47 protein-coding genes and 2 pseudogenes are annotated in these 57,671 nt (G+C 68.7%); 23 read left to right on the top strand and 26 right to left on the bottom strand.

The features are described 5' to 3' along the window. The 4 genes from prs to ABN273_RS48800 form a co-directional block, all read right to left on the bottom strand. Nucleotides 1-525, bottom strand: a 525-nt coding sequence (gene prs, locus ABN273_RS48785) for a ribose-phosphate diphosphokinase (protein ID WP_349456472.1), incomplete at its 3' end; no start/stop codon positions are given. A 79-nt stretch (nucleotides 526-604) separates the two neighbouring features. Then, the gene (locus ABN273_RS48790) at nucleotides 605-1,024 is read right to left on the bottom strand and encodes a CBS domain-containing protein (protein ID WP_349456473.1); all 420 of its coding nucleotides are present in this window, start codon (nucleotides 1,022-1,024) and stop codon (nucleotides 605-607) included. A gap of 300 nt (nucleotides 1,025-1,324) precedes the next feature. Further along, nucleotides 1,325-1,744, bottom strand: a complete 420-nt coding sequence (locus ABN273_RS48795) for an archease (protein WP_349456474.1) — start codon at nucleotides 1,742-1,744, stop codon at nucleotides 1,325-1,327. Nucleotides 1,745-1,764: 20 nt separating this feature from the next. Then, nucleotides 1,765-2,103: an RtcB family protein gene (locus ABN273_RS48800; protein WP_349456475.1), complete on the bottom strand. Its 339-nt coding sequence runs from the start codon at nucleotides 2,101-2,103 to the stop codon at nucleotides 1,765-1,767. Here ABN273_RS48800 and ABN273_RS48805 point away from each other — a divergent pair. After that, nucleotides 2,103-3,428: pseudogene (locus ABN273_RS48805) on the top strand (Tn3 family transposase); the annotation flags it as partial. The gene ABN273_RS48800 and the pseudogene ABN273_RS48805 overlap by 1 nt on opposite strands. A 171-nt stretch (nucleotides 3,429-3,599) precedes the next feature. On the opposite strand, the gene ABN273_RS48810 reads toward ABN273_RS48805, so the two are convergent. After that, the gene (locus tag ABN273_RS48810) at nucleotides 3,600-4,472 is read right to left on the bottom strand and encodes a universal stress protein (RefSeq protein ID WP_349456477.1); all 873 of its coding nucleotides are present in this window, start codon (nucleotides 4,470-4,472) and stop codon (nucleotides 3,600-3,602) included. Between the two features lie 256 nt (nucleotides 4,473-4,728). Here ABN273_RS48810 and ABN273_RS48815 point away from each other — a divergent pair, with 256 nt between their 5' ends. From ABN273_RS48815 to ABN273_RS48845, 7 genes are all read left to right on the top strand, one after another. Further along, a complete protein-coding gene (locus tag ABN273_RS48815) occupies nucleotides 4,729-5,208 on the top strand; it encodes a cation:proton antiporter regulatory subunit (RefSeq protein ID WP_349456478.1) in 480 nt (159 codons plus the stop codon). A gap of 4 nt (nucleotides 5,209-5,212) precedes the next feature. Continuing rightward, nucleotides 5,213-6,376, top strand: a complete 1,164-nt coding sequence (locus tag ABN273_RS48820) for a cation:proton antiporter (RefSeq protein ID WP_349456479.1) — start codon at nucleotides 5,213-5,215, stop codon at nucleotides 6,374-6,376. 40 nt (nucleotides 6,377-6,416) lie between these two features. Then, nucleotides 6,417-9,143 (top strand): HAD-IC family P-type ATPase, encoded by a 2,727-nt coding sequence (locus ABN273_RS48825; protein WP_349456480.1) that lies wholly within the window; start codon nucleotides 6,417-6,419, stop codon nucleotides 9,141-9,143. Between the two features lie 27 nt (nucleotides 9,144-9,170). Then, nucleotides 9,171-9,740 carry a universal stress protein gene (locus ABN273_RS48830; RefSeq protein ID WP_349456481.1) on the top strand — a complete coding sequence of 190 codons (570 nt, stop codon included), beginning with the start codon at nucleotides 9,171-9,173 and terminating at the stop codon, nucleotides 9,738-9,740. After that, complete coding sequence (locus ABN273_RS48835; RefSeq protein ID WP_349456482.1) at nucleotides 9,730-9,993, top strand: universal stress protein; 264 nt, start codon at nucleotides 9,730-9,732, stop codon at nucleotides 9,991-9,993. The genes ABN273_RS48830 and ABN273_RS48835 overlap by 11 nt, the downstream gene beginning before the upstream one ends. 222 nt (nucleotides 9,994-10,215) lie before the next feature. Then, nucleotides 10,216-11,154 (top strand): tyrosine-type recombinase/integrase, encoded by a 939-nt coding sequence (locus tag ABN273_RS48840; RefSeq protein ID WP_349456483.1) that lies wholly within the window; start codon nucleotides 10,216-10,218, stop codon nucleotides 11,152-11,154. Between the two features lie 126 nt (nucleotides 11,155-11,280). Further along, nucleotides 11,281-11,964 carry a CBS domain-containing protein gene (locus ABN273_RS48845; protein WP_349456484.1) on the top strand — a complete coding sequence of 228 codons (684 nt, stop codon included), beginning with the start codon at nucleotides 11,281-11,283 and terminating at the stop codon, nucleotides 11,962-11,964. A gap of 115 nt (nucleotides 11,965-12,079) precedes the next feature. Here ABN273_RS48845 and ABN273_RS48850 read toward each other — a convergent pair whose 3' ends face one another. Further along, nucleotides 12,080-12,322 carry a hypothetical protein gene (locus ABN273_RS48850; protein ID WP_349456485.1) on the bottom strand — a complete coding sequence of 81 codons (243 nt, stop codon included), beginning with the start codon at nucleotides 12,320-12,322 and terminating at the stop codon, nucleotides 12,080-12,082. A gap of 151 nt (nucleotides 12,323-12,473) precedes the next feature. Between ABN273_RS48850 and ABN273_RS48855 the strand changes: the two genes are divergently transcribed. After that, nucleotides 12,474-15,020, top strand: a complete 2,547-nt coding sequence (locus tag ABN273_RS48855; protein ID WP_349456486.1) for a cation-translocating P-type ATPase — start codon at nucleotides 12,474-12,476, stop codon at nucleotides 15,018-15,020. Nucleotides 15,021-15,325: 305 nt separating this feature from the next. On the opposite strand, the gene ABN273_RS48860 is transcribed toward ABN273_RS48855, so the two are convergent. From ABN273_RS48860 to ABN273_RS48870, 3 genes are all read right to left on the bottom strand, one after another. Further along, nucleotides 15,326-16,189, bottom strand: coding sequence for a universal stress protein (locus ABN273_RS48860; RefSeq protein ID WP_349456487.1), 864 nt, complete (start codon nucleotides 16,187-16,189; stop codon nucleotides 15,326-15,328). Nucleotides 16,190-16,518: 329 nt separating this feature from the next. Beyond that, nucleotides 16,519-16,803, bottom strand: coding sequence for an Hsp20/alpha crystallin family protein (locus tag ABN273_RS48865; protein WP_349456489.1), 285 nt, complete (start codon nucleotides 16,801-16,803; stop codon nucleotides 16,519-16,521). Nucleotides 16,804-17,044: 241 nt separating this feature from the next. Beyond that, nucleotides 17,045-17,473, bottom strand: coding sequence for a sigma 54 modulation/S30EA ribosomal C-terminal domain-containing protein (locus ABN273_RS48870; RefSeq protein ID WP_349456491.1), 429 nt, complete (start codon nucleotides 17,471-17,473; stop codon nucleotides 17,045-17,047). 748 nt (nucleotides 17,474-18,221) lie between these two features. Between ABN273_RS48870 and ABN273_RS48875 the strand changes: the two genes are divergently transcribed. Next, complete coding sequence (locus tag ABN273_RS48875) at nucleotides 18,222-20,888, top strand: cation-translocating P-type ATPase (RefSeq protein ID WP_349456492.1); 2,667 nt, start codon at nucleotides 18,222-18,224, stop codon at nucleotides 20,886-20,888. A 457-nt stretch (nucleotides 20,889-21,345) separates the two neighbouring features. On the opposite strand, the gene ABN273_RS48880 is transcribed toward ABN273_RS48875, so the two are convergent. Beyond that, nucleotides 21,346-22,455, bottom strand: coding sequence for an alpha/beta fold hydrolase (locus tag ABN273_RS48880; protein WP_349456537.1), 1,110 nt, complete (start codon nucleotides 22,453-22,455; stop codon nucleotides 21,346-21,348). 430 nt (nucleotides 22,456-22,885) lie between these two features. Between ABN273_RS48880 and ABN273_RS48885 the strand changes: the two genes are divergently transcribed. After that, nucleotides 22,886-23,587, top strand: a complete 702-nt coding sequence (locus ABN273_RS48885; RefSeq protein WP_349456493.1) for a CBS domain-containing protein — start codon at nucleotides 22,886-22,888, stop codon at nucleotides 23,585-23,587. Between the two features lie 436 nt (nucleotides 23,588-24,023). Here the strand turns inward: ABN273_RS48885 and ABN273_RS48890 are convergent, their stop codons facing one another. Next, a complete protein-coding gene (locus ABN273_RS48890) occupies nucleotides 24,024-24,443 on the bottom strand; it encodes a CBS domain-containing protein (RefSeq protein ID WP_349456494.1) in 420 nt (139 codons plus the stop codon). 1,080 nt (nucleotides 24,444-25,523) lie between these two features. Between ABN273_RS48890 and ABN273_RS48895 the strand changes: the two genes are divergently transcribed. After that, the gene (locus ABN273_RS48895; RefSeq protein WP_349456495.1) at nucleotides 25,524-25,808 is read left to right on the top strand and encodes a DUF1540 domain-containing protein; all 285 of its coding nucleotides are present in this window, start codon (nucleotides 25,524-25,526) and stop codon (nucleotides 25,806-25,808) included. A 402-nt stretch (nucleotides 25,809-26,210) separates the two neighbouring features. Here ABN273_RS48895 and ABN273_RS48900 read toward each other — a convergent pair whose 3' ends face one another. Further along, the gene (locus tag ABN273_RS48900) at nucleotides 26,211-27,569 is read right to left on the bottom strand and encodes a PP2C family protein-serine/threonine phosphatase (RefSeq protein WP_349456496.1); all 1,359 of its coding nucleotides are present in this window, start codon (nucleotides 27,567-27,569) and stop codon (nucleotides 26,211-26,213) included. A 92-nt stretch (nucleotides 27,570-27,661) separates the two neighbouring features. Further along, entirely contained in the window at nucleotides 27,662-28,177 is a 516-nt protein-coding gene (locus tag ABN273_RS48905) for a DUF2637 domain-containing protein (RefSeq protein WP_349456497.1), read from the bottom strand. Nucleotides 28,178-28,327: 150 nt separating this feature from the next. On the opposite strand from ABN273_RS48905, the gene ABN273_RS48910 reads away from it, so the two are divergent. Then, the gene (locus tag ABN273_RS48910; RefSeq protein ID WP_349456498.1) at nucleotides 28,328-28,567 is read left to right on the top strand and encodes a hypothetical protein; all 240 of its coding nucleotides are present in this window, start codon (nucleotides 28,328-28,330) and stop codon (nucleotides 28,565-28,567) included. 199 nt (nucleotides 28,568-28,766) lie between these two features. On the opposite strand, the gene ABN273_RS48915 is transcribed toward ABN273_RS48910, so the two are convergent. The 3 genes from ABN273_RS48915 to ppsA all read right to left on the bottom strand — a co-directional run bounded on the left by ABN273_RS48915 (nucleotide 28,767) and on the right by ppsA (nucleotide 32,501). Next, nucleotides 28,767-29,192: a CBS domain-containing protein gene (locus tag ABN273_RS48915; RefSeq protein ID WP_349456499.1), complete on the bottom strand. Its 426-nt coding sequence runs from the start codon at nucleotides 29,190-29,192 to the stop codon at nucleotides 28,767-28,769. Between the two features lie 257 nt (nucleotides 29,193-29,449). Continuing rightward, nucleotides 29,450-29,941 (bottom strand): DedA family protein, encoded by a 492-nt coding sequence (locus ABN273_RS48920; protein WP_349456500.1) that lies wholly within the window; start codon nucleotides 29,939-29,941, stop codon nucleotides 29,450-29,452. Nucleotides 29,942-30,125: 184 nt separating this feature from the next. After that, a complete protein-coding gene (gene ppsA / locus ABN273_RS48925) occupies nucleotides 30,126-32,501 on the bottom strand; it encodes a phosphoenolpyruvate synthase (RefSeq protein ID WP_349456501.1) in 2,376 nt (791 codons plus the stop codon). 625 nt (nucleotides 32,502-33,126) lie between these two features. On the opposite strand from ppsA, the gene ABN273_RS48930 reads away from it, so the two are divergent. The 4 genes from ABN273_RS48930 (at nucleotide 33,127) to ABN273_RS48945 (ending at nucleotide 37,799) form a co-directional block, all read left to right on the top strand. Then, nucleotides 33,127-33,615, top strand: coding sequence for a hemerythrin domain-containing protein (locus tag ABN273_RS48930; protein WP_349456538.1), 489 nt, complete (start codon nucleotides 33,127-33,129; stop codon nucleotides 33,613-33,615). Nucleotides 33,616-34,533: 918 nt separating this feature from the next. Continuing rightward, a complete protein-coding gene (locus ABN273_RS48935; protein ID WP_349456502.1) occupies nucleotides 34,534-35,871 on the top strand; it encodes a phosphoribosyltransferase family protein in 1,338 nt (445 codons plus the stop codon). 78 nt (nucleotides 35,872-35,949) lie between these two features. Beyond that, nucleotides 35,950-37,359, top strand: coding sequence for an RtcB family protein (locus ABN273_RS48940; RefSeq protein ID WP_349456503.1), 1,410 nt, complete (start codon nucleotides 35,950-35,952; stop codon nucleotides 37,357-37,359). A gap of 20 nt (nucleotides 37,360-37,379) precedes the next feature. Beyond that, nucleotides 37,380-37,799: an archease gene (locus tag ABN273_RS48945; protein WP_349456504.1), complete on the top strand. Its 420-nt coding sequence runs from the start codon at nucleotides 37,380-37,382 to the stop codon at nucleotides 37,797-37,799. A 202-nt stretch (nucleotides 37,800-38,001) separates the two neighbouring features. Here the strand turns inward: ABN273_RS48945 and ABN273_RS48950 are convergent, their stop codons facing one another. From ABN273_RS48950 to ABN273_RS59945, 7 genes and pseudogenes are all read right to left on the bottom strand, one after another. After that, nucleotides 38,002-40,593, bottom strand: a complete 2,592-nt coding sequence (locus ABN273_RS48950) for a GNAT family N-acetyltransferase (protein ID WP_349456505.1) — start codon at nucleotides 40,591-40,593, stop codon at nucleotides 38,002-38,004. Nucleotides 40,594-40,857: 264 nt separating this feature from the next. Then, a pseudogene (locus ABN273_RS48955) lies at nucleotides 40,858-41,081 on the bottom strand (IS5/IS1182 family transposase); the annotation flags it as partial. A gap of 34 nt (nucleotides 41,082-41,115) precedes the next feature. After that, the gene (locus tag ABN273_RS48960; protein ID WP_349456506.1) at nucleotides 41,116-41,328 is read right to left on the bottom strand and encodes a hypothetical protein; all 213 of its coding nucleotides are present in this window, start codon (nucleotides 41,326-41,328) and stop codon (nucleotides 41,116-41,118) included. A 137-nt stretch (nucleotides 41,329-41,465) separates the two neighbouring features. Then, the gene (locus tag ABN273_RS48965) at nucleotides 41,466-41,798 is read right to left on the bottom strand and encodes an ATP-binding protein (protein ID WP_349456539.1); all 333 of its coding nucleotides are present in this window, start codon (nucleotides 41,796-41,798) and stop codon (nucleotides 41,466-41,468) included. Nucleotides 41,799-42,041: 243 nt separating this feature from the next. Further along, nucleotides 42,042-44,717, bottom strand: coding sequence for a formate dehydrogenase subunit alpha (gene fdhF / locus ABN273_RS48970; protein ID WP_349456507.1), 2,676 nt, complete (start codon nucleotides 44,715-44,717; stop codon nucleotides 42,042-42,044). Further along, entirely contained in the window at nucleotides 44,714-46,357 is a 1,644-nt protein-coding gene (locus ABN273_RS48975) for an NAD(P)H-dependent oxidoreductase subunit E (protein WP_349456540.1), read from the bottom strand. Before ABN273_RS48975 ends, fdhF begins: the two co-directional genes overlap by 4 nt. Nucleotides 46,358-46,595: 238 nt before the next feature. Beyond that, entirely contained in the window at nucleotides 46,596-46,727 is a 132-nt protein-coding gene (locus ABN273_RS59945) for a ferritin family protein (RefSeq protein WP_502911263.1), read from the bottom strand. Here ABN273_RS59945 and ABN273_RS59950 point away from each other — a divergent pair. From ABN273_RS59950 to narI, 5 genes are read left to right on the top strand one after another with little or no spacing between them, the layout of a single operon-like run. Next, nucleotides 46,726-47,541: a P-type ATPase actuator domain-containing protein gene (locus ABN273_RS59950; RefSeq protein ID WP_502911264.1), complete on the top strand. Its 816-nt coding sequence runs from the start codon at nucleotides 46,726-46,728 to the stop codon at nucleotides 47,539-47,541. The two genes, ABN273_RS59945 and ABN273_RS59950, sit on opposite strands and share 2 nt — an antisense overlap. A 28-nt stretch (nucleotides 47,542-47,569) precedes the next feature. Further along, nucleotides 47,570-51,223: a nitrate reductase subunit alpha gene (locus ABN273_RS48985; protein WP_349456509.1), complete on the top strand. Its 3,654-nt coding sequence runs from the start codon at nucleotides 47,570-47,572 to the stop codon at nucleotides 51,221-51,223. After that, complete coding sequence (gene narH, locus ABN273_RS48990) at nucleotides 51,223-52,863, top strand: nitrate reductase subunit beta (RefSeq protein ID WP_349456510.1); 1,641 nt, start codon at nucleotides 51,223-51,225, stop codon at nucleotides 52,861-52,863. The genes ABN273_RS48985 and narH overlap by 1 nt, the downstream gene beginning before the upstream one ends. Beyond that, nucleotides 52,860-53,471: a nitrate reductase molybdenum cofactor assembly chaperone gene (gene narJ / locus ABN273_RS48995; RefSeq protein ID WP_349456511.1), complete on the top strand. Its 612-nt coding sequence runs from the start codon at nucleotides 52,860-52,862 to the stop codon at nucleotides 53,469-53,471. The genes narH and narJ overlap by 4 nt, the downstream gene beginning before the upstream one ends. Further along, nucleotides 53,468-54,181: a respiratory nitrate reductase subunit gamma gene (gene narI / locus ABN273_RS49000; RefSeq protein WP_349456512.1), complete on the top strand. Its 714-nt coding sequence runs from the start codon at nucleotides 53,468-53,470 to the stop codon at nucleotides 54,179-54,181. The genes narJ and narI overlap by 4 nt, the downstream gene beginning before the upstream one ends. Before the next feature lie 16 nt (nucleotides 54,182-54,197). Here narI and ABN273_RS49005 read toward each other — a convergent pair whose 3' ends face one another. Together ABN273_RS49005 and ABN273_RS49010 are read right to left on the bottom strand one after the other, a co-directional pair. Then, nucleotides 54,198-54,539 (bottom strand): cupin domain-containing protein, encoded by a 342-nt coding sequence (locus tag ABN273_RS49005; protein ID WP_349456513.1) that lies wholly within the window; start codon nucleotides 54,537-54,539, stop codon nucleotides 54,198-54,200. 34 nt (nucleotides 54,540-54,573) lie between these two features. Further along, nucleotides 54,574-55,431, bottom strand: a complete 858-nt coding sequence (locus tag ABN273_RS49010) for a class I SAM-dependent methyltransferase (protein WP_349456515.1) — start codon at nucleotides 55,429-55,431, stop codon at nucleotides 54,574-54,576. A 405-nt stretch (nucleotides 55,432-55,836) separates the two neighbouring features. Here ABN273_RS49010 and ABN273_RS49015 point away from each other — a divergent pair, with 405 nt between their 5' ends. After that, on the top strand, nucleotides 55,837-56,007 hold the full coding sequence (locus ABN273_RS49015; RefSeq protein WP_349456516.1) for an Hsp20/alpha crystallin family protein: 171 nt from the start codon (nucleotides 55,837-55,839) through the stop codon (nucleotides 56,005-56,007). Between the two features lie 421 nt (nucleotides 56,008-56,428). On the opposite strand, the gene ABN273_RS49020 is transcribed toward ABN273_RS49015, so the two are convergent. Further along, nucleotides 56,429-57,670: an MFS transporter gene (locus ABN273_RS49020; RefSeq protein ID WP_349456517.1), complete on the bottom strand. Its 1,242-nt coding sequence runs from the start codon at nucleotides 57,668-57,670 to the stop codon at nucleotides 56,429-56,431. Between the last annotated feature and the right edge of the window lies 1 nt (nucleotide 57,671).

Consider the following 57,671-nt stretch of genomic DNA (forward strand, 5'->3'; position numbering starts at 1 on the left):
CGACGGCCCGCACGACTTCGGCCCGCAACTCTGGTGGATATATTCTCGGCTTCTTCGCCACGTGCTTCCTTCCCGGACTGCCTCTGACCCTACTTGGGTCCGGGTCCGGAAGGTTCGGGGCACCTCATCCAGCGCCACTGTGTGCGGATCGACCACGATCAGGCGCCACGTCCTGACTGAAGCAAGCGCTTCGGCGACAACACGGACCCCGATCGCCTGCCCGGCCCGGTCACGACGGTCCTGACGGGCATACCCGAAATACGGCAGGACCGTAGTGATCCGTGCCGCACCTGCCCGCCGGCAGGCATCGACCAGCAACAGCAACTCCATCACGTGCTCGTTGACCGGCGGACCCGTGGGCTGAACCACGTAGACGTCCGCGCCCTGCAGTCCATCCACGACTGGCCGGAGCTCACCGTCCGGAAACCGCTCCACCACCGCCGAAGCCGGCTCCTTACCCAGCTCCTCGGCGACGGAATCGGCCAGCGCGGGGTTGGCCGATCCCGCCACGATCTGCAGAGTCATTGCTGTCCACCTTCGCTGATAGCGGGGCATCAGGCCGACCGCGCGACCACCTCTACCGGGTTTCCCACTGACTACCTAGTCACGGCCTTGCGCAGATGCTCTCCACGAAGTGGCCGACCGTCTGCTCGGGCAGATGCCTGGCCAGGTCCGCCTCGCTGATCACGCCCGCGAGCCGGTGCTCGTCGATGACCAGCAGGCGGCGGATCCGGCGCCCCTCCATCTTCTCGAGCACCTGCTGGATGTCGGCGTCCGCCTCAACGGTGATCGGTTTGCCCTGGGCCAGGTCTCCCGCAAGCACCGTCCTGGGGTCGCCCCCGGCTGCGATGCGCTTGAGCACAATGTCCCGGTCGGTGATGATGCCGTGGAGCCGGTCGCCGTACCCGCAGATCGGCAACGCTCCCACGTCCAGCTCGCGCATGCGCTGCGCAGCGGCAATGAGAGTCTCCTGCTCTCCGATGCACTCGACGCCCCGATGCATGATGTCCCGTGCCGTCGTCACGATTACCCCCTCCCGAGTAGTTCATCCCCTCTTGAACTATCCATCCCCTTCTGGGTCACTTACCCCCTCGCCTTCGCCACTACCAGGCATGACGATGAAGGGCCCGAGAGTCCTCAACCCCAGGGCGGAGGCAGGCTCGGTTGGATTCCACGCCGCTCCCTTGCGCCGGTTCCCGCGGCCGGCCAGCCGGCGCAACTCGACCAACTGTTCGTCGGTCGTATCCAGGCCGCGGGGCAGTGACGCCCGGATACGAGGTGGCCTGCGCATCTATACCAGCCAAGGGTCGACGGCCCTATGGCATCACACGTCCAGGGTCACTGTGCAGGTCCACTGGCCGGCACGGTGTTCGAAGGTCAGCTGGTGCAGGGCGACAGCCTTAGGTACCGCTCCGGTCTGGGGGACGGTTGTCAGATCGGCCATGGTCAGATGGAGGCTCAGACGGTTCTCCTCCTGTTGGGTCGCCACGTTGATCGGGATCTGTCCGGTGGTGTCCATCAGGTAGATGACCTCATCCAGGACGGCTACCAACTGATCTTGAGGTTCGCCGGGACCGACGTGAAGGTCGCACTCGCTGCCGGCTGCGGCGCCGCGCAGGTCAAGGAAGCTGTCCGCCATGCCGAGCACTGCCTGGGCGATGCATTCCCCGGTCGTCGGCGCCCAAGCCTGGATACGGGTGTCGGCGGTGTGAGGGAGGGTGCGGTGTCCGGCGTCGGCGTTCATCGGCGTTTCCTTCTGCTCGTTCAGCCTTTGACGACACCGAGGGGCACCAGGCGGGCGACCTTGCGGCACAGTCCTGCTCCTTCACTGGCTGTGACGACGGCGTCGACGTCCTTGTAGGCCGAGGGCGTCTCCTCGGCCAGCCCTCGCCAGGTCGCCCCGCGTACGACGATGCCCTGCGCCTCCAAGCGGTCGCGCAGTTGCTCGCCGGTGATGGAACGCGCCGCCTGGTGGCGACTTTGGGTACGGCCCGCGCCGTGGCAGGTGGAGTGGAACGCCTCACCGCGGGGAACTCCGGTGAGCACGTAGGAGGCGGTGCCCATGGTGCCCGGGATCAGCACGGGCTGGCCCGCCGGCACCACGCGGTAAGGGCAGCGATGCCGAGGCCGAGCGGCTGGCGGCCGAGATCGAACGGCGCATGCCCGAACGCTCACTGCTGTCGATCGTGGCGCGTACCGCCCACTGGCTCACCTGGTATCGCCACTTCGGCCCTGCGTCCGGCTCCGACCCCAAGATCAAGGACAAGCTGGGGCGGTACTCGCTGGCGGTGTTCACCGGCGGCATCAACATCGGCCCGTACGAGGCGGCCAAGCACATCGCCGGCGTCACCGCCCGCGAGCTTTCCATGGTCCGCAACCGGCACATCACCCTGAAGAAGCTGAACGCCGCGGATGTGGTCAACGCCTTTGCCGAGCTGGACGTGGTCAAGGCCTGGGGGGATGGCAGCACGGTGGCCGCCGACGGCACCCAGGTGGACACCTACATCGATAATCTCCTGGCCGAGACCAGCATCCGGTACGGGGGATTCGGCGGCATCGCCTACCACTACATCTCCGACACCTACGTGGCGCTGTTCTCCCGGTTCATCCCGTGCGGGGCGTGGGAGGCGGTGTACCTGATCGAAGGGCTGCTGGCCAACACCTCCGACATCCAACCCTCCACCGTGCACGCCGACACCCAGGGCCAGAACTTCCCGGTCTTTGCCCTGGCGACGTTGTTCGGGTTCGACCTGATGCCGCGCATCCGCAACTTCAAGGACCTGATCTTCTTCCGCGCCTCGGAGAAGATCATCTATTCGCACATCGACCAGTTGTTCGGTGAGAGCGGCCGCAACGTGATCGACTGGAAGCTGATCGACAAGCACTGGGTCGACCTGATGCAGGTGGCCATCTCCATCAGCGAGAGCCGCCTGTCCTCGGCCACGCTGATGCGGCGGCTGCGGTCCAACTCCCGCAAGAACCGCATCTACAAGGCCTTCCGGGAGGTCGGCCGTAGCGTGCGCACCGTCGCCCTGCTGCGGTATCTGGCCGACCCGGCGCTGCGGGCGCGCGTCACCGCGGCGACCAACAAGGCCGAGTCCTACAACGGATTTTCCAAGTGGCTCGGCTTCGGCGGGGTGCTGGCCGACAACGACCCCGAAGAGCAGGAGAAACTGATCAAGTTCAACACGCTGCTGGCCAACCTGGTCGTCTTCCACAACGCCCTGGACATCTCCGACATCGTGCGGCAGCTGGTCGCTGAAGGCTGGCAAATCACCGCCGACCAGCTCGGCCAGATCGCCCCCTACCTGCGGGCCCACATCAGCCGCTTCGGCGCGTACGCCACCGACGAACTCCGCCATCGGCCAGATCCGTTCGACCCTCTGCTGAAGGAGGTCGAGTTCGCCGACGTCGAGCTGGCCGCTTGATCGCCCGGCCACGTCGTTGGCGTGCGTTGCTGGAGCGGCGCGTCATCTGGCCGCCCGCAGTCCAGCCGTTTCTGTTTCGTGGTGCAGGGCAACGAGCAACATGATCCGCTCGGGGCGGTCGGCGCGGAGCGCCGGCTGCGCGGGCGCTCCGCTCTTGGAGGGGCTCGAACCTTACTTGGATCCTTCGTGAGGTCGAGGTACGACTATGACGGGCCGATGGGCGTGGTGCAGGGTCGCCATCGCGACGCTACCTGTGAGGATTTCCCGCACCGCCGAACGCCCCCGCGATCCGACGACCAGCGCCGCCGCACCGCGGCTGCGAGCACACGAGCCCAACGCCTCGGCCACCGCGCGCCCGGATGCGCCGGAGCCGCTGGCGACATCAAGCCGGTCCACGGTTTTGCCCCCGGTCTGCGATTGGCTGCCTGCAGGTGACGGGATGTCCGCACCGTCCACGGAAACGATCACCATGTTCCGCCCTGGAAGCAGCCGCCCCGCCGCCGCGAAGGCGGCTTCGGCACCGGGCGAGCCGTCCCAGCCGATGAGCACCGGCCCGTGCGCCAGCGCCGCCTGCTCGGCGCTCAGCAGTGGGTGGGGCACGACCAGGACGGGGCGGAGCGTGTAGTGCACCACCACGTCCGAAACGCTGCCCAGGACCGCCCGGGCACCACCGAGGCCATGCGAGCCAACAAGGACCAGGTCGGCGTCCAGCTCCTCGGCGAGTTGGGCGAAATACAGTCCCTCGCCGCCATAGACACGCCGCACCAGCGGCTCTGCGTTCCATCCGGTGGTGCGCGCGAGCCTGACTCCTCTGTCAGCGAGTCGGCGGGCCTCGGCTTCGCCTTCGCGCTCGATCGCCTCGATGAACTGATGGATGTCGGCGGCGCCCGTCCACAGCCTCCGGCGCAGGCTCTCGCTGGCGAACGGTGGCGTCCACAGGTGCGTGATCCACACGTGTGCCTGCGGGAAGAGCGCCGCACCGGCATCGATCGCCGCGGCCGCGGCCGGGGATCCGTCATAGCCCACGATCACCCGTATCGCCATCGTCAGGCCTCCTTGGCATCCTGCTGGCTGTCGAACCGGATTGTGCCCTCAGCACGGCGGCCTCCACCGGCTTCACCGTGAGCAGCACTGGAACCAGACACCGACGATGGGCAGCCTTGGGCATGTTTTGCCCGAAATTGACCCTTTTGCGACTCGCGGCCAGACCCGATTCAGCCACAAGTGCGCTCGCCCTGACGGAACGGTTGCCGACGATGACGTCCCGCAGAAGGCGTCTGCCTGCGGCGATGATGGCTGCATGGATGTGAACGAGGTGCTCTTGCCGGGTGTCGGACTGCGGTATGAGTTCACCACGCACGCGGGGGACCGGATCGGCGTGGTGGCCCGGCGCACGGGCGAGTTCGAGGTGGTCGGCTATGGCGGCGACGACCTGGACGAGGGCAGGCCGCTGTTCCGGCTGGACGAGGACGAGGCCGAGGCGCTGGCCCAGATCTTCGGTGCGCCGCGGATCGCCGAGCGGTTCGCCGACCTGACCCGGGAGCTGCCCGGGCTGAGCTCTGAACCGGTGAGGGTCGCTCCGGGCTCGCCATATGTGGATCGGCCGCTGGGACACACGCGGGCGCGCACCCGCACCGGCGCCTCGATCGTGGCGATCGTGCGCGGTGAGGACGTGATCGCCTCCCCCGGCCCCGAGCAGGCGTTGCGGGCCGCAGACGTGCTGGTGGTGGTGGGCACACGAGAGGGTATCGACGGCGTCAAGCGGATCCTGCGGGGCTGAGCGGGTGCACGTCTCGATCGCGCTGCTGCTGGAGCTGGGCCTCATTCTGATCGTCCTCAGCGCCCTGGGAACCCTGGCACGCCGGGTTACTCTGTCGCCGATCCCGCTTTACCTGCTGGCCGGACTGGCGCTCGGCGAGGGAGGCTTGCTGCCCGTCCCTGCCGCCGGACAGTTCGTACAGGCAGGGGCCTCCATCGGGATCGTGCTGCTGCTGCTGGCCCTGGGCCTGGAATTCTCCACCGCAGAGTTCACCACGAGCATGCGTCATCACCTGCCTTCAGCTGGTGTGGACCTGGTCAACGCCGTTCCCGGCGCTGTGGCGGGCTGGTTGCTCGGCCTGGACGGCATCGGTGTTCTGGCGTTGGGGGGCGCCACCTTCATCTCCTCCTCGGGGATCATCGCCCGATTGCTGAGCGACCTGCGGCGGTTGGGCAACCGTGAGACACCGTCGGTGCTCGCGGTGCTGGTGCTGGAGGACTTCGCGATGGCCGCCTACCTGCCGGTGCTGGCCGTGCTGGCCTCCGGCGGCACCTGGTGGCAGGCCATGGCGGGCGCGCTGGTCGCGGTCGGTGCGGTGCTGGCCGCGTTTGCCGTCTCCTCCCAGTGGGGGCACCACATCGGGCGGCTCGTGGAGCACCCGGACAACGAGCAGCTGATGTTGCGCATGCTCGGGCTGACCATGGTGGTCGCGGCGCTGGCCGAGTACGTGCACGCCTCGGCGGCGGTGGGCGCCTTCCTGGTCGGCCTCACCTTGACCGGGCCGACCGCCGACCGTGCCCGCGCCGTCATCGAACCGCTGCGTGACCTGTTCGCCGCGGTGTTCTTCGTGGCCATCGGCCTGTCGGTGGCGCCCGCCGGACTGCTGCCGGTGCTGCCCGCCGCGCTCGTACTGGCCGTGGTCACCGGGCTGACCAAGGTGCTCACCGGCCGGTACGCGGCCTCCCGCGACGGGGTTGGCCCGCGCGGGCGGCTGCGCGCGGGCGCCGCGCTGATCGCCCGAGGCGAATTCTCCATCGTCATAGTGGGTCTGGCCGGGGCCCAGCATCCCGTCTTGGCGCCGCTGGTGGCCGCCTACGTGCTCCTCCTGGCCGTGGCAGGGCCACTCATCACCCGCTTCGCCGGCACCCGGCCCACAAAGCGACCTTCTGAGCAGCTACACGGGACCTAGGTCCCTGCGCCGACGCCCATGCATGCTGTGAACTGGGGTTATGACGCAGCCTGTTGTCGCGCGCTCCGACACCGTCCACCACACTCTGGTCCCGCACGAAGTGGTGCTGCTGCTGGAGACCGATCTGCACCATGGCCTGAGCGAGGGGGAGGCCGAGCTCCGGCTGCAACGCTTCGGGCCCAACGTGCTGCCGCAGGCCAAGAGCGCCGGTCTGCTGGTGCGCTGGCTGCGCCAGTTCCACCACCCGCTCATCTACATCCTGCTGGCTGCCGGGGCGGTCACCGGGTTGCTGGGCGCGGCGGTGGACGCCGTCGTGATCTTCGCTGTGGTGCTGGTCAACGCCGTGGTCGGAGTCATCCAAGAATCCAAGGCCGAGGCCGCGCTGGAAGGATTGCGGGCGATGATCCGTACGGAGGCCCGGGTGTTGCGCGGCGGGCAGGCTCGCCGCTTGCCGTCGCAGGATCTCGTGCCTGGCGATCTGGTGCTGGTGGAGGCTGGCGACAGGGTGCCCGCCGACCTGCGGTTGGTGCGGCTGGCCGAGTTGCGGGCCGATGAGTCGGCGCTGACCGGGGAGTCGGCCCCGGTGGCCAAGGACGAGATCGCTCTGCCGCGGGACACGCCGGTGGCCGACCGCCGCAACATGCTCTACTCCGGCACGATGGCCACCTCCGGCACCGGGGCCGGGATCGTGGTGGCCACCGGCGCCGAGACCGAGCTGGGCGAAATCCATCGCCTGGTCGGCACCACCGAGACCCTGGCCACACCGTTGACGCGCAAGCTGACCCGGTTCAGCAAGATCCTCACCGTGGGCATCCTGACGCTGGCCGCGGTCACCTTCGCCGTGGGGGCCGCACGGGGTGAGCCGGCGGTGGAGATGTTCACCGCTGCGGTGGCCCTGGCGGTCGGCGCGATTCCCGAGGGACTGCCGGCCGCGGTCACGATCACGCTGGCCATCGGAGTGACGCGGATGGCCCGGCGCCGGGCGGTGGTACGGCGCCTGCCGGCGGTGGAGACGCTGGGCAGCACGACGGTGGTCTGCTCCGACAAGACCGGGACCCTGACCGAGAACCAGATGACGGTCCGGGCCCTGTGGACCCCGGCCGGGATCGTCGAGGTAACCGGCTCCGGGTACGCGCCCGAAGGCCAGCTGCTCGATTCGGCCGGGCATCTGGCGGCGCCGGAGGAAAACGCAGCACTGTACTGGTCGCTGCTGGCCGGAGCCTGCTGCAACAACGCCGTGCTGACCTTCAACGCAGGGCAGTGGGCGCTGGTGGGGGACCCGACCGAGGGAGCGATGGCCGTGGTGGCGGCTAAGGCCGGACTCGACCGGGCTGAACTGGTCTCAGCGCACCCACGGCTGGCAGAGATCCCCTTCAGCTCCGAACGCCGCTACATGGCCACCCTGCATCGGCTGCCCGACAGCGGGCTCGTGGTCTTCGCCAAGGGCGCGGCGGAGCGGATCGCCGATCTGTGCGCGGGGCAGATGGACGCCGCCGGCGCCATCGATCCGCTGGACCGCGTCGCCGTGCTGGCCGCCACCGAGGAACTGGCAGGCAGCGGCCTGAGGATCTTGGGCACCGCCATGGCCCGACTGCCCGCCGACCGGATGAAGCCGGCCGAGTTCAATCCAGGCATGCTGGCCGACACGCTGGTGCTGACCGGGCTACAGGCGATGCTCGACCCACCGCGGCCCGCCGCCGTGACCGCCGTTCAGGCCTGCCATGACGCCGGGATAGCCGTCAAGATGATCACTGGCGACCACGCTGTCACCGCCGCTGCCATCGGCCGTCACATCGGCCTGCTTGCCGACGGCGGCCGGCAGGAGGGCAGGGTGCTCACCGGCGCCGACCTGGCCACGCTGCCGGACGAGAAGTACCCCGAAGCGGTGGAGCGGGCCACAGTCCTGGCCCGGGTATCGCCAGAGCAGAAGCTCCGCCTGGTCGAAGCCCTGCAGGCCCGCGACCACGTGGTCGCCATGACCGGCGACGGGGTCAACGACGCGCCGGCGCTGCGCCGCGCCGACATCGGCATCGCCATGGGCCGTGGCGGCACCGAGGTCGCCAAGGACGCCGCCGACATGGTGCTCACCGACGACGACTTCGCCACCATCGAAGCCGCCACCGAAGAGGGCCGCGGCGTGTTCGACAACCTCACCAAGTTCATCGTCTGGACCCTGCCCACCAACATCGGCGAGGGCATGGCCATCCTGGTAGCCATCCTGCTCGGGCTGACGCTGCCGATCCTGCCGGTGCAGATCCTGTGGATCAACATGACCACCGCGGTCGCGCTCGGGCTCATGCTCGCCTTCGAGCCCAAAGAGGCCGGCATCATGCGAAGGCCGCCGCGCGATCCCAACCGGCCGTTGCTCACCAGCGGCCTTATGGTCCGCATCCTGCTGGTGTCCGCGCTGCTCGTCGCCGGAACCTGGTGGCTGTTCGAATGGGAACTGGCCGGTGGGGCCGACATGGCCGAAGCGCGTACGGCGGCGGTCAACCTGTTCGTCGCGGTCGAGCTGTTCTACCTGTTCAGCTGTCGCTCGTTGACCCATTCCATGTGGCGAATCGGTCCCTGCACCAACAGGTGGCTGCTGGCCGGGGTGGGCGTGCAGATCCTCGCTCAACTGGGCATCACCTACCTGCCCGCGATGAACCAGGTGTTCCATACCGCGCCGATCTCGGTGGGGGCATGGCTGCATATCGGCGCGCTCGCGCTGATCGCCTCCGCTGTCGTCGCCCTCGACAAGCGGTTGCGTCGCCAGATCATGTGACAACCGACCGGAGGAAGGGGCTCGGCCATGAAGCGCATCATCGTAGGGTTCGACGGCTCGCACGGGGCAGCCGCGGCGCTCAGTTGGGCACTCGGTCAGGCTCGCCTGCACCACGCCGACCTCCTGCCCTGGACGGTCCTGCCAGAGCAGACAGACATGACCGCTGGCGACGATGTGGTCCTGGAGGCTCTGCGCCAAGCCGTCAAGGACATCAGCCAGGGCACCGCCGAGTTGCGCTTGAGGCGCGGCCAGCCGGCGGCCGAGCTCACCGCGGCCTGCACCGATGCCGATCTGCTTGTCGTCGGATCACGGGGCCGCTCCCCTGTCGCCGGGCTGCTGCTCGGCTCGGTCAGCAGAGGCTGCCTGCACCAGGCGCCCTGCCCGGTGACCGTCGTCCCGGACCGGCCGCGCCCCGCCCACGCGTACGGTCGAGTGATCGTCGCCCTGGACGGGTCGGCACCCTCCCGCCATGCTCTGCGCCTGGCGGCCGAGGAGGCCGCGCTGCGCGGCGCTGAGCTGCACGCCGTGCACGCCGTCTCCTGGGATCCCCTAGGTGCCGAACTGATCACTCCCGATATCGACGACCTTGCGGCCTAATGAGAGCTACCGGGTCGGCGAACTGGCCGAGGCGCGGGTCCAGGCCCGGCCCGTCGTCGTCCCCGGCCACCCCGCCGAGGTGCTGACCCGGCTCGGCTCCCAGGCTGACCTGCTCATCGTGGGATGCCGCGGTCACAGCCGGCTGGCGGGCATGCTGCTGGGATCCACCAGCGACTACTGCGCCCAGCACGCCCCTTGCCCGGTCGTGGTCGCGCCCAGCCCTCCTCCGGAGTCGCGGATGAGAGCAGGGTAGGACGCCCTCCGGCATGGGACACATCCCCTACACGATCCCCCAGCCTGGCCGAGGGACCTGCTCGGGTCAGCGGAGATGTACATGATAAGGGACTATCGCGGACATGAGCGATCTTGACCGTCCGCCGACCAGGCGATCCGCCTGGTCGGCTGCTACGCGACTCCGGCACGTTATCCGGTACGCCGCTCGGGCCGGAACAGCGCTCACCGCCGGGCGGCCGGCATGAGCTCGGCGCCGAAGGTCGCCGCCCTGCGCGGCGGGTACATCACCCTCGCCGAGGCCGCCGACGCCTTCCTCGCCACCTCGCGCACGGCCAATCCCAACACCCACCGCGCCTACGCCTCGGCCATCGACCGCGTCACCGCGCTGCTCGGCCGCGAGCGTCCGCTCGCCGAAGTCGCCGACGCCGAGATCGGCACCGTACTCGCCGAGTTGTGGGGCGCGAGCGCGTCGGCAACCTGGAACCGCAACCGCGCCGCCATCGCCTCCTGGCTGTCCTGGTGCCACGCCAAGAAGGACTGGGCCGCCCCGTCGGTCCCGGCTGACGCCGAACGCCGCAAGGAGAGCGCCGACGAGACCCGCGCGGTCGCGAAAACCACCATCCACCGGCTGCTGTCGCGCCGCGACATCCCCCTGCGGGAGCGGGCGCTGTGGCGGATGCTTTATGAGACCGCCGCCCGGGCCTCCGAGATCCTGGCGCTGAACGTCGAGGACCTCGACCTGGAGCACCGCCGCGCCCCCGTCCGGTCCAAAGGTGGCGTCGTCGAGTGGGTGTACCGGGACAGTGGCACCGCCCACCTGCTGCCTCGTCTGCTCCGGCTGCCTGACGGCACCTCACGTACCCAAGGCCCGTTGTTCCTCTCCGAACGGCGCCCCGTCCCGGCCCGCCGCCCGGCCGCCGCCGATATCTGCCCGCGCACCGGCCGCGCCCGCCTCGGCTACGACCGCGCTCGCGTCCTGCTGGAGAAGTACGCCGGGCTCGACCTGCACCAGCTGCGCCACAGCGCCGCCACCCACCTCGGCGAAGCCGAAGTGCCGCTGCAACTCATCATGGGCAAGACCAGGCACAAGAACCCCCGCACCGCCATGCGCTACGTCAAACCCGGCGCCGAAGCCATCGCCAAGGTCACCGAGGTCCTGGCACCCCGCCGTACCCACTGATCAGCGACTTCTCCTAGCGAGCCGAGGACACTGCCCCTTTCTCTCGTACTTGGTCTAGCCCCCTACCTGCGAGGGTGCGTCTCCCGCTGGGATGAGGGCAGGAAACGTCTCGAGGGAGGAGCCGCCATGCGAGTCACAGTCGAGGACATCATGACCACCGAGGTCGCCTCGGTCAACGGCAGCACCCCGTTCAAGGACATCGCTGAAGTGCTCATCGCTCACGGCGTCAGCGCCGTGCCAGTGGTCGACGCTGAGAACCATGTGCTTGGTGTGGTGTCCGAGGCGGACCTGCTGTGCAAGGAGGAGTTCCGCGAAGCGTACTACGCCGAGGGCTACAAGCCGCCGCTGCGTGCCCGGCTGCGCCACCGCCTGTCCGCGGAAGGAGCCGACGTCCGGCGCAAGGCCGCCGGGAACACGGCCGCGCAGCTGATGACCGCACCTGCCGTGACCGTGCCCGCCACCGCCTCAGCCGTGATGGCCGCCCGCCGGATGGACGAGCATGGCGTCAAACGCCTGATCGTCGTCGCTGAGGACGGCACGCTGCAGGGCGTCGTCAGCCGGCGCGACCTGCTCAAAGCGTTCGTGCGCGCCGACGCCGACATCGCCCACGAGCTCCGCGAGGACGTGCTGAAGCGTTCGCTACTGGTGGAGACCGCGGACGTCAGCGTCGAGGTGCATCAGGGGGTCGTGACGCTGAGCGGCTGCATGGACCGCCGCAGCCGAGCGCTGCTCGCCGTACGGCTGATCGCACGCGTCGACGGAGTGGTCGATGTGATCGACAAACTCCAGTGGAAACACGACGATACATAGGGCACATGATGACAAGCGGGAGAAGCGGCGCAGGAACTGGGCCACGTTCCCGGTCCCGGCATCGTCGGTATCGGCGGTGGTGCTCAGTCACGCGCACCTGGACCACTGCGGTTACCTACCCGCGCTCGTGCGGCAGGGCTTCGGCGGCACGGTCCACACCACGCCGCACACCGCGCGAGCGGTGGCCGTGATGGCGCATGAGCTTCTCGGCGCCGCCTGGGTGCTCGGTTGCCCGCTCGACCGGTGGGTGCGGCTCGCGCTCATCACGCAGGTGACGTTCCACGCAAGCTGGCCGATCCACCCGGGCGGGGTGGCTGAGCCTGCGCCACCGGGCAGCCGAGACGACCAGCCTCACCACCCTCGGCAACGTGTCCCTGCCACGCCTGCCGTCCGGCCTTGCCGACCGGGACCTTCGTCCCTGGGCTCCCGGTTCGTTTCCTGCGAAAACAGGTAGGCGAGACGATGCGGCGCCTCGGCCGGCCGGAGGACCGCGGATCAAGGAGGAAGACGTGGTGATCCCCACACGCTTCGGACTGTCGTCTGCGGAGGCGGCGGTCCGCCTGGAGCGGGATGGGCCCAACCTGCTCCCGCAGAAGCCGCCCGTCCCGCTGTGGCGGCGGGTGGCCGCCCAGCTTCGCGATCCACTGATCATTGTCCTGCTCGTGGCGGCGGCGTTGACCATCGCCACGGGCGACTGGACCAACATGGCCGTGATCATGCTCGTGATCGTCGTCAACACCTCTGTCGGAGTCGCCCAGGAGGTCCGCGCCGACCGGGCAATCACAGCATTGTCGCAGCTCACGGCCCCGGTGGCGCGCGTGATCCGCGACGGTTCCCAGACGGAGGTTCCGGCGGCCGAGGTCGTCGTGGGAGACCTGCTGATCCTGGCAGAGGGCGACATCATCGTGGCCGATGCCACGGTGGTGGAGTCGGCGGTATTGCTGGTCGACGAGTCGTCGTTGACCGGAGAGTCGGTGCCGGTGGACAAGGCCGACGATGATCCGGTCTCCTCGGGCACCGTCGTGGTCCGGGGGCGTGGCCGGGCAGTGGTCACCGCTGTGGGGGCGGCGAGCACGAGCGGCCGGATCGCGTCCATGATGGTCAAGGGCGCTGGTCTGACACCGTTGCAGCGGCGCCTGGTGGGTGTCGGCCGCCTGCTGGCCGGCGTCGCGGTGGCGCTGTCCGCGCTGGTGCTGGCGCTGGGACTGGTCCGCGGACAACCTGTCGAGTTGATGGTGGTGACCGCGATCAGCCTGGTGGTCGCGGCCGTCCCCGAGTCGCTGCCCGCGGTCGTGACCTTGAGCCTGGCATTGGGAGCTCGCCGGATGGCGACGCGCAACGCGCTCGTCCGCAGATTGCCCGCTGTGGAGACCCTCGGCGCGGTGACTGTACTCGCCACCGACAAGACCGGGACCCTCACCGAGGGTCGCATGGTCGCCCAGCGCCTCTGGACTCCCACGGGAGAGGCCACGATCACCGGCTCCGGATACGCGCCTGACGGCGAGGTCCTGCGCGACGACTCCCTCGACAGCACGAACCTCACCGATCTGCTGGCGGCGACCGCGCTCTGCAATGACGCCGGGTTGTCGCCACCCCAGGACCCCGGCGGGGAGTGGACGGCGCTGGGTGATCCGACCGAGGCGGCCCTGCTCGTCGCCGCCGCCAAGCTCAGCCTGGACCGCAAGCACCTGCAAGAGCGTTTCCCGCGGGTGGCCGAACTGCCTTTCGACAGCGAACGCAAGCGGATGAGCACCGTGCATCTCCTTCCCGGCGGACACGGGCGGGTGATCTGCAAGGGCGCGCCCGACGTGCTGCTCCACCCGCCTGTCCTGGCCGACGATCCGGCGCTGCTGGCGCGCGCCACCGAGCGCGCCGAGCAACTGGCCCGGGCAGGTTACCGAGTCCTGGCGGTCGCGAGCCGCGATCTGGCCACCGTGCCAGAAACAGCGCCAGAGAGCGGGTTGTCGTTGCTCGGGCTGGTCGCGATCCTGGACCCGCCACGTCCGGCCGCGAGCGCCGCGATCACCGCCTGCAAGCAGGCCGGCATCAGGCCGCTCCTCATCACCGGAGATCACCCGGGCACCGCTCGGGCCATCGCCACTGATCTGGGCATCATCGCTGCCGATGATCCGATCGTGGACCTCCGGAATCCTGGGATGCCAGACCATGCGAAGATCAGCGTGTACGCCCGCGCCACGCCCGGGCAGAAGCTCGAGATCATCGAGGACCTGCGCATTCACGGCGAGACTCTGGCGATGACCGGTGACGGCGTCAACGACGGCCCGGCGCTTCGACGCGCCGACATCGGTGTCGCCATGGGCAAACGCGGCACCGAAGTCGCTCGCCAGGCGGCCGACCTCGTACTCGCCAACGACAACCTGGACACCGTCGTCGCAGCCGTCGAGGAGGGCCGCCGGGTCTACGCCAACATCCGCCGGTTCCTGGTCTACGGCCTGTCCGGCGGAGCAGCCGAGATCGCGGTGATGTTGCTGGGACCGTTCGCCGGCCTCACCCTCCCTCTGCTTCCCGCCCAGATCCTGTGGATCAACCTGCTCACGCATGGACTGCCCGGCGTGGCCCTCGGCAGCGAGCCCGCCGTACCGGGAGCCATGGCCGGCCCACCGCGGCCACCCAGCCAGAGCATCCTGGGCGCGGGGCTGTGGCAGCGCCTGATCCGGATCGCCCTCGTCCTCACCGCAGTCACCCTTGGCATCGCCATCTGGGCACACCAGACCGGACGACCCTGGCAGAGCATGGCCTTCTTCGCCCTCGGCGCCACCCAACTCGGCGTCGCGCTCGGCTCCCGTACCCGGCCAGGCACGCTGGCCAACCCCATGCTGCTGGTCGCCGTCGCCGGTGCGCTCGTCCTGCAGCTCGCCGGGCTGTACCTCCCACCGCTCCAGGAACTGCTCAGCACCGAGCCGCTGGCCTTGGGCGACCTGCTGATCGTCAGCGCACTTTCGGTCCTTGGCTACGCCGCCGTCCGCCTCGACCGGGTCCTGCACCCGTCCCGCCCGCCGCGGCCCACCTCCGGGCGGTCCGCCCATGTCCATTGATCAGACCACGGTGATCGACGGCAAGTGCGACCTCGTGGCACGGCCGACGTTCGCCGCTCCTGATATCCGGCGCCTAGGCTGATCCGCCAAGATGGCTGAGCCTGTCCTGGAGCTCCTCGGTGAAGATCTCACCACAGGCATACAGCGCGACCAGACCACGCCGACGCCGTGGCCGTCGGGCCAGCGCCGTCGCCACGTGGGTCAGAGCGCCGGGATGCGGGCAATCGCCGACTCGGCCGAGCCACACCTTTGGCGGAGACTCCCCAGTATCGCGCCCGGCCACAATGTGGAGGTGCGGCGCTGAATCAAGGCGGCGGGGTCACCGCCACCGGGCATCGGGCTTCGGCCAGCGCGGTCTGAGTGACCGGTCCCAGCAGAAGGCAAGGGGGTGAATCGTTTCCTCGCGTGCCGAGCACGAGAAGCGTCGCGTTCTTCGTCGCGTCGATCAACACCCGCTGCGGGGGCTCGTCCACGAATTCCGTCGTGACAGCAACCTCAGGGTGTCTGGAGGTCAGATGGGACGTCACTTCGTGGAATCGAACCTCCGCTCCCGTTCGGATCGTCTGGGAGTCGACGAACGGCTGCCTGTCCGGCCCTGCCAGTGGCCCGTAATCTCGCCAGCAACAGATGGCTGTCACGGCACCGCCGCGGAGCGCGGCCTCCTCCAAAGCGAGACCGAACGCCGCCAGGCTGGCGGGCGAGCCATCGACACCGACCACGATCCGTGTCCTGTCACCAGTCGGCATCGCGTCAGGCCGGACCACGATGACCGGCCCGACGCTGTGCGCGGGCACCTGGACGGCGGCCGATCCCACCTGTAGGTCTTCGAAGCCACCTTGCCCTCGCGAGCCGAGCACTGTCAGCTCGGCCTCGCGTGCAGCCTGCAGGAGTACTGTTGAGGCCGTCCCTCTCGCCAATCTCGGCCGGACGTCCACGTCAGGGGCCAGGCTCCGAGCACGGTGTACGCCCCCATCCACCACATGGGCGGCGACCTTCTCGACCTGCGCCAGGACCTCCCGCTCCACAGGACGCAACGGATACGGCCACTGCCAGGCATGACACACCAGAACAGAGGACTCACGTAGCCGCGCCTCCTCGACCGCCCAGCACAACGCCAGCGTGCTCGCGGGTGACTCGTCGTAACCGACCAGTATGGGCCGTCCCATCATGCCTCTCCCGTAGAAGGGTTCTCCCCTCTTTAGTCGCATGGGCTTTCCCCTGCCTACTAGATGAGACTCACGGGTGATGAAAGTCTTGGTCGTCTTCTGACAATTCCGGCCCTAATGGTGACAAGCCGCCGATCGCGTGCTTCGTGCCCGGACGGGCAACGGCGGTAAAGGGTGCACGCGGATGACGCTCATCGTCAGGCGAACCGAGAACGAGCCAGTGGCGGCGGGTAGACGGCAGTCCCCCTCAAAGAGGGAGAGGGTAAAAGCGGCCGAAAAGCTGCAGTGGCCCCGTCGCCAGGACGGGATCTCCGCTCAGAGAGCCAGGACTGCTAGCCTGAACACCCCGGGTCGGCGGGTGCCTTGCTGTCTTCGTTCGCCGGCACAGTGGCCGATACCTGTTCGGGGTTGACCTCGCCGGGCAGGAGTACGCGCTGCTCGAAGCGGCCGGTGCTGCGCATGTGGTGGTGCGATCGGCCGGCCGTTTCTTTCTCCTTGATCTCGGCGGTCACCACCAGCTCCCGGTTGCTGATCTCCACGTCGATGTCGTCCTTCTTCACGCCCGGCAGATCGATGTCGGCGACGAAGGCGTCGTCGGTCTCGGTCAGGTCGGCCATCGGTGCCCACATCTTCCATCGGGCCGCCGAGGGTCGACTGGATCAGCTGCTCCATCCGTTCGTAGAGATCCTCTACCTGGGCGAACGGGTCAGCGTGGCCAAGTAGCGGGGTGACCTTTGAAAGGTCCGGTCATGCCTCTGCTCGTGCATCGGGGTGCGCAGTGCCGAGTTCGTGGCCGATCTCCGCAGTCGGCAGACCTTCCGACAGCAGGCGTGACCAGCGTCGAGGAGACCCGGCTGATCACCTGCTGGGAGTGATGAGGCCGTAGTGGCCGTCGTAACGGTGATAGAGGAGGCTGCCCCGCCCGGTACTGGCGTCGGCGAAGAAGATGAACGGCATACCGGTGGCCTCTAGACATTCCACTGCTTCGCTGACAGAGAGGACGGGTGCCGGAGCGGAGCTGACTGTGAGTGGGATCGACACCGGGCCCAGCCGGTAAGGCGCGGGTTCGACCTGCGCCAGTCGGTAACCGTCCCGGCTGTGGTAGATGACGCTGTCCTGGCCGGTCTCCGCCTCGGTGAACAGGTGGAAGTCGTAGTCGAGTTGCTCCATGTCGAAGGCTGCCTCGTCGGGCGTGGCCCACCAGCTCGTAGGCCTTGTGCCGGACGACTTCGCGCTTGCCGACGGGCCGAGGGAAGGAGGGCAGCGGGCGACGGTGCGGGCTGGCATGCCGCCACTTGTGGTCGGCGTCCTCTGGACGTCGCCCGCGCAGGTCCTCCCAGTCCCGGCCGGTGCGGCGCAGCCGGACTCGGAGCCGGTCGCCGAGCAGGCAGATGGCTTGGTGTATCGACTCGGCGACTCCTTGGGCGCGGATGAGCCGCCCGCTGACGTCGATGTTCGCCTGTGCGGTGCACGGACGGGCCACCGCTGGATCGGCCGAGGCGCTGAGCCTGACCCCGCGTGTTTCCACCTGTACCTCGCCGGGGTCAGGTGTGACGACGGCGTGCCTGCGGAAATCGACGGGGGCGGTGCGGATCGGCGGCACGGTCGAGTGGAAATTGCAGGCCATCGCGTTGACGGAGTGGGCCCCTGGTCGAGATGCCGTGGACAGGCGATCCGGGGGACCTTCGACAAGGACGATCTCTCAGCGTGCCGTCGGGATGTAGGTGGCTGGTGCGGCGGAATCGTGTCGGGCGTCGGTTTCCGGCCGTGTGTCCTACCGATTGGCGACCGCCAGCGGGAGGGGAGCACGTCAAGAACGCCGGCGGGCACGGGTCGCCGCCGCCACCGACGCTTCAGTCGGTGTGGAGACGCTACCGCTTGAATCAGCACGCGCCCGCGACGGTCGCTGGCTAGTGACAACTGATGGTGGGCAGTGTGGATGGGTATGGAGGATCGTCCGTCCGTCGAGTCAGCGGCGCGGGTTGCCGGCCAGTTCGCTGGTGGAGTTGCTGATCCGCGTGAACCGTTGCCGCTGTTGCGTAAGGAATTGGGGACCGGGCCTGGTGGTTTGTCGGGGCGGGAGGCAGCCCGGCGGTTGGCGGTGTACGGCCTCAATCAGGTGCGGCGGCGCGAGCGCACGTCGCTGGTCGGCGAGTTGACGCGTCAGCTGGCTCACCCGCTGGCGTTGCTGTTGTGGGCGGCGGGTGCGCTGGCGTTCATTGCAGGCATGCCGGTGCTGGGCTGGGCGATCCTGGCGGTGATCGTGGTGAACGCGGCGTTCGCGCTGTTGCAGGAGCGTCAGGCCGAGCGGGCGGTGGAGGCTTTGGCGGCGTATCTGCCCGAGCGCGCCAAGGTGATCCGCGATGCCCGGCGCCAGTCGGTGGAGGTCGGCCAGTTGGTGCCGGGCGATCTCGCGGTGCTGGAGGAGGGCGACAAGGTGCCCGCCGACGCCCGTCTGGTTGACGGGGCGGTGGAGGTGGACCTGTCCATGCTGACCGGGGAGTCGATGCCGGTGGAACGGGTCGCCGGCCCGGCCCGGGAGGGGGTGGCGTTGCTGAGTGAACCGAACCTGGTGTTTTCCGGCACGACCTGTGTCGGCGGGCAGGCCACCGGGATCGTGTTCGCCACCGGCGGGCACACCGAATTGGGCCGCATCGCCGCGCTCAGCCAGCGCACCCGCCGTCAGCCCAGTCCGCTGGAGATCCAGGTCAAAAGGGTGGCGTGGCTGATCGCCGTGGTCGCCATCGGCATGGGCGCGGTGTTCCTGCTGGTGGGCATGTGGGTGGGGCTGCCGCTGAGGGACGCGCTGATGTTCGCGATCGGGCTGCTGGTCGCCAACGTCCCTGAAGGGCTGCTGCCTACCATCACCCTGGCGCTGGCGATCGGCGTGCGGGTCCTGGCTCGCCAGGGGGCGGTCGTCAAACGGCTCAGCGCGGTGGAGACCCTGGGGTCCACGAACGTGATCTGCACCGACAAGACCGGCACGCTGACCCAGAACCGGATGCACCTGGAGGCGACCTGGACCCCTCAAACCGGCGTCGTCACCAATGGGGACCGGTTGCCACTGCCCGGCGAGCTGGCCCGGGTAATGATCGACTGCAGCACGGCCACCTACGACGAGGACGGCCGGTTGCAGGGGGACCCGACCGAGACCGCCCTGATCGAGGCCGCGGACGGCTCGGCGTTGGACGCCGGGACCGATGGTGCCGCCTCCGGGCTCGCGCACCAACTGGCCGATAGGGACGCCCGGCTTGTTGCGGTGTTCCGCTTCGATCCCCGGCTGCGGCTGATGTCGACCATCACCCAGGACGCTCCTGCCGGTGGGCGGGGCATGCGCATCAACGTCAAGGGCGGGCCCGAAGCGATCCTCGCGCGCAGCACGCTGGCTGAGGACGAGCGCGCGAGCGTGCTGGCGGCCGTCGGCCTGCTCGCCCGTGGCGGACTACGGGTGTTGGCGATCGCCACCCGCCAAATACCCGCCGGTGCCGCGCCACCGGCACGGCGTGAGGACGCCGAAACCGGGCTGCGGCTGATCGGGCTGGCGGGTCTGTACGACCCTCCGCGTCCGGAGGTGGCAGAGGCGGTGGGCCGCTGCCACACCGCTGGGCTGCGGGTCCACATCGTGACCGGTGACAACGGCGCCACCGCCGCCGCCGTCGCGGCGCAGGTCGGTATCGGTGTCCCGCGCCAGCACGTGGTCGCGGAAGCCGAGCGGCTCACCGACCGCCACCTGGACGAGTTTCTGACTGGTGATGCCGAGATCGTGTTCGCCCGGTCCTCTCCGGAGACCAAGCTGAAGATCGCTGACGCGCTGCGCGCGCACGGGCAGGTCGTGGCGATGACCGGGGACGGCGTCAACGACGCCCCTGCCCTGCACCAGGCACACATCGGCGTGGCGATGGGCCGGTCCGGCACGGACGTGGCCCGGGAGGCCTCCACCATGGTGCTCACCGACGACAACTTCGCCACCATCGTCACCGCGATCGAATCGGGCCGCCGTGTCTATGACAACGTGCGCAAGTTCATCTTGTACATCTTCGCCCACGCCGTCCCCGAGGTCGTCCCTTTCCTGATCTTCGCGCTCAGCGGCGGGCTGATACCGTTGCCGCTGACCGTGCTGCAGATCTTGGCCATCGACCTGGGCACCGAGACCCTCCCGGCGCTGGCGCTGGGCCGTGAACCCGCCGAACCCGGCCTGATGAACCGCCCGCCTCGGCCCGCCTCTCAGGGCGTCATCTCCCGGGCCATGCTCGTTCGTGCCTGGGGTTATCTCGGCTTGGTCTCCGCCGCGCTGGTGATGGCGGCGTTCTTCTACGTGCTGTGGAGGGCCGGCTGGCACCCGGGCGACCCTACCGGGCCCGGCCATCCGCTCCACCACGCCTACCTGACCGCCACCACGGCCACCTTCGCCGGACTGGTCACCTGCCAGGTCGGCACTGCCTTCGCCGCCCGCACCGACCACGCCTCCCTCCGCCAGGTCGGTCTTACCAGCAACCCGTTGCTGTTGGGCGGCATCGCCTTCGAGCTGGCCTTCACCGCCGCCCTGATCTACCTGCCCGCGCTACAGCACCTGTTCGGCACCGCCGCCCTGCCTCTCGACGTTCTCGCCATCATCGCGGTCTTCCCCTTCATCGTCTGGGGCACCGACGAGCTCCGCCGCTGGTCACTACGCCGTCACACGACCCAACCAGCGAGCCGCTGACCCGACGAGTTCGCGGCCCGCCTCGGCAGCTTCTTGAGCAGCAGCAACCACGCCTGTTCGACGAGACGAGCCCAGCCGACACCCAGAGTATCCCCCGGCACCTCATCTCCACGGCTCACGCCCACAGGCGCGAGGTCGGGGCTCTGCAGGCGGCCCAGCGACGACGGAACTTCGGCGCGCGCCGCGTTCAGCCGGCGCTTGCACGAGCGGCATCCGGCTCGACTGAGGATAGTGCGTAAAAGGCGTAGCGAGTCCGCGTCCCGATCCACCGGGGCGGGAGCGACGGAGCGGGTCCCAGCTGAAAGGGTCCCAGCTGAAAGGTCGTCTCCCGAGCCACGGCGTGCTCACGGTGACCGTACCGAAGGCCGAGAAGGCCAGGCCACATCACGTCGAGGTCAGAACCGCCTGACCTCTGCATGTCCCCTTCGCGTGAGTGGCTTTACCTCGAACGTTCGGCTCACATGGCCGCGCCGCCAGGGCCGTCGTCGCCAGGGCCGGAATCCCCCGCCGCGTGGCGTGCTGAGTCACTACGTTGTGCGTACGACCCTGCGGCATCAGCCCTGGGCACGGCGATGTCCGGCTCAGTTGCCTGCAGGATGACGTTGGCGACCAGTCCGGGTGCGTCGTTCATCGGTACGTGCCCGCACCCGGGCAGCCAGATCAGCCGCGCCTGCGGGAGGACGGCCGTGGCCCGTTGTGCCTGCCGCGGTAGCAGGATCCGGTCTGCGGTTCCCCAGACGATCGTGATGGGAACGCCGGGTATCTGCCCGCTGAACAGGCCGTGTGTTCGCCCTGCCCGTAGCGTGGCGTCGAACCCGACGGACTCGCGCAGCGAGCGCAGGCACACCGTGACCGCCCCTGGCGGGCATGCGGTGGGGTCTGCGTACAGCATGCCTGCCAAGATCGCGCGTCCGGCGGCGGTTGCGGACAGCCACTCTGCAGCGCCGTCCGGCACAGTCAGGGAGATGCGCCGCGCCGTGGCCAGCACGGCGAAAGCGTACCTGCGTTCGGCTTCGTTCCAGAAGCCGGCTGGAGTCAGCGCGGTCACGCTCCGGACCAGGCCCGCCTGTCCCAGCCCCAGCGCGACCAACCCGCCGAGGGAGTGGCCTGCCACGTGCGGGCGCTCGATGCCCAGCGCTGTGAACGCGGCGCCCAGCACCTTCGCCGTGGTCGGCAGATCCTGTCTCAGGCCCGCCGGCCAATCAGGAGACAGTCCGAAACCCGGCAGATCGATCGCGATCACCTCGCGCCTGCCACGCAGGTACGGGACTACGGCCTCCCATGTGCGCCGGCTCAATCCCAGACCGTGCACCAGGAGTAGCGGCTCCCCGGCCCCGGAACGCTCATAAGCCAGCGTAACCGTAGGCAGGCCCGCGGCGCGCGCTTCCACGAATGACACCAGATCCGGCAGGGGCGTTACATCTACACCAGCGATGCGATACCCGTTTGGGGCATTCGGCTCCATCGAAGTCGCCCAGCCACCGAACCTCATCGCCGTCCGCACACCCACACGCAGCACGTGGCCGCCACGATCGATGGCGGCCATCACCGAAGACACCGCCACCATGGGCAACACCTCCTGACAGGCGCATACTCCGCATCTGCCAGACAGGACGTCGCATGCGCCTCCCTCTCCATAACGGCCCGAGAGGTCCAACCGATTCCATCACCGACACGCGCTACCACGGTGGTCTTCACCTCCGTGTCGACGCGGGGCAGGCGGGCGAAGTCAAGGCCGACGAGGCGCTGGTGTGCCCCCGGCGCGCCTGGACTCTTCGAGTAACCCTGGCGCACTGGAGACTATGGCCGAACTCGGGAACGACCGATTTACCTCTCACCTCACCCGGACCACGCCCCGGGTTGAACGGCCCGGCGACCTCCGATATCTACCCATACGACCAATCCGAGACGGGATTAATGGGCAGTAACAACGCGAAGGGGGAGGTTTGGAGCCCGTCAGCTCAACCGGGTACGGGTGCCATCCAAGGAGATATGCGATGCGAGTCAAGGTTCAGGACGTGATGACCCGTCAGGTCGTATCGGTGAACGGCGGCGCCTCGTTCAAGGACGTGGCCGAGGTCTTGATCGCTCATGACGTCAGTGCAGTCCCCGTGGTCGACGGCGAAGAGCATGTCCTCGGCGTCATCTCGGAGGCGGACCTGCTACGCAAAGAAGAGTTCAAGGAGCAGTACTACAGGGAGGGCTACCAGCCACCGTTGCGTGCCAGATTGCGCCGATGCCTGAGCAAGGAGGGCCCGAAGACCAGGAACCGGGCCCGCACCGACACCGCGGCCGACCTGATGACCACCCCTGCGGTGACGATCGGCCCCTACGCCTCGGTCGTGTCGGCGATGCGGCTCATGGCCGAGCACGGCGTCAAGCGGTTGCCAGTCGTCGCCAAGAAGGGCCGTTTGGAGGGCATCGTCAGCCGGCGCGATCTGATGCAGGTGTTCCTGCGCTCCGATGCCGACATCGCCCGTGAGGTGTGCGAGGACATCCTGGCCCACTCGCTGTGGGCTGAGACCTCCGACGTGCGGGCCACAGTGGACCAGGGCGTCGTGACGCTGGCCGGACTCATGCAGCGGCGCAGCGACGCCCGGATCGCCGTCTGCATGGTCGAGCGAGTGAACGGGGTGGTCGATGTGATCGACCACATCACTTGGAGGCAGGACGACACTCCGATCTGGAAGCGCAGGTGACGGGACCCCTCTGAGGCTGCCTCCACAGGGTTTCGGAGCTGGTGCACTAATGCGGCGTCTCCCCTGAGCTTCGCGGCCTGCTGGGGTCGATGTGCATGGCGCGGCGAGCAAATGATCTTTCCAGCCTTTGAGCCCGGTACCGGTCCAGTCGCCGTGGGCTCGTTTGACCTCACGCTGTAGGCCGACCAGCTGAAGGGTGCCGCCGCCGTCACGGCTGTCATCAGGCATCACCGCCGACTTTGACCGTCACCGGACTGTCCCCGGGCCAGGCGCGATCCCATGGCCACCCTTCGCAACCCATCCCTGGTCGCGAGGATGAACCTGCCCGTATGGACTCGCCCGCAGAATCGCTCACCTCTGTGGTCAGAGGCGGAGTCTCAATGGTCGCCTGGCGGCCAGAGCTTGTTCTGAGGCGCCCGCAGGATGGGGATGCGCCCTATCTGTTGGGTGGGGCTGCGCTGATGGACGCCAGCGTGGACTCGCGTTCCAGGTCGATGGTCAGGTCACCCAACGACAACACACCCACCAGCCGCTCGTGATCGAGTACGGGCAATCGGCGCACCGAGTGCAGGCGCATCAGCTCCACGGCGTACCACTCCCCATCGTCCGGAGAGACGGTGACGAGCTGACGGCTGCAGATGTCACCTGCCGAGACGAGCTCAGGCGACAGGCCGCGCGTGATCGCCCGCACCACGATGTCCCTGTCGGTCAGCACCCCGAACAGCCGTCCGTCCTCCATGACGAAGACGTCACCGATGTCGTGCTCGCGCATCTGCCGAGCTGCGGCCACCAGCGTGGAATCGACGCTCACCATCACGACATCCCTCGTCATCACATCTTGAACGTGGCGTGTCATGGCAGATCCTTAGTCGGCGACAGCACTCGTGGATGGGAGGGCCGGCGCAATGCCGCAGCCGGTCAGCGTGCAACGACCGCACCGGCGCTCTCACCTCGACACTGCCCACGCCGAGGCACCAAAGTCACATCCGTCGCCGATTTTGCGGCCTAGAGCAGGTCTCCCAATCTTCTGGAAGGCCAGCGTTCGGGCATGCTTTCCTCCGGAAAGCAAAGAGGGTAGCCAAATATTCACGCACGAAAGAGGGTGTTGTCGGCGCGGCCCTCTCGCATGCACGATGCCAGGAACATGGCGCCGTCACGTACGCACCACCCGGTACGACCCCAGCACGCCGGCGCGCTGCTCAGGCCACCGACGAGCAGGTGCTCGAACTACTCGGCGGGCCGCGCCACCTGCCGCCGCCGGCCACGGCGGTCAGGAAGGGGCGGGTTGTGAAATCTGATCCGCCAGAGCGCCGGTGAGGTGCTGGTTGAAGCCGGTCCTGTCCGGTTGTCGGGGCAGCTGGTCGTTCCGGAGGAGGCTGCGGGGGTGGTGGTCTTCGTACACGGCAGTGGCAGCAGCCGGCAGAGTCCACGCAACCGGTACCTCGCCGGTGTCCTCTGGTCGGTAGCCGAGGGTGGGTCCAGGCGGGGACGACAGGGGAGTTGTCCCCGCCTGGCTGGCTTTCACTGCACATCCCGCGTGGCAGCCGCGGATCCAGCCCGGGCACGTCGCGGACCCGGCAGTCCGCCCCAGCACCGCAGGGGACGCGCCTGGCCCGCATAACGTTCCGCGCCCAACCGATTACCGCTTTACAGACCGGCGGGGTCTTCGCCCCCAGGCTGTTCGGTCGCTGTCCCTTGCCCGACCGGACAGCCTTCTCTATGTGAGCCTGTGGGATGACCTTCCCTGCTACATCAAGGCGCGCGCCAGTCGCCACGCTCCATATGCAGCCGGAACTGCGACCACCGTCGATACCAAGACTTCACCATGCTTGATGACGACGCAGAGTCAACCCCCGGAAACCGGGGCAGCATCACTGAGCGGCTCTGAGGAGCCGCCCACTGGCCTCGGCCTCACGCCACGTTCGGGGGAATATCGATGGAGATACCTGTTGTCAACGCATGCCAAGTGGAGGCGTGCGCTTACAACACCGACCGCCGCTGCCACGCACTGGCCATCACCATAGGTGACGTCCGCCATGCCCACTGCGACACCTTCTTCAGCGCTCCAGCCAAAGGAGGCGATCCCACCGTCATAGGCCACGTCGGCGCATGCAAGATGTCCGATTGCCAGCACAACGCCCAGTTTGAATGCCAGGCCCCCAACATCACGGTCGGTTACGTGGAGAACGCGGCGGACTGCCTCACCTATTCGCCCGCCTGAGCGGCAACTCAGGCCGAGTGGGACAGCGCAAAGCCGCGCCGCTGGCCGCCGTCAGCTGCGTGGTCACACGTATCACCCGGTACCTGGCACGCAGCAGATCGGCCTCCAACCGCCGGGCGATGTGTCGGCAGTCCTCGACAGCGCACACGATGTCGGGCCACTGACCCGCCCAAGCTGCTGCGTTCGCATGACCGTCCAGGGTCGCTCGAACGATGCGCTGAGCAAGCTTGCGACCTATCCGATCGACGGCGACCAGAGGGTGGGTGCCCTTGTGAGCATCGACGTCGATGACGACCAACCGTTCTCCTGGCGTAGCCGTCCCGCCTGGGTGTGTGCCGTTAACTGGACGCACCCTCGACGGCCGCGGTATCCCGGTCTTCTCGAGGCGGGGCACGCTCGCTGTCATGATTCCCGGCTCGGGCTGCGTCTCTGACGGGCGCGTGACGGGCAGTTGTGTGGGACGCGTAGGGCGAGGACGGCCATGTCGTCGTGGCCATCGCTGGGATGCTGGGCGATCAGCGCTTCCACGAGATCGTGCAGGGGCAGGTCGCCGTGGGCGGTGGCGATGGCGGCGAGACGTTCCATCCCCTCTTCGATCAGATGGTTGTGGTGTTCGATGAGCCCGTCTGTGAAGAAGATCACTACGGCGCCCGAGGGCAGGCGGTGGGCGTGGTCGTGGCGTGGCTGGGCGGTGTCGACGCCGAGGGGCAGGTCAGGGTCGGCGTACAGGTAGCGGGCCCGCTGCTCTGGGGCGATCAGCAATGGTGGAGGGTGGCCTGCGGTGCTCCAGCGCAGCGTCCAGCCATGGCCTCCGGGTTCGATGCGGGCGAGGCATGCGGTGGTGACGGGGTTGTCGGTGATGGCGTGGAGGGCGCGGTCGAGCTGGGTGAGGACGACGCTCGGCGCGGTGCGCTGGTCGTAGAGGAAGGCACGCAGCATGTTGCGGGTCTGGGTCATGGCGGCGGCGGCCTGGAGATCGTGGCCGACGACGTCGCCGATGATTGCTGCGCAGGACTGGTCGGGCACCAGCATGGCGTCGTACCAGTCTCCGCCGACGTGGCCGGGGACGATGGCGGGGCGGTAGGTGGCGGCGGCGGCGAACGGCTCCATGTGCTCGGGGAGCTGTGGCAGCAGGAGCCGCTGGAAGCGCTCGGCGTCGCGGCGGGTTTCTTCGTGCAGGCGGGCATCGTCGATGGCCAGCCCGGCGGCGCTGGCCAGGGCGGCAATCAGAGCCTCGTCGTGTGCGCGGAAGGGTCGTCCGTCGAGCCGCTCGGAGACGTACAGGTTTCCGTAGATCTTGCCGCGGATGATGATCGGGGCTCCAAGCAGGGTGCGCATCGGTGGGTGCCCGGGCGGGAAGCCTGCCGAGTCCGGGTGAGCGGAGATGTCGTCGACGCGTAGTGGTTCAGGGTGGGTGATCAGATGGCCGAGCAGGCCGCGCCCGTGGGGAAACTCCGTGCCGGCCAGTTCGGCCCTTTCCTGCTCGGACAGGCCCTTGGGGATGAAGAGCGCGATGTTTTCGCCTTCCTCATCGAGTACGCCCAGCGCGCCATAGCGGGCGCCGGCCAGGTTCATCGCGGTGGACACGATCAAACCCAGCACGACGGACAGGTCCACCTCCCGGGCCAGGACGGCCTCATACAGGTCATGCAGCTGGTCCTGGGCCCGGGCCAATGACCGGAGCTGTTCGGCGATCTGTTCCAACTCAGCGCCCAGGCGCAACCGCACCTGCTGCTGCGACCTTTCCTCTTCCCCAGCCATCTTCGCCGCCCGGTGGTTAGTCGCTTGGTGTCAAGTGCCGGAACTACCCCTCTGACCAGTACTGATGCCCTTGTGCGTGCGCGGTTACAGCGTCATGAAACGACAGCCGTCGACAGAGATCGCGTTTCGAGCGGCATATGACTGGAGTCGAGAAGGGAGCCGGACGAAGCTGGCCTATTTCCCGACAGTGTCGAAGCTCGTCCTGCATCGATCTGCACGACAGCGGGTCGCCAGGGAGAAGCTCGGCGGATCTGGGACATCAAGAGCTCGTATCTGCCAATCAAAGCAGCGCTCGGCCAGGCCGCGAGAAGGCAGCCGATCAAGCCCGGCTCGGCGACGGCGATGTTGGCCCCGAGACTGGCCAGGCTGCCGACCAGCAACATGGCCCACGCCAGGATGCCCCAGCGAGAGCCGTACTGGTCGGCCAGGAGGATGGACGTCAAGGCGACGACGATCGCACCGTCCACCGCGAGCGAGATGAGTACCGCCGCCAAGCGATCCTCATCACGACGAAGGCAGAGTTCGTGCATGTGGTGGAACGACACGACCGCGGCGATGACCGCGAGGCGCAGAACCCCTGTGATCGTTGTACGGTGAATGCGGCGCACGGCCCGCGTTTTCGACGCCGTTGCCGCTCAGCCTTCCCGACCTCGGAGAACGAGCATGGTGGAGACGCTGAAGGGCATCTACGTATCGAGTGTCCCCCAGCGACACGACGTTCCCAGCCCGAGATTGAGCGGACCTTCACCGCCGTTCGCGTGGTACTGCCCACCGCCGACGTGGCCGCGTTCGACGCCGAGCTGGAGGCGATCACCACGCCGACGTCGACCTGGCCGCACTCGACGGTTTCCTGTCCGGCTGGTGGCGTATCGTTGCGCGCGGCCCAGGACCCGGCTGCCTGGCAGCCGATGCACGAGAAAGCCGAGCAAATCCACTCCGGCTCTCGCTCGGCGGGTCCCTCTCCGGCCGAGGTCCTGGCCCTAACAGGACAGTTCTGATGCTCGTCAGGCCCTGTCCAGGCCGCACACTTCTCAAGGCACTGCACGCGCCGCCCCTGAACCCTCCCCACGGCCACGCCGTCAAGATGATGGGCATCGGATCGTCGACACGTATCGGGCTGAGGTTGGCGGAGCTTTCGGGATGGTTCCCTGTGGCTGCTCGCATGGACCAGGGGCGGTGGGGCTTGCCGTTGTACTTTCAGTGGGAGGTTGCCGAGATGGCTTCCACCAGCTCGCCGACCTTGTCCTCGGGCAGCTTCGCCGCGAGATCGGCCTGACTGATGATGCCGACCAGTTCCTCGTTCTCCAGCACCGGCAGACGACGGATCTTGTGCTCGACCATCTGGTGCAGGACCTCCTCGACGTCCGCATTCGCGTCGATGGACCATACACGCTCTGCTTCGATGAGCTCCCCAGCAGTGACCGCGGCCGGGTTCTTGCCTCTCGCGATGCACTTCACGACGATGTCACGATCGGTGACGATCCCCTTGAGTCGGCCTTCTTCTCCGCAGACCGGCAGTGCACCGACGTTCAGCTCTGCCATCCGGCGTGCCGCCGCGTCGATGGTCTCGTTGGCCTGCAGGCACTCACAACCACGGTGCATAACATCACGTGCTGTCGTCATGTCGCTGATCTTCCTTCCCTGCGATTCCGCTTGATTGTGGTGCTGCTCCGCCGACAACACGTGAAACCCGCCCAAAGGCATCTTTGACCTGCAATTTCAACAAATGCTTAGAGGCTTGGCTTTCATAACAGCTGCACAGCTCTCGCCGTCCTCCTCGCGGCGGGCTGCGGGACTCGCATTCGCCCGCCGCCGAAAAACGGAGCCATGACCAGACACTCGCCCATCTCGCTGCAGCACGGGTAACGCGCCAGGCACGCTCATCCCTGCGACACGTGTCCCGTCCGGCGCCCTGCGTCCCGTGGGTCCCGGCCAGCCCTGGTGGTTGCGGCGCAGTAGATAGCGGGCTGGGAACGCCACGGCCAGAACGCCAGCGCCAGGAGCGCATGAGGCTGGTAGCGGGCGGGATGGTCGTAGATGGGGGTGATGTGTATGCATGCCTGGTAGGGCAGGCTCCCCCACAAGCCGACCCACAACGCCGCGCCGAGAGCGTAGAACGCCAGGAAGTGGCACCAGGGCATGCAAGCGGTGCCAGCGATGACGCCGTTGGCCTGGTGCAGCTCCTCTATGAAACGGGCGACGGAGACCACCTTGCCGCCATGGCGGGCAAAGAACGCCTCGGCCGAGTGGAGGCTTTCCGGGGGCAGCAAGACGGAACGGCCCCGCTGGTGAACAAAGGCACGTCCGCCGATCTGGCCTATCACGTAGCCGACATTGTCCCCGGTGAAGGCCGCAGCCAGCGCGATCGCCACCACGGCCACGATGCTCAGCCGGCCCGGCCGAGTTCGTCCATCGCGTTACGAGCTCCATCGGCACACTCAGCCCACGTCCATCGCACGGAGGCAGCAACCCGGCGATGAAGGGCCAGGAGAGGGCTTCGCTCCCCTGGTGCCGGTCATAGGCCGCACCACCGTCCGGCCCTCGCATGGGGTTGCCTCATGGAGGGACGGCACCCTCGCGTTCCGCGGCGGCAACGTGGGCCTTGACCGCGAAGAAGCTGTCCGGGGTCACCGAGATCGAATCGATCCCGGCGTCCACGAGGAACCGGGCGAAGTTCGGGTCGTCGCTGGGCCGCTGCCCGCAGAGCCCGACCTTGCAGCCATGGGCGTGCGCCGTGGAGATGAGATGCCGGATGCTCCGGGTGACCGCCGGGTTGGTCTCGTTGAACAGGTGTGCCAAGGATTCGGCGTCGCGATCCACTCCGAGTGTGAGCTGGGTGAGATCATTGCTGCCGATGGAGAAGCCGTCGAAGCGGGCCGAGAACTCGTCCGCCAGCACGATGTTGGCGGGAATCTCCGCCATGACATAGACCTCCAGCCCGTCATGGCCGCGCATGAGGTGTTCCTCAGCCATCACCTTGAGGACGTGGTCGGCTTCCTCCAGGGTTCGACAGAACGGGATCATCACGATGACGTTGGTCAGTCCCATCTCGTTACGAACCTTCCGAATGGCCCGGCACTCCAGAGCGAAGCCTTCCCGGTAGCCGGGACTGTAGTACCGGCTGGCTCCGCGCCAGCCGATCATGGGGTTCTCCTCGGTGGGCTCGAACGGCTCACCGCCGATGAGGCGGGCGTACTCGTTGGTCTTGAAATCGCTCATCCTCACCACGACCGGGTCGGGCCAGCGCGACGCCGCGATACGGGCGACGCCGTGGGCGAGGGTGTCGACGAAATAGCGGGGCTTGTCGTCGTATCCGCGGGTGAGCTCGTCGATCTTCCGCCTGGTGAACACGTCGAGCCGGTCAGGGTGGAGCAAGGCCATCGGATGGATCTTGACGTGGTTGTTGACCACGAACTCGATGCGGGCCAGCCCGACGCCGTCAGCGGGCAACCTCCACCAGCGCAACGCCGCCGCCGGGTTGGCCAGGTTCAGCATGACCTTGGTGCGGGTCACGGGAAGCTCGCCGAGGTCGACGTCACGTTCCTCGAAGGCGAGGCTCCCCTCGTACACGACGCCCTCGTCACCTTCCGCGCACGACACTGTGACCTGCAGGCCATCGGCGAGAACTCGGGTGGCCTCGCCGCACCCGACGACGGCGGGCACGCCCAGCTCGCGGCTGACGATGGCGGCGTGCGATGTCCTGCCACCGTGATCGGTGACGATCGCAGCCGCCCGCTTCATGATCGGCTCCCAGTCGGGGTCGGTGATCGCGGTGACCAGCACGGCCCCGGCCACGAACCGGTCCATCTCGCCCGAGTCATGCAGGTTGCACACCGCCCCCGCGGCGATGGCATCGCCGATCGCCAGCCCGCGGACCAACCGCGCACCGGCCTCGGTGAGCCGGTACTCCCGCAGCGTCGCGGCTTCCCTGCGTGCCTGCACGGTCTCGGGCCTTGCCTGGACCAGGAACAGCTCACCGGTGTAGCCGTCCTTGGCCCACTCCATGTCCATCGCGGTGCCGTAGTGCTCCTCGACCTGCACCGCCCAGCGGGCCAGCGTGAGTATCTCACCATCGTCCAGGACCTGCCCGAGGCGTTCCGCTGCGGAGGTATCGACTGTCCGCGTGCCGGTGGCCGCATAGACCGCCTTGCGCTCCTTGCCACCTGTCTTGCGGGAGATGATGGGGCGCAGCTCTGTTCGGCCCAGGAGCGGCTTGAAGACCACGTACTCGTCGGGATCCACCTGGCCGCTGACCACCGTCTCGCCCAGGCCCCACGACGCGTTGATCAATACAGAGCGCGGAAAGCCGCTCTCGGTGTCGATCGAGAACATCACCCCGGCGCCGGCCAGGTCCGCGCGGACCATCCGTTGCACCCCGACCGACAACGCCACCGCCGAGTGGTCGAACCCGTGGTGCTCCCGATAGCTGATCGCCCGATCGGTGAACAGCGACGCATAGCACTTCCGGCAGGCGTCCAGCAGCGCCTCGCCACCCACAACGTTGAGGAACGTCTCCTGCTGGCCCGCGAAGCTGGCCTCAGGAAGATCCTCCGCGGTAGCGCTGCTACGCACCGCCACCTCTGGGTCGTCTCGTCCCGCCGACGACGCGAGTTCACCGTACGCCTCCACGATCTCACGAGCGAGCTCTGCGGGTAGTTCTGCGCCGAGGAACAGGCTCCGGACCGCCAGGCCGACCTCGCCGAGTTCGGCGCCTGCATGCAGCCGGGCGATGTGCCGGACCACCTTCTCCCGCAAACCGTTCGCCGCCACAAACTCCCAATAGGCATCTGCCGTGGTCGCGAACCCCTCAGGTACCCGGATCCCGCTCTCGGCCAGATTCTGGATCATCTCCCCCAGCGAGGCGTTCTTCCCACCCACCAAGCCGACGTCGGACCGGGACAGCCGCGACAACCACACCACCCGACTCGTCATGGCGTACCCCTCACTCAGGTCGAGCTCTGCCCGCACCTCAGAACCAGTGACGAGAGCATCTACCTCCGCCCCGGGATCCGGGGCGCTTGCATGGCCCTCGATGCCCTCTACCCAGCCGGACGTCCGAACAACGATGACCGAGCGAGCGGTCGTCACACGCCCGATATGCCCAGCAGCTCTCATCCCCTAGGACGGCGGTCCCTGAGCCACGGACCGCATCGCCCATGCCCGTCCGCTCTCCCGGCGACCCCGTCTCGCTGGCGCCGCCCAGCCAGGGCACGGAAGGCATCGAAGTGGTCAGCCGCGCTCATGACCTCTCCTCCCATTCCCTCATCGACCTGCATCAGGGCCCCTCCTGCTGGGGGCAACAGCCGCAGTTCGTAGCCTGATGACAGTGAGGGGTACGACGAAGGCTGCATGATCTTTCGGAGGTGCTCTGGGATCTTCTCCGGCACAGGTCAGAGCACGGCGAGCGTCCGGAGGCCAGGACGACTGGACCCGGCTGTCGCCCTTCCTGTCTGAAGCTGGGCCGGACCATCCAGCCTCTGAGGGCGGGTGAGGTGCATCGGCATCACCGTCTTCAACCTGCGGCCTTCACCGGTTCTTCGAGGAGAAGCTCGTGACCATGCTGACTCAGCAGCTGCACGACGAGCACGCGCACCTGCTGCCACACATCGAAACATTGCGCACAGTCGCCGATACCGTGGGCCAAGCGACGCCGGAGGCTCTCGGCATCGCGCTCGCTGACCTCCAGGCCTTTCTGACCGATCACCTCATCCCGCACGCCGAAGCCGAAGACCGGGTGCTGTACCCGGTGATCGCCCGGGTGATGGGCGCCGCCGAGGCGACCGCGACGATGTCCAGAGATCATGTCGAGGTCGGCCGGCTCACACGCGAGCTGGGCACACTGCGTGAGGCGGTGGACCGGGAAGGGCTCAACGACGACCGGCAGGCCGCACTACGACGCGTCCTCTACGGCTTGTACACGCTGGTCAAGGTCCACTTCGCAAAAGAAGAGGAGATCTACCTGCCGCTACTCGAAAAGCGGCTTCCCGCGCCTGAGGCGGAGCAGGTCTTCGCCGAGTTGGCGCACTCCAGCCGCCACCACCGGTAAGGGACTGTACGGTCTTCCACACTGGCAGATCCTGCGGATGGAGTTCTCGGCAATCGCAGTCCACTCAACCCGGGGCTCACCACGGTCTCCAACAGAGCCGGCGCGGTTCACTGCCGGTGTTACCGGGTAGGCCATTGGTCCTAAAGGTCAAGGACTTTCGTCCCTACCGGGCTGATTCAGGCAGCGGGAGCGTGGCATTAGGCCTGTGAGACGAGCGAGGGAGCCGGACCGGAGAGCCTCCGCGGAGGAGCGACGGAAAGGCTGAGAGGTCGGAAAGCCGAAAGGCGGACCGGCGACCCCTAGCCACCTGATCCGGACCATGCCGGCGAAGGGAGAGCGCCTCACAGGTCTTCGCTGTGTGTCACGTGTCGGATGTCGCGTTCATGGCAATGCCGCTGATCAAGTTGCTTTCCGGCTCAAGGTGGCTCCGCCGACATCCATGGCGAAAGGACCGGGCGGAGGGCCAGCCGGAGTTGGCGTATGGCCGATGTGCTCCCGGTCAGTGATGATGCCCTCGAGCCTGCGTCATCCCCGCAGATGGGCAGGGCGCCCCACCACAGAACACCCGCCGATGCGGGCATCAGGCTAACAATCCTGGCTTTCCGGGGCGGAATATCCCACATTCCCCTCTCCGCCCTCGAGCGGGACTGCCGCCTGCCATCGACGACCCTTCTGCGTCCCGCATCGACGGGTCTCCTCATTCACAGGTTCTCCAACTCGGCACCGTGACAGCAGAGTCCTCCTTCCCTAGCCGATGGGCCTTTCGTCCCATGAACCTGACCGCGGCTACGACCCCGCCGCCAGTTCACGAACAGGGACCTTCGGCCCTACCCGCGCGACGTCCTGTCCCCTGATGGTGGTGAAAGGGAGGCGTTCCTTTCCTTCGCCGCGGGGCGCTTGGGGAGGTGTACAGATTCAATGTTCGCTGATCGTCATGACGCGGGTGTGCGTCTGGCCGAACGTCTGGCTGGACTGGTCACCGATGAGAATGTGGTCGTCCTTGGGCTGCCCAGAGGCGGCGTTCCCGTGGCCTTCGAGGTGGCCCAGGCACTGGGCGCGCCGCTGGATGTGATCGTGGTCCGCAAGCTGGGGGTGCCGATCCAGCCTGAGCTGGGATTCGGTGCTGTCGGAGAGGGCGGTGTGCGCGTGATCAATCCGGCTGTCGTCCGGATGGCGGAGGTGACGCACGAGGAGATGGCCTCGGTGGAGGCGCGCGAGCGGGCCGAGGTGCTGCGGCGTGCGCGCCGCTTTCGTGGTGATCGCGCCCCGGTCGACCTCGCGGGCCGTACGGTCATCGTGGTCGACGACGGGATCGCCACGGGCGGCACCGCTCGTGCCGCTTGCCAGGTGGCTCGTTCGCGCGGGGCCCTGCGAGTGATCTTGGCGGTTCCTGTCGGAGTGCCGGACACGATCGCGAGTCTGCGCGAGGACGCCGACGAGGTCGTCTGTTTGGAGACACCTGCCGCTCTTTGGGCAATTGGCACCTGGTACGTCGATTTCACCCAGACCTCTGACGAGCAGGTGGTCGAACTGCTGCGGCGGGCCGCACCACCCGCCGCCGGGGGCAGCGCGGCGGGAAAGAGGGGCGTGACGGAATCTGATCCGGCGGAGCCTGCCGGTGAGGTGCTCGTTGAAGCCGGTCCTGTCCGGTTGTCGGGGCAGTTGGTCGTTCCGGAGGAGGCTGCGGGGGTGGTGGTCTTCGTGCACGGCAGTGGCAGCAGCCGGCACAGTCCACGCAACCGGTACGTCGCCTCGGTGCTCAATCGTGCGGGTCTGGGTACTTTGCTGTTCGACCTGCTCACGGTCGAGGAGGAGTACGACCGTGGCAACGTGTTCGACATCGAGTTGCTGGCCGGACGGCTCGCACAGGTGACGAGCTGGCTCAGTGATCAGGCTCAGGTCGCGGGACTGCCGGTCGGCTATTTCGGAGCCAGTACCGGGGCGGCGGCCGCGCTGTGGGCGGCAGCGGAGCCCGGCAGCCGGGTGGCCGCCGTCGTCTCCCGCGGTGGACGACCGGACTTGGCCGGACCGAGGCTGGCGGCGGTACGGGCGGCGACGCTGCTGATCGTGGGTGGCTGCGACGAACTGGTACTCGAGCTCAATCAGGCGGCACAGGAGCGGATGGCCTGTGAGAACCGCCTCGAGATCGTACCTGATGCCACACACCTGTTCGAAGAACCCGGAGCGCTGGAAAGCGTCGCGGACCTGGCACGCGACTGGTTCACCGACCATTTCAGCAGGACGCACGTGAGATGAGAGCCCCGGCATCGGGCTGGAGCCTGGGCAATGCCTCCTCAAGGACTGACATCAACACATCTGCACCTTAGGGTGAAAATGGGACACACAATCCAACTCGTCGAGGAGACGCCCTATCGCTTCCGCATCGAGCGGCACGGATCGATGCGAGTGCCCGGCGTCATACTGGCCTCCCGAGAGCTGCTCCCGGAGGGCCAGGCACTGCAGCAGGTCGTCAACGTGGCCACCCTGCCGGGCATCGTCCATGCCTCCTACGCCATGCCTGACCTGCACTGGGGGTACGGATTCCCGATCGGCGGCGTGGCCGCCACCGACATCACGGCCGGAGGTGTGGTCTCGCCGGGCGGGGTCGGCTTCGACATCTCCTGTGGAGTACGGCTGCTCGCGGCCGACGTGGATCGCGACCGGCTGGCGCCTCGAATGAACCGGCTTCTGGATCGCCTCGATCATGTCATCCCGCGGGGTGCCGCGCGTGGCGCCGTCTGGCACCTGGCCGGGCGGACACAGTTGGAAGAAGTCCTGTACGGCGGTGCCCGGTACGCGGTCGAGCAGGGCCACGGTGTGGCGCGGGACCTGAAACGCTGCGAGGACTTCGGCGGGGTCACCGACGCCGATGTCTCCCAGGTCGGTTTCCAGGCCATGGAGCGAGGGCTGAACCAGGTGGGCAGCCTCGGCTCCGGAAATCACTTCCTGGAGATCCAGGCGGTGGAGGAGGTGTACGACGAGGCGGTGGCGGCCGCGTTCGGCCTGCACCGCGGCCAGGTATGCGTGATGATCCACTGTGGCTCGCGCGGACTCGGCCACCAGATCTGCACCGACCACGTACGCGCGATGGAAAGGACGATGCCGCATTACGGCATCACGGTGCCCGACCGGCAACTCGCCTGTGCTCCGGTCGATTCTCCCAAAGGCCGCGCGTACCTCGGTGCCATGGCCGCCGCGGCCAACTACGGCCGCGCCAACCGGCAACTACTCGGCGAGGCCACGCGGCGGGCCTTCGCGGACATCGCCGACAGCGGCCTGGATCTGGTGTACGACGTCTCGCACAACCTGGCGAAGATCGAAACACACGACGGCGCGCGACTGTGCGTCCACCGCAAAGGGGCCACCCGGGCGCTGCCGCCGTATCATCCCGATCTACCGGCCGATCTGGCGTCGGCGGGCCAGCCCGTGCTGATCCCGGGCACCATGGGCACCGCCTCCTACGTGCTCACCGGAGTTCCCCGCGGTGAGGCGTTCCACTCCACCTGCCACGGCGCGGGCCGTACCCAAAGTCGCCACCAGGCGGCGCGTTCCATCACCGGCGAGCAACTGCGCGACCGCTTGGAGGCGCAGGGCATCGTCGTACGCGGGGCGACCTGGCGAGGGCTGGCCGAGGAGACGCCCTCGGCCTACAAGGACGTCGACGCCGTCGTCACAGCCAGTGAAGGAGCAGGACTGTGCCGCAAGGTCGCCCGCCTGGTGCCCCTCGGTGTCGTCAAAGGCTGAACGAGCAGAAGGAAACGCCGATGAACGCCGACGCCGGACACCGCACCCTCCCTCACACCGCCGACACCCGTATCCAGGCTTGGGCGCCGACGACCGGGGAATGCATCGCCCAGGCAGTGCTCGGCATGGCGGACAGCTTCCTTGACCTGCGCGGCGCCGCAGCCGGCAGCGAGTGCGACCTTCACGTCGGTCCCGGCGAACCTCAAGATCAGTTGGTAGCCGTCCTGGATGAGGTCATCTACCTGATGGACACCACCGGACAGATCCCGATCAACGTGGCGACCCAACAGGAGGAGAACCGTCTGAGCCTCCATCTGACCATGGCCGACCTGACAACCGTCCCCCAGACCGGAGCGGTACCTAAGGCCGTCGCCCTGCACCAGCTGACCTTCGAACACCGTGCCGGTCAGTGGGCCTGCACAGTGACCCTGGACGTGTGACCATGAGTGCGAACACGATCCAGGCGTCGCAATCTCACAGGCAATGTCGGCATCGGAGCGCAGGAACATCTGGATCGCACCGGCCGGTCACCGCGCGGCAACGACATCTTCGCCGTCGCCGCCCAAGGCCGAATTGCACGGCAAACGAAGGGATATGCCAACCGGCTGGTCGACGTGACCCATGTGGATGGCCTGGCAATGATCAGCGCAGCCGTCGCAGGAGTGGTGAAGGCGGCGTTTCACAGAACGCCAACCGGATTCGTGCGTCCACTGCAGCTGTGCCTCCTGGTGTGACGATGACCGGGTTGAGGTCCAGCTCGGCCACCTGCGGCAGATCCTCGAGCAGTCTGCTGATCCGTACGACCTGATCGGCCAGGGCGCGGACGTCGACACATGGTGAGCCGCGGTAGCCGTGCAGCACCGGGGCGCAGCGCAGCTCGTTGATCATGTCGATGGCATCGACGACGGGCGGTACCCGGAAGGCCCGGTCGGCCAGCAGATCGGCCATCACCCCGCCCATGCCGACCATTACCAGCGGCCCGAACGCCGGGTAGTTCACGCCACCCACGATGATCTCCACACCTCCGGGCAGCATGCGTTGGACGATCGCGCCGGTCATCTGCGGACCGATGCGGGCCGACATGTCGTGGTACGCCTGCCGTACCTCGTCGAGGGTCCGGAGGTCGAGCCGGACACCGCCGGCCTCGCTCTTGTGCACGGGACCTGTGGCCTTGAGCACGACGGGCAGCCCGACGCGGGCGGCTGCCGCGGTGGCGGTCTCAGGGCCGTCCACGTCGATGGACTCCACCACCGTCACGCCGTAGCAGGCGAGGAGGCGGGCGGCATCGGCGGGCGACAGCCAGCCGCCGTCCGGGTGCGCTGCCAACTCCGCGTGAACGATCTCTCGGGCGGTCTTTTCGTCAGCCGGCGGGGGAACGGGGACGGGTTCGACGGGGCGGCTGCGCCATTCGGCGTACCGCACGACGTGGGCCAGGGCCTGGACGGCCTGTTCTGGGAAGGCGTAGCTGGGCACGCGGCCGTCGATCAGGTCGTCGTGGCCGACGACGCAGGCCAGCACGGTCTTGGCCGCTGTCTTGGTGGCGTCGGCGATGGCCTGGCGGGTGGCGCCGAGACCGTCACCGAACGGCGGGGTGTAGACGGCGAGGATGGCGTCGATGTCAGGCGAGGCGGCCAGGGCCTCGACGGTGGCGCCGAGCTCGGCGGCGGTGGCGTCGGCGGTCAGGTCCACCGGGTTGCCCAGCGCGGCGGCGGCCCGGGCGGTCAGCAGCCCGGGCGGCAGTTCGGGAACGATGAGGCCGTGGCGTTCGCAGGCGTCGGCGGCCATCGCCTGGGGACCGCCCGAGTTGCCGACGATGGCCACCCGGCGGCCCTGAGGGAGGGGCTGGGTGGCCAGCAGTTTGGCGGTGTCGATCAGTTCGGGGACGCTGTCCAGCCGAATGACGCCGGCGGCGCGGGTGAGTGCGTCCACCGCCACGTCGGGTGTGGCCGCGGCGGCGGTGTGCGAGCGCACAGCCCGCCCCCCGGCCTCGCCGCGGCCACTCTTGACCAGCAGAATCGGCTTGCGCTTGCCGACCCTGCGGGCGATGCGGGCGAACTTGCGGGGGTTGCCGAACGACTCCAGATACAGCGCGATCACGCAGGTGTCGTCGTCGTCCTCCCAGTACTCCAGCAGGTCGTTGCCACTGACGTCGGCTTTGTTGCCGACCGAGACGAACGACGAGACGTCCAGTCGGTCCAGCAGTGCCGCGCCTACGGCGCCGGACTGCGACATCAACGCCACGCATCCTCGGGTCGGGCGGTGCGGCAGGAAGCTGGCGTTGAGCCACGCTCCGGTGTTGATCACGCCGAGGCAGTTCGGGCCGATGAGCCGCATCCCGGCCGTACGGCAGAGCGCCAGCAGCTCCAACTCCACGCCTGACTGCCCGGCCTCGGCGAACCCCGACGTCAGCACGACCAGCCCAGCCACGCTCACGCTCGCGCAGTCGCGCGCAACATCCAGTACGTGCGAGGCGGGCACAGCCACGACCGCCAGATCCACACCGTGGGGTACCTTCGCGTGGCAGGTCAACCCGGCGATCTCGGTGGCGTTGGGGTTGACGGGATGGATCGGCCCGCAAAAACCGCCGTCGATCAGGTTGCGCAGCACCTTGTGCCCGACGGCTCGCTCGTTGCGGCTGGCACCGATCACCGCCACCGAGCGCGGCGCCAGGACCCGTGCCAGGGACGCCCGCTCCGCCTCGTGGTCTCGAGCCTCGATGGCCGCCAGCAGCCTGGGAGTGGGCTCGGCGGTGATGCTGACGTGCAGCGTGCCGCCTTCGAAGCGCTGCGCCACCGTCAGGCCCAGGTCGTGCAACACCTGGATCATGGGCCGGTTCTCGGCCAGCACGTCGGCCACCAGCTCGTGCACGCCGTGCTCGGCGGCGTCCACGGCGGCATGCTCCAGCAGCAGCGTGCCGAGGCCGTGGCCGTGCACGGCGTCGTCCAGAAGGATGCCCAGGTCGGCACGCCCCCGGTCGATCGGGATGTACTCGGCTACCGCAACCAGCCGCCCGTGCAGGCTGGCCACACGGGCGCGGCCATCGTAGCTGTCACTGGTGATGCGGTCGATGTAGGCGTGGGCGGTGTTGCGGCCGCCGGTGAAGAAACGCAGGTAGGCCGAGCGCTCCGATGAGCGGGCCACCAGCTCGTGCAGGGCTTCGCGATCTGCGGGGCGCAGCGGGCGCACATGGGCGATGCCACCATCGCGCAGCAGTACGTCGTATCCGTCAGGCATGCTGGTCCCCCGTTCAGCTGCATGGCAGCCGCATATGGTCCAGATTTGACACTCCCGCAAATCAGGCGTGCTCGGCAGTGCCGGACGGCCCTGTAGCCGGGGCCGAAGGTCCCTGGCACATATGCGCCGCAGTATGCCTCTCCGGCGGAGGCGGCTCCGCGGCCGGATCTGGTGGACCAAGGTCCCAGCAAGACGGGGCCGCCCGCCCCTAGTGTCCTGAGTCAGCAATTCGTCTAATGTTCTTGGCTATGGGGCGTCCAAGACGTCGGTGACCAGGGCGCTGATGAGGGCGGTCTTGGCCTCCTCGTCGTCCCAGGCGATCTTCGGTTTGCCCGGGCCGGTGTAGTCGTGGGCGTGGGAGTGCGCCGCGACGATCGCAGCCGTCCCGGGCAGTTGGCGGCCCACCCGGCGGATCGCGGCATCAATTGGGTGATGGTGTCCTGGGTAGCGACCGCGTCGGTGAGCACCGCCGAATCCTGCGCCCGCTGACCACAATCCGCTGCTCGCGGGCACCTTTACCGCTTAGCTGCCCATAGATCGGCGACGGCGCCCTTTGATCGCGCACCACAACCGCCGGGCACGCGCGCTCAACTGGCGTAGGCCACCCACCATGCCGTGCGGGTGCCGGCGCAGAAACGCGCGGACTTCCACGGCCGTCCAGCCAAGCAGAACCAGGCCGAAAATGACCTCGAAGGCGGCGATTGCCAGGAGCGCGAAGGCGGTGCCGTTGATCAAGTGCGCGACTCCATGTGTCGCCTATTAGGCGTTATCAGTTCATTCATCGGTCGAAGTCTAGATTCGTCCACATGTGAGGCCCAGCAGAATCACCCCTTGAACGGACGACTTTTGCCTCCTAAGTAGGGATCCTTGGCTCAGCGCGGGTTTACCCAGTTATTCGCCGCCTTGCTCCCTGGTCCTGCCTCGCCAGGCGCTCTCTCCGCCTGTGCCGGCACGACCCGATGAACTGGCGTCAGGTCGCCGCGGTCGTGGTTTCTGTCATGGCGGACGGTCCGATCCTCGCTCTTCAAACGGTGGTCGGATGTGGCGCGGGCGGGAAGGCGTAGTACGAACCAGGCCCCGCGGTCCTGCGCGGACAGGGTGCCGCCGTGGGCGTGGGAGATCTTCTGGGCGATCGGCAGCCCGAGCCCGGTGCCGCCGGGATCGCGGGCGGGGGAGGCTTCCAGGCGAGTGAACTGCTGGAAGATGACCTCCGCTGCTCAGGGGCGATGCCTTCGCCGTCGTCGAGCACCTTCAGCACCGCGGTTGTCCCTCGTCGGAGGATTTCGGCCTTTCGCGCCCTCCTGGTCAGGTGGGGAAGATCCACAAGGCTCCGGTGAGCCCCGGTAACGGCCGTATTCCGTGCCAGAAGGACGCTTGCGTCGGCAAGCCACTGCATGCTCCACCATGCCGCATGCCCGCTCACGGTCGTACGGCCACGCGCCGAGGAGTCATGAGGACCCTTGGATGACGCGAAGGCGTACGGCGGTGACCTTGTACTCCGGGCATGAGGTCACGGTGTCGGCGTGATCGGAGGTCAGGGCGTTCGCCCGGCTGGCAGGGAAGTGGAAACTGCAGAAGAGCTGGCCCGGCGGGATCTCCTCAGTAACGCGCGCCGGCAGCGTGGCCTGCCCGTGCCGGCTTTCGACGAGCACCTCGTCGCCGTCGCGAACGGCATGGCGGGCGGCGTCGGCGGGATGGATGTCGAGCCGGTCCGAGGCGTCGAGCTCGATGTTTCCGGATCGCCGGGTCATGTTGCCGGAGTTGTAGTGCGCCCACCTGCGGCCCGTGATCAGGATCAGCGGGTAGTCGTCGTCGGGGCTCTCGCCCGGCGGCAGGTAGGGGCGGGCGGCGAGGTGGGCCAGGCCGTCCGGGGTGGCGAACCAGTCCAGGTAGAGCTTGGCCTCTCCGGGACGGCCGGGATCGGGGCAGGGCCACGGGATGGCGCCTTCGCGGTCCAGCCGCTGGTGGGAGATCCCGGCGAAGACGGGCGCCACTCGCCCGCATTCGGCGAGCGCCTCGGCCGGTGTCGGGCAGCCGAGGTCGGCGCCGTAGGCCGCGGCGATCGCGTGGACGATGGCGAAGTCGGTCCGTGCCTGACCGGGCGGGGCGAGAGCGGGGCGTACCCGCTGGAACCTGCGGTCGAAGTTGACGAAGGTGCCGTCCTTCTCCAACCAGGACGCGGCCGGCAGGACCACGTCGGCGTGGCGGGCGGTCTCGGAGAGGAAGAGCTCCTGGCTGATGACGAGCGGGCAGGTCTCCAACGCCTCGACGACGCGGTTGGCGTCAGGATCGGTGGCGCACACGTCCTCCCCGATGACCCACAGGACCCGCAGTGCACCCGAGCGTGCCGCCGCGAACATCCGCGGGATGCGCAGGCCGTCGTGGTCCGGCACACGAGTGCCCCACACCTGTTCGGCCCGGCCGCGTACCGCGGGATCGCCGACCTTGCCGTAGCCGGGTAGCAGGTCGGGCAGGGCGCCCATGTCGGAGGCGCCTTGAACGTTGTTCTGGCCTCTGAGCGGGTTCACGCCGAATCCGCGGTCGGTGCCGACCGCGCCGCGCAGGATCGCCAGGTTCGCCAGCGTGCGCACGCCGTCGGTGCCGTGCAGGTGCTCGGTCACGCCGAGACCGTAGACGATGGCCGGTCGCTCGGCCTGCCCATAGAGTCGCGCCGCCGCCACCAGATCCGCCGCGGGCACGCCGGTGATCTCGGCCACCCGGTCGGGCGTGTACTCGCCGAGGACCGCGATGAGCTCCGGCAACCCGCTCGTGCGCAGGCGAAGGAACTCCTCATCGATGAGGCCGTCAGACAGCAGCACGTGCGCGAGCCCGTTGAACAGGGCGACGTTTGTCCCCGGGCGGGGCCGCAGGTGCACGTCGGCGTGGCAGGCGAGCCCGACGGCACGCGGGTCGGCGACGACCAGCCGCGCGCCGTGCAGCACCTGCTGGAGCAGCCGCGCCCCGACGACCGGATGCGCCTCGACAGGGTTCGCGCCCACCACGAGCAGGCAGTCGGCCTGCTCCACGTCCTCGAAGGCGTCGGTGCCGCCCGACAGGCCGAACGCGGCGGTCAATCCGGCGGCCGACGGGGAATGGCACAGCCGCGAGCAGTTGTCGACGTTGTTGGTGCCGATGACCACCCTCATGAACTTCTGGATCAGATAGTTCTCCTCGTTGGTGGCCCGAGCCGAGGAGATCGCCGCCACCGCGTCGGGGCCCGCCTCCGCCACGGCGGCTCGAAGCCCTCGAGCGATGTGGTCGAGCACCTCGTCCCAGCTCACCGGCTCCAAACCGGAACCGCGGCGCAGCAGCGGCTGAGTGACCCGCTCCGGAGAGCGCAGGAATCCGTGGGCGAAGCGGCCCTTGACACACGCGTGTCCCCGGTTGACCGGACCCTCCTTGGCCGGCCGTACCCCGGCGACCTCGCCGTCACGGGTCAGCACGTCCAGGGCGCAGCCGACGCCGCAGTATCCGCAGGTGGTACGCGTGTGGGTGAGCGCGGCCAGGTGAGTCCCGATCGGCAGCCCCGGTTCGGTGAGAGCGCCGGTGGGGCAGGTGTCCACGCACCCTCCGCACGCGACGCAGTCCGAGTCCGCCCAGGGGCCGCCGGTGCCCGGTGCGACCACGGTTTCCGAGCCGCGTCCCACCAGCGTGAGCGCGAACGTGCCCTGGACCTCGGCGCACATGCGCACGCAGCGACCACAGGCGATGCACAGATCCCGGTCCAGATGGACGAACGGATGCGTGTGGTCCCGGCCCCTTCCCGCACCGCCTTGAGCGGTTTCCGGCCCGAGGCCCAGGGCGCGGCACACCCGCGCCAACTCCCCATCACCTTCCAGCGCATACGGCGGAAGCGCCGAGACGATCACCTCCACGGCGTCATGGCGCAACCGGCTCAGCTCCTCTTCCTCGACGCGCACCTCGGCACCGTCCACCGCAGGGGTCACGCAGGCCGCCACCACGCGCCCGTCGAGGCGTACCAGGCAGGCCCGGCAGGAGCCCACGGGCGTCAGCCGGTCGTCATGGCAGAGCGTGGGCAGATCGACACCCGCGACCCGGACCGCGGACAGCACCGTTGCCTCCTCCCCGAGATCGACGCCGACGCCGTCCACCGTGGCCCTCATCCGCCCCACCCCCGAAGGCGGTCCCCGTAGGCGCGGGCCAGGCTCCGCACGGCGTGCGGCAGACGGCGGCCGAACGCGCACAGGCTGGCCTCTCCCATCACGTTCAGCATCCGGGCGTACGCCTCACCGGGCGGGGCGCCGACCCTGGCCTGCTCGAGCCCGCGCCGGGAGCCGACCCGGCAGGGCGAGCAGGCACCGCAGCTCTCGGCCGCGGCGAACGCCCATACGTGCCGCAGCACATCCAGCGGCTCCAGCCGCCGCTCCACCCCCACCAGCCCGGCATGGCCGAGCGCGGCGCCGTAGCCCGCAAGCCCTGCCTCGGTGAGCGGCACGTCGAGATCCTCCTCTGCCAGGAAACCACCCAGCGGGCCGCCGACCTGCAACACGCCGAGCTCGCCCCCCTCCCGCAGACCACCGCCCAGCTCGGTGACGATCCACCGAACCGGCACGCCGAGCTCAACCTCGTAACAGCCGGGCCGGGCGAACCGCTCCGAGAGGCAGACCAGCTTCGTGCCTGTCTCGCCGGGCGTGCCACGGCGGGCGTAGGCGTCACCGCCGCGGCTGACGATCCAGGGGACGGCGGCCAGAGTTTCGACGTTGTTGACCACGGTCGGCGCGTCCCAGAGCCCCTGGCTGGTCGGGTACGGCGGGCGCGCCCGCGCACAGCCACGACCGCCTTCGAGGCCCGCGATCAGCGCCGTCTCCTCACCCGCGACATAGGAGCCGGCGCCCGCCACCACCTCCACGTCCAGGTCCACGTTGCTGCCGTGCACCCGCCGGCCGAGGTGTCCGTCCGCACGCGCCTGCTCCACGGCCGCCCGCATCGCCGCCAGCGCCCGTGGGTACTCCGAACGCACCAGCACCAGACCACTGCGAGCCCCGCAGGCGAAGCAGGTCAGCGCCAGCCCTTCCAGCACCCGCGCCGGATCGGCCTCCATCAGCAGCCGGTCGGCGTACGAGCCAGGATCACCCTCATCGCCGTTGGCTATCACCACGGTCTCCGGCGAGCCGCCCGCCGCCGCCCACTTGGCCGCCACAGGGAACCCCGCACCGCCCCGCCCGCGCAAGCCGGAGGCGGCGACCTGGGACTGGACGTGCTCCGGCGAACGTCGGCCGACGGTCTCCGCCCACGTCCGCCACGCGGCTTCACCCGCCACGATCCCCGCCAGCACGACCGGCTCGCCGGTGGCATCAACCACCGGGATCGGCGGGGCATGCGGCGGCACTCGACCAGCCACCTGGTCGGCCACGTCCGGGCCGACACATGGAACCTCACCGTCCAGGCAAGCCGGCCCGGCATAGCAGTAGCCGAGGCAGCGAACGGTCTGCAACGAGATGTCAGCCTCGCGATTGAGGCCGCCATCGGCCGTGACACCTAGCACGTCCTGGATGGCCGGTAGATGCCGGCCACCCTGCGCTGCGAAGCACGCCGTCGCGGCACAGACCCGCACGTGGCGCCGCCCGTGCGGGACGGCCAGGTCGGCATAGAAGGTGGCAGGCCCCAACCCGGCCGCCGCGGGCAGCCTGAACCGCCTGGCCACTTCCGGTGCCCAGCTCTCAGGCTTTTCCGCATGCTCCGCGGCACTTTCGGCAAGGGCGTCGATCAGGCGGACACCTGGCCGCCCGCGCCGCTCAGCCAGGGCGCGAAATGCATCGAAAGGGTCGCTTCACGAATTCCTTCATGCCCGCTCCTTCATTATCGGACACGCATTCACATACTCCTACCTGCGGATCTGCCCCCGGCGCGTGCGCCGGCCTCTGCCATGGCCAGGTTGGACGTGACGGAACTTTGCTTCCATTCGAGTCTTTTGGGATGACCGGGCCAGGAGCCCCCGGCCTTGTCACTTCCTTTTGGGTGAGCCCGTGCCAGGAGGCTGCTCAGGAAAGCTGATCCAGCGCCTGCTGCAAGGCGCGGGCGTGTCCGGCCTCGTCTTCGGCGTTGTGCGAGAAGCGTTCGGCCGCCTGGCTGTCGACCGCTGCCTTGGCGCGCTTGGCGAAGGTCGGATACATGGTCTGGGACTCGTACGTCTCCCCGGCATCGCGGCGCGCAAGTTCGCGGCGTCGCCGTGGACCGGACCGCTCAGCGCGGCCTCTGTCGGCGCTCACCGCGCCGGTGGCCCCGGTCGTGCGGGACAGCGCGCAGCAGGAGGTCCCCGCGGCCGAGGTGGTGCGCGGCGACCTGCTGGTGCTGGCCGAAGGGGACATCATCCCGGCCGACGCCCGTCTTGGGGAGGCGGCGGCGCTGCTGGTGGACGAGTCCGCGCTGAGCGGCGAGTCGGTGCCGGTGGACACGAACCCCAGCGGGGCGCCTCGGGGCAGGGCCGGTCCGCGGCGCAGAACCGGGCCGAGAAGGAACGCCGGGTCCAGACAGGCCGGGCGCACGCAGCCCTCGTCTACGACGGCATGGACTGCGTCGGCTGGCGCCAGTTCGGGCCGACCGACGAACTGCCCCGTACCAGGCACCGGCGCGCGTATCTCACCGATCTGGACGCACTTCCGGACTGGCGGATCACATGCTTTCTCGTGGACCGCAGGTACCGGCGAAGAGGCGTCGCCGCCACCGCACTCGAGGGTGCACTGCAGGAGATCACGAGACTCGGCGGAGGAAGAGTGGAGAGCTATCCACAAGACCCGGATCAGTAGCATCCCTACACCCACCCTCCCCTCTGACACCAGGCCTGCCACAGAACACAAAATCCTGCCTTCGACCGCTGATCGGCACAACCGCCAGCGTCGGCGAATAAGGGACCACGATGGTCGAGCTTTTCGCTCGGCGGGCGATGAAGCCGGATTTGCCGGGTACAGCGTGATCTGTGACAGGTGAGCTGTGATCCGTGAGCGAAGGAGCGGCCATGGCGGGCATGGATGGGCCGGTCAGTGACGCGCTGCTGAGGATGGGGCGGCATCTGCGCAAGGGAACGGTCTCGGCCGATCTGCGGGTGTTGCACCAGGTGGGTGGGCGACAAGCCGATGCCTTTTACCGGGATCGCTGGAGTCACGACAAGGTGGTGCGCTCCACGCACGGCGTGAACTGTACGGGCTCGTGCTCGTGGAAGGTGTATGTCAAGGACGGGATCATCACGTGGGAGGCGCAGCAGACCGATTATCCGAGCGTCGGGGGTGACCGACCGGAGTACGAGCCGCGCGGCTGCCCCCGTGGCGCGGCGTTCTCCTGGTACACCTACTCCCCCACGCGGGTGCGTTATCCCTACGCGCGCGGCGTGCTGGTGGAGATGTACCGGGAGGCCAAGGCCAGGTTGGGTGATCCGGTGGAGGCGTGGGCGGAGATCACGGCGGATCCGGGTAAGCGGGAGAGGTACCAGTCGGCGCGGGGCAAGGGCGGGCTGGTCAGGATCGGGTGGGACGAGGCGTGTGAGATCGTGGCGGCGGCTCACGTGCACACGATCAAGGCGTACGGTCCGGATCGGGTGGCCGGTTTCTCCCCGATCCCGGCCATGTCGATGGCCTCGCATGCGGTCGGTGCCCGGTTCCTCTCGCTGATCGGCGGCGCGATGTTGTCGTTCTACGACTGGTACGCGGACCTGCCGGTGGCCTCTCCTCAGGTGTTCGGTGACCAGACGGACGTGCCGGAGTCGGCGGACTGGTGGGATGCGGCGTACCTGATGTTGTGGGGCTCCAACGTGCCGGTGACGCGCACGCCGGATGCCCACTACATGACGGAGGCGCGCTATCGCGGTCAGAAGGTCGTCGTGGTGAGCCCGGACTTCAGCGACGCGGCCAAGTTCGGTGACGAGTGGCTGGCGCCGCATCCGGGGACGGACGGGGCGCTGGCCATGGCGATGGGGCACGTGATCCTGAAGGAGTTCTTCGCCGAGCGGGAGACGCCCTACTTCGTCGACTACGTCAAGCGGTTCACTGATCTGCCGTTCCTGGTGCGGTTGCGGGAGCACGAGGGGGGCGCGTTCCTGCCGGACAAGTTCCTCACGGCCGCCGATCTGGGCGAGGACGGCGAGGATGGCGCGTTCAAGACGGTGCTCGTCGACGCGCGTACGGGCGAGGCGGTGGTGCCGAACGGGTCGCTCGGCTTCCGTTACGGCGCGGGCGGCGAGGGGCGGTGGAACCTGGACCTGGGCGGGGTCGATCCGGCGCTGACGATGCTCGACGGGCGGGCGGTGGAGGTGGCGCTGCCTCGCTTCGACGTGCCCAGCGGTGTGCTGCGCCGGGGTGTGCCTGTCCGGGAGGTGGGTGGCCATCTGGTAACCACAGTTTTCGATTTGATGATGGCGCAGTACGGGGTGGCGCGTGACGGGCTGCCCGGCCGGTGGCCGGAGTCGTACGAGGACGCGGACGCGCCGTACACGCCGGCCTGGCAGGAAGCGATCACGGGGGTGCCGGCGGCGAAGGCGGCGCGGATCGCCCGCGAGTTCGCCGCGAACGCCGAGGAGTCGCGCGGCCGATCAATGATCATCATGGGGGCGGGGACGAACCACTGGTTCCACTCCGACACGATCTACCGCTCGTTCCTGGCGCTGACCACGTTGACCGGGTGCCAGGGCATCAACGGCGGCGGGTGGGCCCATTACGTCGGCCAGGAGAAGTGCCGGCCGATCACCGGGTGGGCTCAGCTGGCGTTCGGGCTGGACTGGTCGCGTCCGCCACGGCAGATGATCGGCACGGCCTTCTGGTACCTGCACACCGATCAGTGGCGGTACGACACCTACACGGCCGACGCCATCTCCTCGCCGCTCGGCGAGGGGGCGTTCGCCGGGCACTCCACCGCCGACCTGCTGGCGGCTTCGGCCCGCATGGGGTGGATGCCGTCGTATCCGACGTTCGACCGCAACCCTCTGGACCTGGCCGACGAGGTGGCGGCGTCAGGGCAGGAGCCGGGCGCGTACATCACCGGGAAGGCCGCCGCCGGTGAGCTAGGTTTCGCCGGCGAGGACCCGGACGCGCCGGCCAACTGGCCGCGCGTGCTGACCGTGTGGCGGGCGAACCTGCTGGGCTCCTCGGCCAAGGGCAACGAGTACTTCCTGCGCCACCTGCTGGGCGCCGACTCGGCGCTGCGGGCCACCGAGGCCGCCCCAGAGCAGCGGCCCGGCGACGTGACCTGGCGTGACCAGGCGCCGCGCGGCAAGCTCGACCTGCTGCTGTCGCTGGATTTCCGGATGACGTCCACGACGCTGTTCAGCGACATCGTGCTGCCGGCCGCCACCTGGTACGAGAAGCACGACCTGTCCTCGACCGACATGCATCCGTTCGTGCACGCCTTCAGCCCGGCCATCGACCCGCCCTGGCAGACGCGTACGGACTTCGCCGCCTTCCACGCCATCGCCGAGGCGTTCAGCACCCTGGCCGCCACGCACCTGGGCACGCGCCGGGACCTGGTCGCGGTGCCGCTGCTGCACGACACCCCCGACGAGTACGCCAACCCGAACGGCCGCGTCGATGACTGGCGGCGGACCGGGACGACGCCGGTGCCCGGCCGGAACTTCCCGAAGATCACCATCGTGGAGCGGGACTACGGCGCGGTCGCGGCGAAGATGGCCGCGCTCGGCCCTCTGCTGGACAGTCTCGGCGCCACCACCAAGGGTCTGACCTACCACGTGGGCGAGGAGGTGGAGCGGCTGCGTCGCACGAACGGGGCCGTGCGGGGCGGCGTGGCCGACGGGCGGCCGTCGCTGGGGCGTGACATCGACCTGTGCGAGGCGATCCTGGCGCTGTCGGGCACCACCAACGGGCGTCTGGCCGCCCAAGGGTTCACCACGCTGGCCCGCCGCACGGGCACGGCGTTCGACGGGCTGGCTGATGAGCACAAGCACATCACGTTCGCCGACACACAGGCACGGCCGGTGCCGGTGACGACCTCGCCGGAGTGGTCGGGCAGCGAGACCGGCGGGCGCCGGTACTCGGCGTTCACGATCAACGTCGAGCACCGCAAGCCCTGGCACACGCTCACCGGCCGCCAGCACTTCTACCTCGACCACGACTGGATGCACGAGGCGGGCGAGGCGCTGCCGGTCTACCGGCCACCGCTGAACATGACCGCGCTGTTCGGTGAGCCCGGCGTGGGAGAGTCCGGCGACAACGACATCACCGTGCGCTACCTGACGCCGCATTCCAAGTGGTCCATCCACTCTGAATATCAGGACAACCTGCTGATGCTGACGCTGTCGCGGGGCGGGCCGACCATCTGGATGAGCCCGACCGACGCCGCCAAGGCGGGCATCGCCGACAACGACTGGGTGGAGGCGGTCAACCGCAACGGCGTGGTGGTCGCGCGGGCGGTGGTCTCGCATCGGATGCCGGCCGGGACGGTGTACATGTACCACGCTCAGGAGCGCGTGGTGGACGTCCCCAAGAGCCAGACTTCCGGCCTGCGCGGCGGCATCCACAACTCCCTCACCCGCCTGTTGATCAAACCCACGCACCTCATCGGCGGCTACGCGCAGCTGGCGTTCGCGTTCAACTACCTGGGGCCGACCGGCAACCAGCGCGACGAGGTCACCGTGATCCGCCGCCGCAGCCAGGAGGTCGAATACTGATGCGCGTGATGGCGCAGCTGGCCATGGTCATGAACCTGGACAAATGCATCGGCTGCCACACCTGCTCGGTCACCTGCAAGCAGGCCTGGACCAACCGGGCGGGCACCGAGTACGTGTGGTTCAACAACGTCGAGACCCGTCCCGGCCAGGGATATCCCCGCACCTACCAGGACCAGGACAAGTGGAAGGGCGGCTGGGAGCTCAACCGCCGCGGCCGGCTGCGGCTCAAGGCCGGCGGGCGGCTCAAGAAACTCTTTTCGATCTTCGCCAACCCGCTCATGCCGTCGATCCAGGACTACTACGAGCCCTGGACCTACGACTACGACCGGCTGTTCTCCGCCCCGATGCAGGCCGACACGCCCGTGGCCCGGCCCCGCTCGCTCATCTCCGGCGAGCCCATGAAGATCAGCTGGAGCGCGAACTGGGACGACAGCCTCGGCGGCGACCCCTCCCCCGACCCAATGCTGGCCAAGGTGTCGGACCAGGTGAAGCTGGAGTTCGAGCGGGCGTTCATGTTCTACCTGCCGCGCATCTGCGAGCACTGCCTCAACCCATCCTGTGTGGCGTCCTGCCCGTCCGGGGCGCTGTACAAGCGCTCAGAGGACGGCATCGTCCTGGTGGACCAGGACCGCTGCCGCGGCTGGCGGATGTGCGTGACCGGCTGCCCGTACAAGAAGGTGTACTTCAACCACCGCACCGGCAAGGCGGAGAAGTGCACGTTCTGCTTCCCCCGCGTCGAGGTCGGCATCCCGACGGTCTGCTCGGAGACGTGCGTGGGGCGGCTGCGCTACATCGGGCTCATTCTGTACGACGCCGACCGGGTGGCCGAGGCGGCGGCCATACCGGATGAGAAGGCGCTGTACGAGGCGCAGAAGGGTGTCATGCTCGACCCCCGCGATCCCCAGGTGATCGCCGCGGCCCGGGCAAGCGGTATTCCGGAGGACTGGCTGGAGGCCGCCCGCCAGTCCCCCATCCACCGGCTGATCTTCGACTTCGGCGTGGCGCTGCCGCTGCACCCCGAATATCGGACGATGCCGATGGTCTGGTACATCCCGCCGCTGTCGCCCGTCGTGGACGTACTGGCCGGGACCGGGCACGACGGTGAGGACGCGGGCAACCTGTTCGGCGCCATCGACGCGCTGCGCATCCCGATCGGCTACCTGGCCGAGCTGTTCACCGCAGGCGATCCCGAGCCGGTGCGAGCGGTGCTGCGCCGCCTGGCTGCGATGCGCTCGTACATGCGCCGCATCAACCTCGGCCAGGAGCGCGACGAGTCGATCGCCACAGCGGTCGGGATGAGCGGCGAACAGGTCGAGGACATGCACCGGCTGCTGGCCCTGGCCCCCTACAACGAGCGGTACGTCATCCCCAAAGCCCACGCCGAGCAGGGCACCCAGCTGGAGGAGCTCGCCACCGGCTGCAGCCTCGACTACGAGGGCGGCCCCGGCATGGCCGGCCCGTTCGGCGAGGCGTCCGGACGGCCGGCGCCGATCGCGGTGGAGAGCTTCCACGCGCTGCGCGAGCGGCAGCAAGGCGAGGACCTCGGCGAGGCCGACGAGTTGCGCGGCCGGATCAACCTTCTCAACTGGGACGGCAAGGGCACACCGGAAGGACTGTTCCCCAAGAGGAGGCGGAAATGAGCGACCCACGGACCGCTCACATGGTGGCCTCAGTGCTGCTCGGCTACCCCGACGAGCGCCTGTTCGACGGGCTCGACGTGCTGACCGTCGCGGTGGCCGGCCTGCCGGCGGGCGAGGTGCGCGAGCGGCTGTTGGCCTTCCTCGCCCATGCGGCCGCCACCGGCCCCTCCGAGTTGGCCGCCCACTACGTGGCCACGTTCGACCTCAAACGGCGCTGCTGCCCGTACCTCACCTACTACGCCTACGGCGACACCCGCAAGCGCGGCGCGGCCCTGCTGCGCTTCAAGCACGCGCTGCACACCGCCGGGTTCGAGCTCGCCGATGGCGAGCTGCCTGACCACCTGGCGGTGGTGTGCGAGCTGTCGGCGCGCGGCGCCGTGCGCGAGGCCCAGCGGCTGATGATGGAGCACCGCGCAGGACTCGAGGTGCTGCGCGCGGCGCTGGAGGACGAGCGCTCGCCGTACGCGGACGTGGTCGCCGCCGTACTGGCCACGCTGCCCCCGGCCGGCGCGCGCGAGCAGGAGACCGCGTTGCGACTGGCGGCCGAGGGACCGCCGGTCGAAGCCGTCGGCCTGGAACCCTACGCGATCACGGAGGCGGGCCGATGAGCACGCTGCTGTGGGTGGTCGCGCCGTACGTGGCGCTGACCGTGTTCGTGCTCGGCCACATCTGGCGCTACCGCTACGACAAGTTCGGCTGGACCACCCGCTCGTCGCAGATGTACGAGTCGCGGCTGCTGCGCATCGGCAGCCCGCTGTTCCACTTCGGCATCCTCGTCGTGGCGCTCGGCCACGTCGGCGGCCTGGTCATCCCCAAGAGCTGGACCGAGGCCATGGGCGTGAGCGAGGAGCTCTACCACCTGTCCGCCGTCGTGCTCGGCACGATCGCGGGCATCGCCACCGTGGGCGGCCTGGCGATCCTCATCTACCGGCGCCGCACCGTCGGTCCGGTGTTCAGCGCCACCACCCGCAACGACAAACTGATGTACGCCGTGCTGGCCCTCACCATCGCCCTCGGCCTCGCCGCCACGGTCCTGGCCAACATCGTCGGCGGCGGCTACGACTACCGCAACACCGTCTCGCCGTGGTTCCGGTCGATCTTCTACTTCCAACCCGATCCCGCGCTCATGGCCGGTGCTCCCCTACTGTTCCAGTTGCACGCGCTGAGCGCGCTGGTGCTGTTCACGATCTGGCCGTTCACCCGGCTGGTGCACATGCTCACCGCACCCGTGGGCTACCTCACCCGGCCGTACATCGTCTACCGCAGCAGAGACGAAGCACGACCCGCCGCCCGGCGCGGCTGGGAGCCGTCACGCTGATCACCGAACGTGCGGGTCAGCCGGACGTGGAAAGCATGGTCAGCAACATGATGGTCGGCTCGACGGCCTGCACGGTGTGCGGTAGTCGCGGCGGCAAGCGAATCCAGGTGCCGGGAGTCGCCTCGACTTTGTCCTGGCCAAGGGTGAGCGACAGGCGGCCCTGGATGACCTGGATGACGACAGGCAGCGCCGAGCTGTGCTCGGTGAGCTCCTGGCCGGCGTCGAAGGCGAAGCCGACCACGCGCACCTGATCATCGCGGTACAGCAGCCGGCTGAGCGTGCCGTTGTCGGGAATCTCCAATTCGGCGGTGAGATCGGCGAACAGGGTCGCGGTGTCACTTTTCGGGGTTGCGGTCATGTCGCTTCCTCGCGTGGTTGAGAGTGGATGCGGGTCATGCTCGGACGGCGACCAGGCCGACCGCAGCCAGGTGCGCCCGATACCGGCGGAAGACCTTGCGCATGTGGAGTACCCGGCGGCGGGACGGCGCGTCACGCAACGTCTGTGCGATGATCCCGAGCGCGCCTGCCAGCCCCTCGTCAGCGATCAATCGACGCGGTTCGAGCAGGTGCATCGGAGTGATGCTTTGGGCGGTGACCGTGAATCCCGCGCCGGTCAACAGGCCACGCCATTGGGACACGGTCAGCGGTCGGGCGCCGACGTGGATCGCCTGCGACAGCGCCGCGGCCACCTCCTCGGCGAGCACCTGGTCCATGTCGTCGGGTATCAGGCACAGTTCGTGGATGCCGTACCGGCCGGACGGGCCGAGCAGCCGGTGCGCCTCGGCGACGATGCGCCGTTTGGCCGGCTCGGGCTGCATGGTCAGCATGGCCTCGCCGTACACCACACTGGCGCTCGCATCGGGCAGTCCGGTGTGCGCGGCGTCGGCGGTGTGCCACCGTACCCGGGTGGCCGCAGTCCGCGGCAAGGTGGCCAGCGTGGCCACGGCAGCGCTGTCGCGGTCGACCCCGACATAGCCGGCGGGGCCGCGGGCAAGGGTGAGCCGTGCGGTGGCGCCCAGCCCGGCGGCCAGCTCCACCACCTGATCGGCCGGCGTGATCCGCAGGGCGTCGAGCATCCACCGGGTCAGCTCCGCACCGCCGGGCCGCAGCACCCGCTTGCCCAGGCGGGCCAGCAGCCAGTGCCCCGGCATGCGTGTGGCGTCCAGTCCCGCGCCCGGAAGCTGCTCACCGGGCCGTCCTCGCTGCTGTCCGCTCAACTGCGCGTCCGTCACAGTGCCTTCCTCCGTCAAGGCCGCAACTATGGAACTTGGACCAACCTAATCTCCGGTTCTCGCAGGTGAACATAGCTGAAAGTCCCGCCCCAGGAGGGACGATGGTCCCGGTGCACGCCCGGTGCCAGATCTGCGGGCGTGTGCTCGGGACGGCGGTCAGCGGCATACCGCCGTCACGGTCAGCACGGCCGACACCGCGGCGGTGACGGCCATCAGGGCCAGTCCGAGCCTGTAGGAGCCGAGCTGGCAGCAGAGATGAAGCCCATGGCCAGCGGCCCCGGTTTACCGGCGGACTGGGATGCGATTCAGCCCCCATGGGGATTGGTAGGGGCGCAGGGCAAACCACAACGAGGCGACCCGCAGGCCGCGACGGAGGTGAACGAGCATGGCCTTGCGGATGCGCCGTCACCGCGCGGTTGAGCCGTGGCGCCCTTCCTGGTCGGGCCGCTGGCGGGATCCCTTCGCCGAGTTCCCGGGCTCAAGCGCGACGACGTCCACGTCGAACTCAACGGCAACGAGCTGTGCGTATCGCGGGAGATCAAGCAGGAGGACACCGGCAACGCGCTACGGCGGCGTACGGGCACCATCGTGTAGCGCACCAGCCTGCCGGCCGACGCCGACACAAGATCGAGGATGAGCTGACCGACGGGGTCTTGACCCTGCGGGCACCCAAGTCCGAGCGGTGCCGCGCCCGGCGCGTCGAGATCAAGGGCTGAGGGCGGCACGTCCACGCCATTACGAACAGGACATCGCCGTGACGTTCGACGAACATCCGCCACGTCCTGCCGCCCCCAGCGCCAGGACGGTCCTGGCCCGATTGCTGCCGCTGAGCGCCTCCAAGCACGGCAGCCGCCCATAGCGCCTGGTTCCACGTCGAGCGCCGCGTCCTTTGCGCCATCTCAGTTGCCCGCCAGCCAGGAGATCAGCTTGTCCTCACCGGAAACCGTCGGGCTCTCGATGCCCACAAGGTTTCCGGAGCTGCAGTTCGGGCGCTTTCGATGCCTGCGTGCCCGCCTCAGCGGGCGGGAGCTCGTGCGGCGACGGTCAGAGCGCGTATCGCCGTCATGGTCAGTACCACGCAACCAGCGGCAGTGACCGACAGGAGCGCCAGGCCAAGACCGTAGGAGCCGAGCCGGCCGTAGATGAAGCCCATGACCAGTGGCGGGACGAACCCGCCCAGGCCGCCCGCAGCGCCGACCAGCCCCGTCACCGACCCCACCTGGCCGACGGGCGTGACCTGAGCGACCAGGGCGAAGGTGGCGCCGCTGCCGGCGCCGAGCGCACCGGCCATGGTCAGGAACGCGATGGTGCCCACGGGCATGAGGGCGGGGGTGAGAGCTTGCACGGCGGCCATGACGGCGACCACGGCGAAGACACCGACCAGGACGGGCACCGGCCCGACGCGGTCGGACAGCCAGCCACCGGCAGGACGGGCCAGCACGGCCAGCAGCACGAACCCGGCCATGCGGTTGGCGGCATCAGCCTGCTCCAGCCCGTAGCCGGCCTGCAGGTAGGCGGGCAGGTAGACGGAGAAAGCAACGTAGCCGCCGAACGAGACCGCATACAACACACACGCCTGCCAGGAGACAGGCAGCTTCAGCGTGGCGGCCATCCGCGCCACCAACCGCTGGCTGGCCACGGTGCGGCCGGGCGCATCCCGCAGCACCAGCCAGGCCACAATCGCATACAGGGCCAGCACGGCGGCGGTGATCAGGAACGGGACGGCCGGGCCCAGAGCGCGGGTGAGCGGGACGGTGGTCAGCGCGCTGATCGCGGTACCGCCCATGCCCGCCCCGAACACCCCGACCGCCAGCCCCCGGCGGTGTGGCGGGAACCACGCGCCCACGAACGGCACGCCAACGGCGAACGCGGTGCCGCCGATGCCCAGGAAGAACCCGCCGATCAGCAGCGCGACCAGCGAGCTCTGCCCGGCCAGGCCGAGAAACAGCACGGGCACGATGGTGGCAGCCGACACCAGGGGGAACATCACCCGCCCGCCGAACCGGTCGGTCAGCGCGCCGATGGGGATGCGGCCCAGCGAGCCGACGATCACCGGCACGGCCACCAGCAACGCCTGCTGCGCCGGCGACAGACCGAGCAGCTCCTTGTAACGCGGGCCCAGCGGGCTCAGCAGCGCCCACGCCCAGAAATTCAACGCAAACCCTAACGTCGCACACGCAAGCATGATCCAGGGCGTCCGCGCCGAACCCGCCGAGCTGCCACCGGCCGTGCCGCTGCCGAACTGTTCACCGGCCATC

This window comes from Nonomuraea sp. B19D2 (assembly GCF_040137845.1).
Taxonomy (GTDB): Bacteria; Actinomycetota; Actinomycetes; order Streptosporangiales; family Streptosporangiaceae; genus Nonomuraea.

What these genes read in the sequence shown, in the direction of transcription:
- ABN273_RS48795 (WP_349456474.1), bottom strand. Translation starts at nt 1,744, where the DNA reads ATGAACGCCGACGCCGGACACCGCACCCTCCCTCACACCGCCGACACC.
- ABN273_RS48810 (WP_349456477.1), bottom strand. Translation starts at nt 4,472, where the DNA reads ATGGCGATACGGGTGATCGTGGGCTATGACGGATCCCCGGCCGCGGCC.
- ABN273_RS48815 (WP_349456478.1), top strand. Translation starts at nt 4,729, where the DNA reads ATGGATGTGAACGAGGTGCTCTTGCCGGGTGTCGGACTGCGGTATGAG.
- ABN273_RS48825 (WP_349456480.1), top strand. Translation starts at nt 6,417, where the DNA reads ATGACGCAGCCTGTTGTCGCGCGCTCCGACACCGTCCACCACACTCTG.
- ABN273_RS48830 (WP_349456481.1), top strand. Translation starts at nt 9,171, where the DNA reads ATGAAGCGCATCATCGTAGGGTTCGACGGCTCGCACGGGGCAGCCGCG.
- ABN273_RS48840 (WP_349456483.1), top strand. Translation starts at nt 10,216, where the DNA reads ATGAGCTCGGCGCCGAAGGTCGCCGCCCTGCGCGGCGGGTACATCACC.
- ABN273_RS48845 (WP_349456484.1), top strand. Translation starts at nt 11,281, where the DNA reads ATGCGAGTCACAGTCGAGGACATCATGACCACCGAGGTCGCCTCGGTC.
- ABN273_RS48860 (WP_349456487.1), bottom strand. Translation starts at nt 16,189, where the DNA reads ATGATGGGACGGCCCATACTGGTCGGTTACGACGAGTCACCCGCGAGC.
- ABN273_RS48865 (WP_349456489.1), bottom strand. Translation starts at nt 16,803, where the DNA reads ATGGCCGACCTGACCGAGACCGACGACGCCTTCGTCGCCGACATCGAT.
- ABN273_RS48870 (WP_349456491.1), bottom strand. Translation starts at nt 17,473, where the DNA reads ATGCCAGCCCGCACCGTCGCCCGCTGCCCTCCTTCCCTCGGCCCGTCG.
- ABN273_RS48880 (WP_349456537.1), bottom strand. Translation starts at nt 22,455, where the DNA reads ATGGTGGCGGTGTCTTCGGTGATGGCCGCCATCGATCGTGGCGGCCAC.
- ABN273_RS48885 (WP_349456493.1), top strand. Translation starts at nt 22,886, where the DNA reads ATGCGAGTCAAGGTTCAGGACGTGATGACCCGTCAGGTCGTATCGGTG.
- ABN273_RS48890 (WP_349456494.1), bottom strand. Translation starts at nt 24,443, where the DNA reads ATGACACGCCACGTTCAAGATGTGATGACGAGGGATGTCGTGATGGTG.
- ABN273_RS48895 (WP_349456495.1), top strand. Translation starts at nt 25,524, where the DNA reads ATGGAGATACCTGTTGTCAACGCATGCCAAGTGGAGGCGTGCGCTTAC.
- ABN273_RS48900 (WP_349456496.1), bottom strand. Translation starts at nt 27,569, where the DNA reads ATGGCTGGGGAAGAGGAAAGGTCGCAGCAGCAGGTGCGGTTGCGCCTG.
- ABN273_RS48915 (WP_349456499.1), bottom strand. Translation starts at nt 29,192, where the DNA reads ATGACGACAGCACGTGATGTTATGCACCGTGGTTGTGAGTGCCTGCAG.
- ppsA (WP_349456501.1), bottom strand. Translation starts at nt 32,501, where the DNA reads ATGACGAGTCGGGTGGTGTGGTTGTCGCGGCTGTCCCGGTCCGACGTC.
- ABN273_RS48930 (WP_349456538.1), top strand. Translation starts at nt 33,127, where the DNA reads ATGCTGACTCAGCAGCTGCACGACGAGCACGCGCACCTGCTGCCACAC.
- ABN273_RS48935 (WP_349456502.1), top strand. Translation starts at nt 34,534, where the DNA reads ATGTTCGCTGATCGTCATGACGCGGGTGTGCGTCTGGCCGAACGTCTG.
- ABN273_RS48940 (WP_349456503.1), top strand. Translation starts at nt 35,950, where the DNA reads ATGGGACACACAATCCAACTCGTCGAGGAGACGCCCTATCGCTTCCGC.
- ABN273_RS48945 (WP_349456504.1), top strand. Translation starts at nt 37,380, where the DNA reads ATGAACGCCGACGCCGGACACCGCACCCTCCCTCACACCGCCGACACC.
- ABN273_RS48950 (WP_349456505.1), bottom strand. Translation starts at nt 40,593, where the DNA reads ATGCCTGACGGATACGACGTACTGCTGCGCGATGGTGGCATCGCCCAT.
- fdhF (WP_349456507.1), bottom strand. Translation starts at nt 44,717, where the DNA reads ATGAGGGCCACGGTGGACGGCGTCGGCGTCGATCTCGGGGAGGAGGCA.
- ABN273_RS59950 (WP_502911264.1), top strand. Translation starts at nt 46,726, where the DNA reads ATGGTCTGGGACTCGTACGTCTCCCCGGCATCGCGGCGCGCAAGTTCG.
- ABN273_RS59945 (WP_502911263.1), bottom strand. Translation starts at nt 46,727, where the DNA reads ATGTATCCGACCTTCGCCAAGCGCGCCAAGGCAGCGGTCGACAGCCAG.
- ABN273_RS48985 (WP_349456509.1), top strand. Translation starts at nt 47,570, where the DNA reads ATGGCGGGCATGGATGGGCCGGTCAGTGACGCGCTGCTGAGGATGGGG.
- narH (WP_349456510.1), top strand. Translation starts at nt 51,223, where the DNA reads ATGCGCGTGATGGCGCAGCTGGCCATGGTCATGAACCTGGACAAATGC.
- narJ (WP_349456511.1), top strand. Translation starts at nt 52,860, where the DNA reads ATGAGCGACCCACGGACCGCTCACATGGTGGCCTCAGTGCTGCTCGGC.
- narI (WP_349456512.1), top strand. Translation starts at nt 53,468, where the DNA reads ATGAGCACGCTGCTGTGGGTGGTCGCGCCGTACGTGGCGCTGACCGTG.
- ABN273_RS49005 (WP_349456513.1), bottom strand. Translation starts at nt 54,539, where the DNA reads ATGACCGCAACCCCGAAAAGTGACACCGCGACCCTGTTCGCCGATCTC.
- ABN273_RS49020 (WP_349456517.1), bottom strand. Translation starts at nt 57,670, where the DNA reads ATGGCCGGTGAACAGTTCGGCAGCGGCACGGCCGGTGGCAGCTCGGCG.